The 45,547-nt window shown below is 57.3% G+C and carries 39 protein-coding genes and 1 riboswitch; of the genes, 13 read left to right on the forward strand and 26 right to left on the reverse strand.

All coding sequences use genetic code 11. The annotated features are described in order from the left end of the window. Nucleotides 1-9: 9 nt before the first annotated feature. Both metH and B9A24_RS03460 read right to left on the reverse strand, forming a co-directional pair. Nucleotides 10-3,723, reverse strand: a complete 3,714-nt coding sequence (gene metH / locus B9A24_RS03455) for a methionine synthase (protein ID WP_084443779.1) — start codon at nucleotides 3,721-3,723, stop codon at nucleotides 10-12. A 71-nt stretch (nucleotides 3,724-3,794) separates the two neighbouring features. After that, a riboswitch (SAM riboswitch) is annotated at nucleotides 3,795-3,902 on the reverse strand. Between the two features lie 135 nt (nucleotides 3,903-4,037). After that, entirely contained in the window at nucleotides 4,038-7,175 is a 3,138-nt protein-coding gene (locus B9A24_RS03460; protein ID WP_084443780.1) for a T9SS-dependent M36 family metallopeptidase, read from the reverse strand. A 498-nt stretch (nucleotides 7,176-7,673) separates the two neighbouring features. Here B9A24_RS03460 and B9A24_RS03465 point away from each other — a divergent pair, with 498 nt between their 5' ends. Beyond that, nucleotides 7,674-8,609, forward strand: a complete 936-nt coding sequence (locus B9A24_RS03465; RefSeq protein WP_084443781.1) for an isoaspartyl peptidase/L-asparaginase family protein — start codon at nucleotides 7,674-7,676, stop codon at nucleotides 8,607-8,609. 94 nt (nucleotides 8,610-8,703) lie between these two features. Here the strand turns inward: B9A24_RS03465 and B9A24_RS03470 are convergent, their stop codons facing one another. The 8 genes from B9A24_RS03470 to B9A24_RS03505 all read right to left on the reverse strand — a co-directional run bounded on the left by B9A24_RS03470 (nucleotide 8,704) and on the right by B9A24_RS03505 (nucleotide 19,137). Further along, complete coding sequence (locus tag B9A24_RS03470) at nucleotides 8,704-9,117, reverse strand: hypothetical protein (protein WP_084443782.1); 414 nt, start codon at nucleotides 9,115-9,117, stop codon at nucleotides 8,704-8,706. Between the two features lie 382 nt (nucleotides 9,118-9,499). After that, entirely contained in the window at nucleotides 9,500-10,891 is a 1,392-nt protein-coding gene (locus B9A24_RS03475) for a M16 family metallopeptidase (protein ID WP_084443783.1), read from the reverse strand. 126 nt (nucleotides 10,892-11,017) lie between these two features. Continuing rightward, the gene (locus B9A24_RS03480; protein WP_084443784.1) at nucleotides 11,018-12,451 is read right to left on the reverse strand and encodes a M16 family metallopeptidase; all 1,434 of its coding nucleotides are present in this window, start codon (nucleotides 12,449-12,451) and stop codon (nucleotides 11,018-11,020) included. Between the two features lie 119 nt (nucleotides 12,452-12,570). After that, complete coding sequence (locus B9A24_RS03485) at nucleotides 12,571-13,911, reverse strand: family 1 glycosylhydrolase (protein ID WP_200813858.1); 1,341 nt, start codon at nucleotides 13,909-13,911, stop codon at nucleotides 12,571-12,573. 311 nt (nucleotides 13,912-14,222) lie between these two features. Beyond that, nucleotides 14,223-15,896, reverse strand: a complete 1,674-nt coding sequence (locus tag B9A24_RS03490; protein ID WP_084443786.1) for a GMC family oxidoreductase — start codon at nucleotides 15,894-15,896, stop codon at nucleotides 14,223-14,225. Nucleotides 15,897-15,985: 89 nt separating this feature from the next. Beyond that, nucleotides 15,986-16,603 carry a gluconate 2-dehydrogenase subunit 3 family protein gene (locus B9A24_RS03495; protein WP_084443787.1) on the reverse strand — a complete coding sequence of 206 codons (618 nt, stop codon included), beginning with the start codon at nucleotides 16,601-16,603 and terminating at the stop codon, nucleotides 15,986-15,988. A gap of 231 nt (nucleotides 16,604-16,834) precedes the next feature. Further along, nucleotides 16,835-17,767 carry an SDR family oxidoreductase gene (locus B9A24_RS03500; protein ID WP_084443788.1) on the reverse strand — a complete coding sequence of 311 codons (933 nt, stop codon included), beginning with the start codon at nucleotides 17,765-17,767 and terminating at the stop codon, nucleotides 16,835-16,837. Nucleotides 17,768-17,991: 224 nt separating this feature from the next. Next, complete coding sequence (locus B9A24_RS03505; RefSeq protein ID WP_084443789.1) at nucleotides 17,992-19,137, reverse strand: alkene reductase; 1,146 nt, start codon at nucleotides 19,135-19,137, stop codon at nucleotides 17,992-17,994. Nucleotides 19,138-19,389: 252 nt separating this feature from the next. Between B9A24_RS03505 and B9A24_RS03510 the strand changes: the two genes are divergently transcribed. Both B9A24_RS03510 and B9A24_RS03515 read left to right on the forward strand, forming a co-directional pair. Next, nucleotides 19,390-19,776, forward strand: a complete 387-nt coding sequence (locus B9A24_RS03510; RefSeq protein WP_200813857.1) for a winged helix-turn-helix transcriptional regulator — start codon at nucleotides 19,390-19,392, stop codon at nucleotides 19,774-19,776. A gap of 193 nt (nucleotides 19,777-19,969) precedes the next feature. Further along, nucleotides 19,970-20,752 carry an alpha/beta fold hydrolase gene (locus B9A24_RS03515; protein ID WP_084443790.1) on the forward strand — a complete coding sequence of 261 codons (783 nt, stop codon included), beginning with the start codon at nucleotides 19,970-19,972 and terminating at the stop codon, nucleotides 20,750-20,752. 75 nt (nucleotides 20,753-20,827) lie between these two features. Here the strand turns inward: B9A24_RS03515 and B9A24_RS03520 are convergent, their stop codons facing one another. After that, on the reverse strand, nucleotides 20,828-23,263 hold the full coding sequence (locus B9A24_RS03520; RefSeq protein ID WP_084443791.1) for a penicillin acylase family protein: 2,436 nt from the start codon (nucleotides 23,261-23,263) through the stop codon (nucleotides 20,828-20,830). Between the two features lie 19 nt (nucleotides 23,264-23,282). Between B9A24_RS03520 and B9A24_RS21485 the strand changes: the two genes are divergently transcribed. Further along, a complete protein-coding gene (locus tag B9A24_RS21485) occupies nucleotides 23,283-23,462 on the forward strand; it encodes a hypothetical protein (RefSeq protein WP_143434739.1) in 180 nt (59 codons plus the stop codon). 18 nt (nucleotides 23,463-23,480) lie between these two features. Here B9A24_RS21485 and B9A24_RS03525 read toward each other — a convergent pair whose 3' ends face one another. After that, entirely contained in the window at nucleotides 23,481-24,323 is an 843-nt protein-coding gene (locus B9A24_RS03525; protein WP_143434740.1) for a septal ring lytic transglycosylase RlpA family protein, read from the reverse strand. A 348-nt stretch (nucleotides 24,324-24,671) separates the two neighbouring features. Here B9A24_RS03525 and B9A24_RS03530 point away from each other — a divergent pair, with 348 nt between their 5' ends. Then, on the forward strand, nucleotides 24,672-25,586 hold the full coding sequence (locus B9A24_RS03530) for a DUF72 domain-containing protein (protein WP_084443793.1): 915 nt from the start codon (nucleotides 24,672-24,674) through the stop codon (nucleotides 25,584-25,586). 258 nt (nucleotides 25,587-25,844) lie between these two features. Here B9A24_RS03530 and B9A24_RS03535 read toward each other — a convergent pair whose 3' ends face one another. Genes B9A24_RS03535 through B9A24_RS03550 form a run of 4 tightly spaced genes read right to left on the reverse strand, consistent with a single transcriptional unit; the run spans nucleotide 25,845 to nucleotide 28,594 of the window. Then, on the reverse strand, nucleotides 25,845-26,576 hold the full coding sequence (locus B9A24_RS03535) for a hypothetical protein (protein WP_084443794.1): 732 nt from the start codon (nucleotides 26,574-26,576) through the stop codon (nucleotides 25,845-25,847). Between the two features lie 3 nt (nucleotides 26,577-26,579). After that, nucleotides 26,580-26,963, reverse strand: coding sequence for a GntR family transcriptional regulator (locus tag B9A24_RS03540; RefSeq protein ID WP_084443795.1), 384 nt, complete (start codon nucleotides 26,961-26,963; stop codon nucleotides 26,580-26,582). Nucleotides 26,964-26,979: 16 nt separating this feature from the next. Continuing rightward, complete coding sequence (locus B9A24_RS03545; protein ID WP_143434741.1) at nucleotides 26,980-27,756, reverse strand: hypothetical protein; 777 nt, start codon at nucleotides 27,754-27,756, stop codon at nucleotides 26,980-26,982. After that, nucleotides 27,740-28,594 (reverse strand): ABC transporter ATP-binding protein, encoded by an 855-nt coding sequence (locus B9A24_RS03550; protein ID WP_084443797.1) that lies wholly within the window; start codon nucleotides 28,592-28,594, stop codon nucleotides 27,740-27,742. Before B9A24_RS03550 ends, B9A24_RS03545 begins: the two co-directional genes overlap by 17 nt. Before the next feature lie 326 nt (nucleotides 28,595-28,920). On the opposite strand from B9A24_RS03550, the gene B9A24_RS03555 reads away from it, so the two are divergent. Then, complete coding sequence (locus B9A24_RS03555; protein WP_084443798.1) at nucleotides 28,921-31,080, forward strand: matrixin family metalloprotease; 2,160 nt, start codon at nucleotides 28,921-28,923, stop codon at nucleotides 31,078-31,080. Nucleotides 31,081-31,115: 35 nt separating this feature from the next. On the opposite strand, the gene B9A24_RS03560 is transcribed toward B9A24_RS03555, so the two are convergent. Together B9A24_RS03560 and B9A24_RS03565 are read right to left on the reverse strand one after the other, a co-directional pair. Beyond that, entirely contained in the window at nucleotides 31,116-31,673 is a 558-nt protein-coding gene (locus tag B9A24_RS03560) for a DUF6992 family protein (RefSeq protein ID WP_084443799.1), read from the reverse strand. A 154-nt stretch (nucleotides 31,674-31,827) separates the two neighbouring features. Continuing rightward, nucleotides 31,828-32,775 (reverse strand): 3-oxoacyl-ACP synthase III family protein, encoded by a 948-nt coding sequence (locus B9A24_RS03565; protein WP_084443816.1) that lies wholly within the window; start codon nucleotides 32,773-32,775, stop codon nucleotides 31,828-31,830. Nucleotides 32,776-32,935: 160 nt separating this feature from the next. Between B9A24_RS03565 and B9A24_RS03570 the strand changes: the two genes are divergently transcribed. Beyond that, nucleotides 32,936-33,529: a hypothetical protein gene (locus B9A24_RS03570; RefSeq protein WP_143434742.1), complete on the forward strand. Its 594-nt coding sequence runs from the start codon at nucleotides 32,936-32,938 to the stop codon at nucleotides 33,527-33,529. A 16-nt stretch (nucleotides 33,530-33,545) separates the two neighbouring features. Here the strand turns inward: B9A24_RS03570 and B9A24_RS03575 are convergent, their stop codons facing one another. From B9A24_RS03575 to B9A24_RS03590, 4 genes are all read right to left on the reverse strand, one after another. After that, on the reverse strand, nucleotides 33,546-33,752 hold the full coding sequence (locus B9A24_RS03575) for a hypothetical protein (protein ID WP_084443801.1): 207 nt from the start codon (nucleotides 33,750-33,752) through the stop codon (nucleotides 33,546-33,548). Further along, nucleotides 33,730-34,005, reverse strand: coding sequence for a DUF3667 domain-containing protein (locus B9A24_RS03580; protein ID WP_084443802.1), 276 nt, complete (start codon nucleotides 34,003-34,005; stop codon nucleotides 33,730-33,732). Before B9A24_RS03580 ends, B9A24_RS03575 begins: the two co-directional genes overlap by 23 nt. Before the next feature lie 160 nt (nucleotides 34,006-34,165). After that, nucleotides 34,166-34,924, reverse strand: a complete 759-nt coding sequence (locus B9A24_RS03585; RefSeq protein WP_084443803.1) for a head GIN domain-containing protein — start codon at nucleotides 34,922-34,924, stop codon at nucleotides 34,166-34,168. A gap of 165 nt (nucleotides 34,925-35,089) precedes the next feature. After that, nucleotides 35,090-35,491 carry a winged helix-turn-helix transcriptional regulator gene (locus B9A24_RS03590; RefSeq protein ID WP_084443804.1) on the reverse strand — a complete coding sequence of 134 codons (402 nt, stop codon included), beginning with the start codon at nucleotides 35,489-35,491 and terminating at the stop codon, nucleotides 35,090-35,092. Between the two features lie 166 nt (nucleotides 35,492-35,657). Here B9A24_RS03590 and B9A24_RS03595 point away from each other — a divergent pair, with 166 nt between their 5' ends. Continuing rightward, nucleotides 35,658-36,584: an NmrA family NAD(P)-binding protein gene (locus B9A24_RS03595; RefSeq protein ID WP_084443805.1), complete on the forward strand. Its 927-nt coding sequence runs from the start codon at nucleotides 35,658-35,660 to the stop codon at nucleotides 36,582-36,584. Nucleotides 36,585-36,655: 71 nt separating this feature from the next. On the opposite strand, the gene B9A24_RS03600 is transcribed toward B9A24_RS03595, so the two are convergent. Further along, a complete protein-coding gene (locus B9A24_RS03600; RefSeq protein ID WP_084443806.1) occupies nucleotides 36,656-37,051 on the reverse strand; it encodes an ACT domain-containing protein in 396 nt (131 codons plus the stop codon). Between the two features lie 221 nt (nucleotides 37,052-37,272). On the opposite strand from B9A24_RS03600, the gene B9A24_RS03605 reads away from it, so the two are divergent. Both B9A24_RS03605 and arfB read left to right on the forward strand, forming a co-directional pair. Beyond that, nucleotides 37,273-37,704 (forward strand): hypothetical protein, encoded by a 432-nt coding sequence (locus B9A24_RS03605; protein WP_084443807.1) that lies wholly within the window; start codon nucleotides 37,273-37,275, stop codon nucleotides 37,702-37,704. Between the two features lie 46 nt (nucleotides 37,705-37,750). After that, on the forward strand, nucleotides 37,751-38,155 hold the full coding sequence (gene arfB / locus B9A24_RS03610; RefSeq protein ID WP_084443808.1) for an alternative ribosome rescue aminoacyl-tRNA hydrolase ArfB: 405 nt from the start codon (nucleotides 37,751-37,753) through the stop codon (nucleotides 38,153-38,155). A 68-nt stretch (nucleotides 38,156-38,223) separates the two neighbouring features. Here arfB and B9A24_RS03615 read toward each other — a convergent pair whose 3' ends face one another. The 3 genes from B9A24_RS03615 to B9A24_RS03625 form a co-directional block, all read right to left on the reverse strand. Then, the gene (locus tag B9A24_RS03615) at nucleotides 38,224-39,135 is read right to left on the reverse strand and encodes a magnesium transporter CorA family protein (RefSeq protein ID WP_084443809.1); all 912 of its coding nucleotides are present in this window, start codon (nucleotides 39,133-39,135) and stop codon (nucleotides 38,224-38,226) included. Nucleotides 39,136-39,200: 65 nt separating this feature from the next. Further along, nucleotides 39,201-40,583 carry a magnesium transporter gene (gene mgtE, locus B9A24_RS03620; RefSeq protein WP_084443810.1) on the reverse strand — a complete coding sequence of 461 codons (1,383 nt, stop codon included), beginning with the start codon at nucleotides 40,581-40,583 and terminating at the stop codon, nucleotides 39,201-39,203. A 100-nt stretch (nucleotides 40,584-40,683) separates the two neighbouring features. Next, on the reverse strand, nucleotides 40,684-41,511 hold the full coding sequence (locus tag B9A24_RS03625; protein WP_084443811.1) for an ion transporter: 828 nt from the start codon (nucleotides 41,509-41,511) through the stop codon (nucleotides 40,684-40,686). Nucleotides 41,512-41,743: 232 nt separating this feature from the next. On the opposite strand from B9A24_RS03625, the gene B9A24_RS03630 reads away from it, so the two are divergent. The 3 genes from B9A24_RS03630 (at nucleotide 41,744) to B9A24_RS03640 (ending at nucleotide 45,511) form a co-directional block, all read left to right on the forward strand. Then, nucleotides 41,744-42,550: a cyanophycinase gene (locus B9A24_RS03630; protein ID WP_084443812.1), complete on the forward strand. Its 807-nt coding sequence runs from the start codon at nucleotides 41,744-41,746 to the stop codon at nucleotides 42,548-42,550. A 157-nt stretch (nucleotides 42,551-42,707) separates the two neighbouring features. Then, entirely contained in the window at nucleotides 42,708-43,961 is a 1,254-nt protein-coding gene (locus tag B9A24_RS03635) for an OmpP1/FadL family transporter (RefSeq protein WP_084443813.1), read from the forward strand. A 23-nt stretch (nucleotides 43,962-43,984) separates the two neighbouring features. After that, a complete protein-coding gene (locus tag B9A24_RS03640) occupies nucleotides 43,985-45,511 on the forward strand; it encodes an SGNH/GDSL hydrolase family protein (protein ID WP_084443814.1) in 1,527 nt (508 codons plus the stop codon). Nucleotides 45,512-45,547: the final 36 nt, after the last annotated feature.

A 45,547-nucleotide genomic window follows, 5' to 3' on the forward strand; every position in this document is an offset into this window, starting at 1 on the left:
GCTTCGTGCTTACAGTGCCGTTACGGGTACGCTGGTGGGATTATAATTGAGGTTTGGGGAAAGCCAGCGTTCCAGCTCCGCAATAGGCATATTTTTGCGCTGCGCAATGTCCTCTACCTGGTCGCGGGCTATTTTGCCCAGGCCAAAGTAGCGCGAATCGGGATGCGCGTAATAGAGGCCGCTAACCGACGAGGCCGGATACATGGCCAGGTTTTCGGTGAGGATAATACCGGTTTGCTGGTCAGCGTCGAGCAGTTGAAACAACGTGACTTTCTCCGTGTGGTCGGGGCAGCCGGGGTAGCCGGGCGCGGGCCGCACGCCGCGGTATTTCTCCTGAATCAGCTCTTCCTTCGTCAACTTTTCATTGGCCGAATAACCCCAGAACTCCTCCCGCACGCGCTGGTGCAGGCGCTCGGCAAAGGCTTCGGCCAGGCGGTCGGCCAACGCCTTGATCATGATGCTGGAATAGTCGTCGTGGTCGGCCTCAAACTTTTCGATGAGCTTTTCAATGCCCAGGCCCGCCGTCACGGCAAAGCCGCCGATGTAATCCTGCCGGCCCGATTCCTTGGGGGCTACGAAGTCGGAGAATGCCAGATTGGGTACCTGAGGGGCTTTTTCGCTTTGCTGACGCAAGGTGAAAAACTCGGTTAGTAGCTGCTCGCGCTGGTCGTCGGCGTACACTTCGATGGTGTCGTAGCCGACCGTATTGGCCGGCCAGAAGCCCACCACGGCGCGGGCCGTGAGCAGGTTTTCGCTGATAACCTGCTGGAGCATGGCCTGGGCATCGGCAAACAGCTTGGTGGCTGCTTCACCAAGGTTTTCGTCTTCTAGAATGCGCGGATAACGCCCTTTCAGCTCCCAGGTGTGGAAAAACGGGGTCCAGTCGATGTACTCGGCCAGCTCGGCCAGCGGGTAATTGTCGAGCACTTTGGTGCCGAGGAAAGTTGGCTTGGTAATCGGGGTGGTTTCCCAATCAGCCTTCGCCTGATTTTCGCGGGCGGCCTCAATGGTCAGGTAGTTTTTCTCGCGCTGGCGGGCGGCATAGTCGGTGCGCAGGGTGGCGTACTCGTCGCGCACGGCCTGGGCGTAGGTTTCGTGGCTGGAGCCGAGCAGGCTGGCGGCCACGCCCACCGAGCGCGAGGCATCGTGGACGTGCACCATCGGGCCGGAGTAGTTGGGGGCCACTTTCACCGCCGCGTGCAGGCGAGAGGTGGTCGCGCCACCAATGAGCAGGGGCGTTTTGAGGCCGCGCTTTTCCATCTCCTGGGCCACATACACCATCTCGTCGAGGCTGGGCGTAATCAAGCCGCTCAGGCCAATAATATCCGCGTTCTGCTTCACGGCCTCGTCCAGAATGCGTTCCAAAGGCACCATCACGCCCAGGTCCACGATGTCGAAGTTGTTGCAGGCCAGCACCACCCCCACGATGTTTTTGCCGATGTCGTGCACGTCGCCCTTCACCGTGGCCAGCAGGATTTTACCGGCCGTCTGCCGCTCCGAGCCTTGCTTATCGGCCAGCAGGTAGGGCTCCAGGTAGGCCACCGCTTTCTTCATCACCCGCGCCGATTTCACCACCTGGGGCAGGAACATTTTGCCGGCCCCAAACAGGTCGCCTACTACGTTCATGCCGGCCATCAGCGGCCCTTCAATCACCTCCAGCGGCCGGCCTACCTGCTGGCGCACTTCCTCGGTGTCTTCGTCGATAAACTCGGTGATGCCGCGTACCAGCGCGTGTTGCAGGCGCTCAGCCACGGGCAGGCTGCGCCAGGCGTCGGCCACCACTTCCACCTTGTCCTTCTGCTTCACCGTTTCGGCAAAATCCACGAGGCGCTCGGTAGAATCGGGGCGACGGTTGAGCAGCACGTCTTCTACCAATTCCAGCAGGTCCTTCGGAATCTCATCGTACACGCCCAGCTGGCTGGGGTTCACGATACCCATATCCAGGCCCGCGCGGATGGCGTGGTAGAGGAAGGCCGTGTGCATGGCTTCGCGCACCACGTCGTTGCCGCGGTAAGAGAAGCTGATGTTGCTGACGCCGCCGCTGGTCAGCGCACCGGGCAGGTTGGCTTTAATCCAGCGGACGCCCTCGATAAAGTCCAGCGCATAGTTCCGGTGCTCCTCCATGCCCGTGCCCACGGTCAGGATGTTGGGGTCGAAGATGATGTCCTCGGCGGGGAAACCGACTTCGTTGACCAGAATATCGTAGCTGCGCCGACAGATCTCGATGCGCCGCTCCAGAGAGTCGGCCTGGCCATTCTCATCAAAGGCCATCACGACCATAGCTGCGCCATACTGGCGCACGGTGTGGGCGCGCTCCCTGAATACTTCTTCGCCTTCTTTCAGGGAAATAGAGTTGACGATGCTCTTGCCCTGTACGCACTTCAGACCGGCTTCCAGCACGCTCCATTTCGAGGAGTCGATCATGACCGGCACCCGCGAGATGTCGGGCTCAGAGGCAATCAGGTTGAGGAAGGTGGTCATGGCCTGCTCTGAGTCGAGCATGCCTTCGTCCATGTTCACGTCGATCACCTGAGCGCCGCCTTCCACCTGGTCGCGGGCTACTTGCAGGGCCTGCTCGTAAGCGCCGGTGCGGATGAGACGGGCGAAAGCGCGGGAGCCGGTTACGTTGCACCGCTCGCCCACGTTTACAAACAGGCTATCGGGGGTGATGCCAAACGGCTCCAAACCAGCTAAACGAGTAGCTTTGGGTACTTCCGGCAGCTGGCGCGGCTGGTATTTCTCGGCCAGCTTAGCCAGCTCGGCAATGTGCTGAGGCGTAGTGCCACAACAGCCGCCAGCCACGGTTACTATGCCTTCCTTGAGGTAGTTCTCGACTACCGACGCAAATTCCTGGGCCGACTCGTCGTAGCCGCCGAAGGCGTTGGGCAAACCGGCATTCGGGTAAGCCGAAACGTGCACGTCGGCAATGCGGCTCAACTCTTTTACATAGACGTGCAGCTGATCGGCCCCAAGGGCGCAGTTCAAGCCTACGCTCAGCAGCGGCAAGTGGCTAATGCTGTTCCAGAAGGCTTCCACAGTCTGCCCCGAAAGCGTACGGCCCGACGCATCGGTGATGGTGCCCGAAATCATAACCGGTACCACTTTGCCGCCTTCATCGAAGTACTTCTGCACGGCATACAGCGCCGCTTTGGCGTTCAGCGTGTCGAAGATGGTTTCAATCAGCAGCGTATCCGAGCCGCCTTCCACCAAGCCGCGCACCTGCTCCAGATAAGCAGTAGCCAACTCGTCGAAGGTCACGGCGCGGAAGCCGGGGCGGTTCACGTCGGGTGAGAGCGAAGCGGTACGGTTGGTGGGCCCCACGGCACCAGCTACGAAGCGCGGCTTGTGCGGCTCGCGGGCCGTAAACTCGTCGGCTACTTCGCGGGCCAGGCGGGCCGACTCGTAGTTCAGCTCGTACGCCAGGTGCTCTAGACCATAATCGGCCTGGGCGATGGTGGTGCCGCTGAAGGTGTTGGTTTCCACCATGTCGGCGCCGGCGGCGAAATACTCGGCGTGAATGCCGCTGATAATATCGGGGCGGGTCAGGCTGAGTAGGTCGTTGTTGCCGCGCAGAGGCTTAGGATGGTCGGCGAAGCGCGCACCCCGAAAATCCTCCTCCGTCAGCGGATGGCGCTGAATCATGGTGCCCATGGCGCCATCGAGCACCAGAATGCGCTGTTGGAGAATGTCGTAGAGGGGGGAGGCTGGTCGAGTCGTTTTCATAAGGTCTCCTTCAGATACAGGCGTTTTAAGCGCCGCCTATCCAGAAAGAGAACCTCGAAATGAGGGCTCCGCACTTATCTTCTTCTGCCCGTGGGGGGCAAAATGGGAGTTGGCACCTTGTTTTACTCAGGTTGCCAAGACGTCACAGGGCCCAGTCCCTCGGTCTTTCTGGATAAGTAGCTCGGCAAAGATACAGCAAGACGCGTAAAAAAGTTTGCGCTGGTTAGCAACAAAACGCTCAGCGCCTTAAAAACAAAAAAACCCGAGCCCATGCACTCGCACGGACCCGGGTTGAAAAGTCGCTAGAATCTAGTTTAATTCTTCATGATCAGACGCGTGAAGCGGTTACCCTGACCGGTAATCAGGTGGGCAATGAACAGATCGCCAGTCAGGCGGCCTTTGGCGAACTCGTAGGTGAAGCGCTGGCCAGCTTTGCCGGAGCCTTCGCCCAGCACCGCTACCACCGTGCCCTGCATGTTCAGCACTTCCAGCCGGAACGTCCCGCCCTCGCGCAAGGTGAACGAAACCGACGTTTTATCGTCAACGGCCGGGTTCGGGGCGCTGGTCAGCTCGCTATCCGTTTCCGACTCCTCGGCCGCAAAAGAAGAGCTGTTCGTGGTGGTGCCACAGTTGCCCAGCATGTCGCCGTGGTTGATGTGCACGGACACCTCGCTGGATTTGAGGCACCGGCTCGTCTTGCTGTGACAAACAAGCACCTGATCGTTGTTGGGACCGCAGCGTACGTCGATGACCGTGATAGTCACCGTGGCCGATGCCTGGCAGCCCGCGCTGTTCGTGGTCGTGACGGTCAGGGGGTAGGTGCCGGCCGCGGTGGGCGTGAAGACAGGATTGGCGACGGCTGCGTTGCTCAGACCCGCGGCGGGGCTCCAGGTGTAGCCGACAAGACCTGTATTGATGCTGTTGGCCTGCAGCTGCACATTCTGGGGACCGTAGCCCAAGTAAATAGTAGTCACTGGTCCATTAGTCTTCACGTTCGAGGTGGCCTGCACTGCGATAGTTGGGGCAGTGCACGAATACACGGGGGGCAAATCAAACGCCTCCACCTGGTCGCTGCGGCTGGTGCTTAGTCCCTGCTGGGCGCTGAACCCGAGTCCGCGTTTAGCGAAGGCAGTCCAGATCAATTTCTGGTTAGCGCCATTATTGTTGGCGCGGTCGGCAGCCAGAATCGCGTCGCGGGCGTCTACGAAGCCGGGGTTGCAGGCCTGAAGCTTCAGGCCGTCGATTACCAGCTGCATAGCCAGATTATTGCCGGCTTTGCCGGTGTACAGGTTCGGGTCGAAGCCATACTGGTCAATCAACGCCCAGGTCATGTCCCAGAGCATAGTGGCCCATACGAAGCCGACGCCGTGGGGCTGGGTGAGGACGGGGTTGTTGGTGGCCGCGTAAGTGTAGTTGTTCACCCCAAAATCGGTACTGTAAGGCGAGGGGCGAATGCCGCGCCCGGTAGTGGGCTGGTTCTGCACGTAGGTGCCTATGCCGCGGGGCTTGGGGCCAGTATCACCGGTTTTCATGGTCAGCATGAGCCCAAACCAGTCGCTCCATCCCTCGCCACCCTGTTCGGCGTTGCGCAGGCAGCTGGAGTTATTGGGGCCGCCCGTTAGGCGGGTCGAGATGCCGTGGCCGTACTCGTGGGCGATGATGCCGTTATCAAAATCGCCATCCAGCTCAGGCAGGCCGCCGCTGTTTTTGAGAGCTACTTCTACGGTAGCAGCCGCGTCGAGCTGCTGGCGAATAAGCTGGCCGTCCTCCATGCTGATCATCACCGCTGGGATAACGATGGCTGGCGTAGGGTTGGTCGGTGCGCCACCCATGACGGTAGGCCCGCCACTTACGTTGTTGATGACCACCACCGCGATGGCGCCGGCAATCTGGGCGTTCTGCACTTTGTCGGCAAACCCGCAGTTGCCCCGGTACACCACCGCGATGTTGCCGCTGATGGCAGCCCCGTTCGTAAAGGCCGCGCAGCCTTCTTCGCTCTTGCCTGCCGTTGTGGGGGGCGTACTTTGGGCTAATACCAGCTTGCCGGTGAGCGGCGTAGCCGTGAGGGGCTTGCTAAAAGACCCCTCACGGGCCGGATACGTCCCAGCTATACCAGCCGGCGCGCTTACTCTGAACATCTCCGGGTCGGGCGCGCCGCTCCACAGATACATCTGCATGCGCGGAGCCTGCCCGTCGATGGGGGTAGCGAAGTTGGCGTTGTTGCGCGTGGCAATGACGTTGCGGCTATCCTGCGACTCGGCCATTACCTGGTCGGCTCCCAGGCCTTCCAACGCATTCGGGTTCGTAGTTTGAAAGTTGCCGCTGACCTCGTCAAAGCCGTATTGGTACCAGATGTCGTGCATGATATTACTCATGTAAAACAAGTTGGTGGTGGCCGCGTCGCGGTAAGTAACCGGCTGTTTGGAAAAGTCTACCGGGTAGTCAAACAGCAGGGAAGGACCGGGATTAGGACTATAGTTGATTCCGGCGGCGTTGTTATTATTGTCCGGGTCTTCGTAGGCGTTTACATTGTTGCCGCGGGTAGTAGTAAACGAAACACCTGATGTTACTGTGTGCCAGCCCATGGGCGAAGCTGTTTTATCGGCCACATCGGTGCCAACGAAGACGCGCGGTCCGTGGCTGGGCGTTTCGGTAGGCACAGCGAATACATTGTAGGCGTTGGCCGTAGGCCCAGCCGCCACCGCTGAGAAAGAAAACGGAGCCGTCTCGGGCTGGCTAACTGAGAGACTTTTGCCCCCCGGACCATCATTCTCAAAAGTGCATTCCACGACGAGGTTATCCTTATCCAGAAACTCGCCGGTGGCCGCATCTACGCGGACGTTCCACCAGTTGCGGGCATCCAGCTCGTAGATGGATACCTCCCAGGCCAGCACGAGCCGGCCATCGGCCAGGGGCTGATACAGCAGTTTGGCGGGAATAGGGCGTAAGGAAATGCCGCCGGGGCTGAGCAGCGCGGCCCGGTTGGGCTCACGGCTTTGCTCCTGATAAGCCAGCGGCGCTTTGAGCGTCAGTCCAAGGTGCCGGGCAGCGGCGGCCACGGCGGCGGGCGCATCCAGCTTGGCCTGATTACTCTTTACCTTCTTGCCCAGATCCTTCTGGAAACGGTTGCCTACGTTAATTACCTGGTCGTCTTTGGTCAGGTTGACGGTGGTAAGAGCCCCGTAAATGTCGATGCCCTGGTAGCGCTGCTGGATATAGAGGTGCTTGAGGCCGTTGCGTTTGCTGGTGCTTTGGCTGCTCAACACGAGGTCGGCCAGGTCTTCGTCGGCCAGATCTAGGGCTTGACGATTCTTTTTTAGATGGTCCAGGGCCGCCTGCGGGATGGGTTTCTTCGCGGAGTTGCCACTGCTTTGGCCAAAGGAAGCTCCAGAGGCGGTCAGCATAGCCACCACCAGCGTTATCCGGGAGACGAGAAGTAAGAGTTTGTTCATGTACTTACAGTGTGATTAAAGAGTGAGCTACACGCGTACTAAAACCTTTTTGCTTAGAGGCGTACGGCTTTTATGGGCTGTATGGTTTTATCATTTCGCTGTTAGTCCACATATTCCCTGAATAGTTCAACAACTGGCCAGAGCATCCATAAACAGTAGGCTACCCTGGAACGGCGACATCTGGAGGAGGTGTGGTCCGGGTACGAAACACGTAATCGATCAGGCTAAGCCCCTGGCAGATAGCGCTGTCTTCCTGAATAACTGAGGTGAATAGCGCCTCCTCGTAGGAAGCAGATGACTACCCTCAATACTACTGCTGTCGGTTCTGCCCTGCCGGGCGCGAGTCAAAACCCTCTACTATATTGCCATCAGGTGGCGTTGGCCCGATAACAGCCATTTCAAGTCAAGTAAGCACAACGAGTAGCCCTGGTTTTAGCGCTGATCAGGGTGCCATAAAGCCTTTCTCCCACCTGATCATCATGCATTTCAGCCCTGCCTATGCCTTCCGCAGATTCCTTTCCTTGTACCATTCTTCTGCACGGCGGTTCGGGCCGCTTGCATCCGCCTGGCACCCCTTTTCCGCGGCAGGCTGCGTATGCCCGCACCCTGGACGAGGCCGCGCGGGCCGGATTTGACGTGCTCGCCGGCGGCGGCAGTAGCGTCGACGCCATTGAAACCAGCCTCAGGCAGCTGGAAGACTCGCCCTTATTCAACGCTGGCCGGGGCTCGGTGTTTTCCCACGCCGGCGTAAACGAAATGGACGCGGCCCTCATGGATGGGGCCACCCTGCTAGCCGGCGCGGTAGCGGGAGTACGCACGGTGAAAAATCCCATCTCCGCCGCTCGCGCGGTGCTGGAGCGCTCTGCTCATGTCCTGCTCACTGGGGCGGGCGCCGACGAGTTTGCCGCTACTGCTGGTCTGGAAATCGTGCCCCCCGCGTGGTTTCGGACTGAGGAGAGATGGCAGCAGTGGCAAGCCCTGCAACAGGCCGAAGCCAGCGTGCCGACTCCCAAATACGGCACCGTGGGAGCCGTCGCGCTGGATCGGGGCGGCCGCCTTGCGGCGGGTACTTCCACCGGCGGCATGTTAAACAAGAAATTCGGCCGGGTGGGCGATTCCCCGCTCATTGGGGCCGGCACGTATGCCAATCATCTCTGCGCCGTGTCGGGTACGGGGCACGGCGAGTTCTTTATCCGCCACGCCGTGGCCCACGACATCGCGGCCTTAATGGAATACAAGGGCCTGAGCGTACAGGAAGCAGCTCAGCTGGTCATTCATCATAAAGTAGCCCCCGCCGGTGGCCTGGGCGGCGTTATCGCTCTCGACCGGCAGGGCAACGTAGCGATGCCCTACAGCACCGGGGGGCTTTTTTGGGCTTTGATGAGTGCCGATGGCCGAGTCGAAACCAACGTCTGTAATATGGTAATTGAATAAAGCAGGACTACCATAGTTTCTTTTCCCAAACCGCTATTAGAGCACCTGGGGGGCTTTTTCGCAACTGTGCTCTACTTGCTAACGCCAACAGCTTCTAAAGGCGTTGGTGCAGCCAGTCGAGAGCAGCGGCTTCATTATCAAACAGGCGATAGGTCATTGCTCCGGCCTGAGCATCCTGCAGCCGATAGCTGTCGGGCAGCTGCGCCCAGGCATCGGTCGCCATCATTACGGCCCCGTAGATCTCTCTTGCCTGGTTTTCATACGAGAGCCAGTAATCGGTAATCCACTGGCTTTCTTCTTCTGTGTAGGGCGTCATCAGGCGCTGGTCGCCCAGAATCTTATACCACCCGCGCAGCTTCAGAAGTTGCCCGACATGCCGCAGGAAGGCCTGCAAATACGCTATTTCCCGTGTCCCTGCATGATATTGCACCACGGCATAGCCATCTGGGTGCTCCAAAATACGACCAACGGAATTCTCAAAATAAACACGCAGGGCAACAGGTAACATAGGCAGCAATAGAAAGAGGCAGGACTAAATGACGCTACTTCAGGAAGGGGGATAAAAGTACTATTATCTCCGGTTAGGACAATTTATTGCCGCGCCCGATTTTTTAGTAAGTAATAGTAGCCTCAGCGCCCTGGCATAATAGAGTGGTGATCTTATATATTGTTTCCTTGTGTTGTCATATGTCATAATCCAGGAAGCTGTCTGGAGATTCGTGAACTCGTCGTGCTGAGCTTGTCTATGCTTCGCGCACTACTCTTATCTTAACTAGACACGCGAGTGGCGCATGAGCGTCTGTTTACGGTGCGCTTAATTTTGCGCGAGCCGTACCTACAAAAAAAGGCTGACTCATGGGCCAGCCTTTTCTCAAAACGCGTAGCGTGCATTAGAGCGCCTTCTTCCGCTCAGCCTGAAACTTCTTCAGCTGCGGGTCAATGACCTTTTTATCACCGACCACTACAATCGTCATCTCGTCGGGGCGCACGTATTTCTTGGCCGCATCCTGCACTTCCTTGGGCGTGATGGCGTGAATATCCTTTACCTGGTTGGTCAGGTAGCTGTCGGGCAGGCCGTGCAGATCAAGAAAGTTGAGCTGGCCGATGATGCCGGCCGGGGTAGAGTTGCGCAGCACAAACAGGCCAGCCTCGTAATTCTTGATACCTTCCAGCTCAGCTTCCGTAGGTGCCTCTTTTTGCAAACGCTCAATCTCGTAGACAATTTCCTTGAGCGAGTTGCCCGTGTGCTCGGTGGTTACGTCGGCTACTTCCGACCACTCGCCGGCCCGGTAGCGGGCGTTTATGCCGCTGGAGGGGGAATAGGTGTAGCCTTTGTCCTCACGGATATTACGGGTAATGCGCGAGCCGAAAGAGCCCCCCAGCAGCGAGTTCATCACCCGCAGACGAGTATAATCGGGGTGGGTAGGATCGACGACGGGCAGGCCGATGACCAGCGTAGACTGCGGAGCGCCGGGCCGGTCCTGCACCATTAGGTCGGTTTTGGTGACGGGCTTGGCAATCTCGATACGCGGAGCCGGACCCTTAGTCCAGCTGCTTAGCGAAGACGTAACGGCTTCGCGCAGCGCCTTTTCATCGAATTTGCCGGCGGCGTATACCGCCGTGCGCTGGGCGCCGAACTGCTTAGTATAAAAGTCGCGTACCTGCTCCGGGCCGTAGGCGTTTATCTGGGCGTCGGTGGGCATGTCGCGGCCGTAGGGGTGACCTTGATAGAGGGCCATCGTGAACTTCATGCGCGCCTGAGTGCCGGGCCGGGAGCGAGCCAGGTTAGTCTCGCGCTTAAAGTCGTTCTTGATTCGCTCTATTTCCGTGGCTGGAAAAGCGGGGTTCTGTACTAAGTCAGCCATGAGCTTTACCAGCTCCGGAGCGTATTCCGACAGCACTGAACCCGAGATTATGGTTTGGTTTGGGCCTACCGACACATCGAGCGATCCACCCATACGAGCCGCTTTTTCCGAAATCTGCTTGGCGGAGAGAGTGGTGGTGCCTTCCCGCATCAGGCGACCCGTGATGTCGGCCAGGCCGGTTTCGTTGGCACCCTCGTGCACGTTGCCGGCCTGAACAATCATGCTTACCGTTACCTTAGGAATGTCGCCGTAAGGTACCAGCGTGGCTTGCAGGCCATTATCCAGCGTGAATTCTGTTTTGGCGGGCAACGTGAAGTCGCGGGGGACGCCGCCGGCGGGTGGGGTTTGTTTTTGGGCGCAGGCCGGAGCGCTGAGGGCGCAGGCGGCGCTTAGTAAGCCGATAACTATATTTTTCATGGGGTAAGTCTTTGGGAGTTGGAGCGAAGTGCTAACCTGAGCTTGGCAAGTATCGGAAAAAGCCCCCCTGCGTTCTGAGAGTGCGGACCACACAGCTCGCGCTGCCTGGGGTTAGTCGAAGCACAACTAGCTCTTAGCTAGTGGATTAATCGTGAGAATCGTCCGGTTGGTGGGCCGCAGATACTCCCGCAGCGTCTTCTGTATCAGCTCCGGCGTCACTTTCCGAAACTCGCTTTCCAGCTGGTTGATGCGCTTGGGGTCATTCTCAAACAAAGCGAAGCTGGCCAGCAGATCGGCCTTCCCGAAACCGTAGAGTTGGCTCACCTGATCATAAAGACGGGAGCGCATTTTCACGATGGCCAGATCAAGCAATTCCTGGCTGACGCCTTCTTTATCGAGCTTCTGAATTTCGCGGTCCAGTACGGCCACCACCGAGTCAGTCGAGACGTTTTTGTCATACACTAAGCTGCCATCCCAGAGCATGGGACCGTTGTAGTTGAACATATTGCCCAAACCCGAATTGATGCCGCCGCTTACTGAACCAGTGTAGCCGCGCTCCTGCACCAATGCCTGATACAGGCGGCTGTCTTTGCCTTGGATTAAGATTTGGTCGAGCAGGCCCATAGCGTAGTACTCCGGCGTGTTTTTGTCAGGCATATGGTAGGCGAAGGCGAGGGCGGGCTTGGTGGCCAGCTTGTCATCTTTGGTGAAGCGCTGCTCCTTCTCCTGACGGGGCTCGGTTAGGTCTACCTTGGCCGGTAAAGTGGCCTTGGGAATGCTATCGAAGTACTTCTTGATCCAGGTTTTGGCTTCCGCTGGGGTGAAGTCACCCACTACGACCAGGGCCGCGTTATTAGGCGCGTAAAAAGTCTTGAAAAAGGACTCTGCATCTTCGAGGGTCGCCGCGTCGAGGTCCTTCAGGTCGCCGTAGAAGTTGTGAGCGTTGTGCCAGTTTTTGTTGGCATACTGGGGCATGTCCAGCCACGGAAAGCCGCCGTAGGGCTGATTAAGCACGTTTACCTTTACCTCATTTTTTACCACTCCCTGCTGATTTTCCAGGCTGGCCGGCGTAAGGGCCACACTGCGCATCCGGTCACCTTCTACCCAAAGTAAGGTTTCGAGCTTGTGAGAGGGCACTATTTCGAAGTAGTTAGTAAAATCGAAGCGCGTGGAGCCGTTATTGATCCCGCCACTACTCTGCACAATCTTATCGAACTCCCCTTTGGGTAAGTTCTGAGAGCCCTGAAACATCAGGTGCTCAAACAGGTGTGCATAGCCAGTGCGGTTGCGCGGCTCGTTGCGGAAGCCTACTCCATAGTATACCGCCACTACAACCTTAGGCGCGGTTTTGTCGGGTGAGAGCACCACTTTCAGGCCGTTATCAAGAGTGAAATAATCCACCGGCACCTGATAAGTAGCCACCTTGGCTGCTTGCGCAGGCTGGGGGGCTTTTTGGTCGCTTGTCACGCCCGACGTAGTTTTCTGACTACAGGCATTCAGGGCCAAAATGCCCCCCAGACCCAATAGCAGACTGGGAATTAATCGTCTTGATGAGAGCATAAGGAGTGGGAGCTGGGAAATGAGAGGATTACGGTTCTGCGATATTAAGAAAAGCTAAGCATTTATATAATAGATGCTTAGCTTTCTCAGACCGTTGCTTTCCTCTTTTCCTTCTTCTGCTACACCTCTACCTTCAGCGTCGCGGGCTGTCTGGTTACCTCAAACAGCTCGCCGTGGGGCACGATGGTAATCTGGCCGTACTCCCGCAACAACTGTCGGTATGCTTCTTCCACCGGGCGCGGGTTGCGGTCAAGGTCGTAAAGGCCACAGGCGTTGACGGTGCCGACTTTGCGCGTCAGGCCGATATCCCAGTCTACCTGGTCGATGAGGGAATACCACGTAAAGCCCAGCACCGGCACGCCTTCCTGCCGCATTCGCAGGATGTTGACCCACTGTTTCCAGAGCCAGATAGGCGCTTCTTTAGCGTCGAATACGTTGGTTTCGGTGTGCATTACGGGCTTGCGGTAGCGCCGGTAGTACTCCAGGGTGATGTTGTACCAGCCGAGCACATCCACGCTGGTGCAGATTTCGCCGTTGGGCAGAATGATCTTCTCGTTGCGGCCGTAATAGTCGTTGCCCATGATCTGGTAGCCGGGCGGCTCGCCGGCCATAAACCAGTCGTACTCCTTGCGCGTCAGGCCGTTATCGAGCAGATATGTGAGCACGTCGGCGTCGGGGTGATGGGCGTAAAGTAAGTCTAGCGACAGAAAGCGCAGCTTGTTATCCAGCTTGATTTCGGCGCACGGACTGGCCCGCAGCTCATGGATATATTCCGCCGATTCGCTTTGCACGATGATGCAGTTGGGGCGCTGCTCGGCTATTTTTTGGTTGGCCATAATGCTGGCCGCCACCAGGTGCTTCATGGCCGTCACGAAGCCTTTATCGGTGCACAGCTGCTCGTTCCACGCCCCGTCTTTGGCACTCATGCGGGCCGTGACGAAGATTTCATTGATAGGCGTGTAGTAGCGCACCCAGGGGTAGCGCTTGGCCACGGCGCCGGCAAACGCGGCGAAATGCACCGGCAGCTCGGGGTTCTGGAAGTTGCCCAGCCAGTCGGGCACACCAAAGTGCAGCAGATCCAGGATGGGCGTGATTTCCAGGCGCTGCATCTCTGCCATCACCAGGTCGGCAAATCCCCAGTCGTAGCGGCCGGGACCCTTGTGCATGCTGTAATACGGCAGGCCGTAGCGCAACACTTTCAGACCCAGGTCCTTAACGAGCTGTAAGTCTTTCTGCCAATTGTCGTAGTGCCCGCACTCGGCCAGTAAGTCGCGGCGGGTGCGCCCGTTGTCGATGGTGGGGTAGGAGCACTCGATGCCGGTGGCAAACATGAAATTGCCGGGCGCGCCGGTAGGCAAGCCGCTGCCGTCGTTGCCGCCGGCTCCACCGTATTGGTCGCCCTCGTAGCCGCCGTCGCCGAACTTTTCGGTGATGTGGGTTAAAAATCCTTTAGCCATGATAGTGAGTGCGTTGGATGGTGCTAGGAGAACGTAACTCCCCTCCTCAGATGAGGAGGGGATGTTGAAGCGAAGCTGAGACGGGGGTGGTTGAGGACGTTGTTTGGTTGCTTAGCGTGAATAAACTCCAGGCGGTCATGCACAGCGAAACATCTCGCATATTTCCTTGAATACTAACCTAGTATCAGTATGCGAGATGCTTCGCTCTGCATGATGTTCGTTTAAATAACCAAATGTCTAAACAACGACCTCAACCACCCAGCCCCCGCTGCGCGGTGGCACCCCCTCCTTTAGTAAGGAGGGGAACTTGTTGTTCAGGTGTCTCTTCTTTGCTCACTTTCCAAAAATTTGTCGGCCGTGCGCAGGCTCAGGGCCATAATGGTGAGGGCCGGATTGACGCTTAAGGCGCTGGGAAACAAAGAGTTGTCGCAGATGTACAGGTTGGGAACGTCGAAGGCGCGGCCCTCGGCGTTTACCACGGCATCGTCGCCGGAGAGACCCATGCGGGCAGTACCTATTACGTGCGCCGAGCGCGGAAACACCCAGATATCGGTGGCGCCGGCCGTTTCCCAGATGCGGCGCATAAGCTGCTCGGCGTGGCGGTTCATGCGAATTTCGTTCTCGTGGTTGGTGAAGTGCAGGCGCGGCTTGGGCAGGCCGCGGGCGTCTTTTTCCTCGGCCAGCTCCAGGAAGTTGTCTTCGTGGGGCAGGCAGTCGCCCAGAATGTTGATGCCGGCAATGTGGTTGTAGTTGCGCATGTAGTCGCGCAGTTTTGCCCCCCAGAGCTTGCGCTCCCGCACTACCTGGCCGGCAAACGTAACGGGCATCACCCCAATGCTTTGCAACAGATAACCGCCCGCGAAGTCGGCATCCGGCGGTCGGTGGGTATCCTCGGAAATTAGCCCCCCAGGAATACCTTTGTAGGGTCGGATATCTTCCGGGAAGGTGCCCCACACCTGCACGCCAACGTGCGCCATAAAGTTGCGCCCTACGTGGCCGCTACTCAGGGCCAACTCATTGAGCAGTAGCAGACGCGGCGTCTCGACCGCCCCAGCGCAGATAAACAAATGACGACACCGCTGGCGCTGGGTAATGCCGTTGTGCTCGTATACCACGCCCGTTACGCGCCCCTGCTCGTCGCGTTCAATCTCAGTGACGAAGCAATTGGGGCGAATTTCGGCCCCGTGGGCCACGGCCAGGGGCAGAAACGTGACGTCCATGCTGGCCTTGGCCCCGGTGCTGCACCCGGCCTGGCAGAAGCCGCGGTTGGTACACGCCTCGCGCCAACCTACGCCCTCCTGGTAGTAGCGCGCCGACAAGGCCGCGTTGGCCGCCGGCGACGTCTGGATGCCAAGCTGCTGACACGCCCGTTCCATGAGCTGCGCCGCCCCATTGAGCGGCAGCGGAGCCAGCGGATAGCCACGGCGGCGCTTGGGTCCCCAGGGGTAGGGCGTTGGGCCCGAAATGCCCAGGAAATGCTCCAACTCCTCGTAATACGGCTCCAGCTCCTCGTAGCCAAACGGCCAATCGACGCCCAGGCCGAAGTCGCGGTGCAGGTGCAGGTCATCGGGCTGGGCGCGGGGAGTGTAGGCGGTGTAGTGCAGAGTGGAGCCGCCCACGCCGGTGCCGGAGTTGTTTTTGCCGAAAGCCATGGGGTCTTTGCCCGCGGAAAGGCGTTCGTCGTTCCAAAAGAGAAACTCCTGCGCTTTCTCGTCGGTGGCAAAATCGGTTTTGGGATCGTGCCAGGGGCCGGCTTCCAGCGCCACCACTTTCAGCCCAGCCATAGCCAGCCGCGCCAGAAGCGGCGCACCGCCAGCTCCGGTGCCGATAACAAGGCAGTCAACCTCATCGGTGGGCAGCGGAATTTCGGCGGGCTGGGGCTCGGGCTCAAGGGCCGACTCCTGCATAAGCTGCTTTAGCAAAGGATCCTGCACTTCCTGCTTCAGCGGGTTCAACACGCCTTCTTCTATTACTTCTTCGTCGGGCATAAGGGTCTTTGAGAAATACGCCGCAGCGTGTTCAATCGTAAGTTGAGAAGGAGCAAAGAGCCACGCTTCCGGGTTGAGTTAGCCCGTTTTTACAATACTGATTTGGGTGAAATAGCTTCCGGTTCGCGGGGCTCCAGCTCGTTTAAACCCAGTCGCGTCCAGCCGGGCGCGTCGGCCATGCCCACGTACCCAATTTCTTCCTGGGCCAATGGGTGAGCATAATACAGCTCCGTTAACTCGGCCAGTATTTCTTCAAAAAACCGATCTGCGGGTACCTTTTCCCACGCCTCGCCGGGCGCTTTGCCTTCCTGCACCAGCTGGAGCACGGTGGCTTGCTCAGCTAGAGAAAGCGCCCGGAACTCCTGCTGAAACAAGACTTGAGCACTTTGATTGATGCCCCCCAGGCCCAGCCGATACGCCTCGCGGTCGGGGGGCATACTATCATAGCGCCAGCCATCACTACGGCCAGCAGCCAGGCGCTGATCTACGCCGGGGGCTAGCTCGATAGGGGCCTCAGGGCGGTCGGGTTGGGGAAAGAGGCAGGCGGCCACGGCCCGCAGCAAATCGTAGGTAGCGGGTTCCAGAAACTGGGGCTCGTAGAGTGGCGCGTCGAGGCGGGCCTGGAGAGCCGTGCGGGTGGCTTCGCTGACGAGTTCGGTAGCGAGCAAGCCACGCACGGTACCATCAGGATAGTGAGGAGAAGTCATGGGCAAAAGCAACTGATAAAGGAAGCTACGGGTAGTAAACTGTTCGGAAGCCAAAACTTCCCACTGCGCTTATCACTTTGTGCCGCCTTCCTAGTGCTTAACTGTTGAGCTAGCTGTCTGGTTGCCGTAGGACGGAGTGGGTGTCGCGCGAACTTTCAGTTCGCGCGACAGGTAAGCGACTACCAACGACGCACCAAGCTGGAGCTTAGCTCCGCTGTCCTTCGGTTGGCGTTACTGGTCGCTGGATAATTTGCCCCCCGTGACGTGCATTAAGCTGCCGGTCATGAAAGAGCCGTCCTGAGAAGCCAGTAGCACATAGGCGGGCGCCAGCTCTTCGGGCTGGCCGGGGCGCTGAAGTGCTACCTCGTAGCCAAACTTCTCAATTTCCTCAATCGGCATGGTGGCCGGAATATTAGGCGTCCAGACGGGGCCGGGCACCACACAATTCACCCGAATATTCCGCTCGCCCAGGTGAGTAGCCAACGACTTGGTGAAAGCATGAATAGCCGACTTGGTAGCGGTATAATCGATGAGCAAAGGGTTGCCGGTAAGCCCCACGATGCTGCCGGTATTGATGATGCAGTCGCCACTTTCCATATGCGGCAGGGCAGCCTGGGCCATCCAGATATAGCCGAGAATGTTGGTGTCGAAGGTGCGGCGAATCTGCTCTTCACTTATATCCTCAAACTTTTCCTGGGCCATTTGGTACGCCGCGTTATTCACTAGAATATGCAGGCCGCCCAGCTCGGCGCGGGTGCGCCGCACGGCCTGGCGGCACTGCTCCGGGTCGCGCACGTCGAGGCGGAGCAGGAGGCAGCGGCGCTGCTGCGCTTCTACCAAGCGTTTAGTTTCGGCGGCGTCGGCGTCGTTTTCGTTGTAGAGTACGGCCACGTCGGCACCTTCCATCGCGAAAGCCACGGCCACCGCCCGCCCGATACCGGAGTCGGCACCGGTGATGAGGGCAATTTTGCCCCCCAGCTTGTTTGCAGCCCGATAAGTCGCGAAGCTCATGCCGGGCTGGAGCTTCATATCGGCTTGCTTGGCGGGGTAGGGCAGCTTCTGCGCGTGCTTTTTCATGTCCTTAGCCGTGGGATGATCAATCGGCGTAGGGGCAGCGTTGGTAGGGGATGTTTTGGCGGGGGCGGAAGCTTTCTTGGTAGCCATAGCAGGACGGAGTAGTGATGAGCTACTCCTTACGCAGAATTTGGGCTAGGGTAGCCACCAAGGAGTGTAGAAACGCGTATTCGCGTCTCCATCGTCGCGGTCATTGTTTGATAAGCGCGGTTCCGTTCGCTCAACGATGGAGACGCGAATACGCGTCTCTACACAAAACCCCGCTCTGGAGTGCTCCAAAGCGGGGTTTTTTAGAAAAATCAGCTGAGCCGCTACTAATAATTCACGATGTCCTGCTTGGGCGAGGCTTCCGTGGCTTCGGCTTCCTCCAACGATGGATAGTCAATGTAGCCTTTGTCGTCGCCGCTGTAGAAGGTGGCCTGGTCGGGCGTGTTGAGGGCGGCGCCTTGCTCGTAGCGCTCCACCAAGTCGGGGTTAGCAATGAACGGCACACCGAAGGCAATGAGGTCGGCTTCGTTGTTTTCCAGAGCAGCTTCGGCTGTTTCTTGGGTGTAGCCGCCATTCAGGATGAATGGACCATCGAATATCTCGCGCAGGTAGGGGCCTACCGGCTCCTGGCCTGGCTTGGCCGCCATGGAGTGGCCGGGCAGGGCCTCAATAACGTGCAGATAAGCCAGGCCCAGCTTATTCAGCTGCTCGGTTACGTAGCTGAACGTACCCAGACGGTCGACGTCAGAAATGCCCCCCACGTTGCCGGTCGGTGACAACCGAATGCCCACGCGGTCGGCCCCGAATACCTCGGCGGCGGCTTCTACTACTTCCAGCACGAAACGGGCGCGGTTTTCCGCGCTGCCCCCGTACTCATCGGTGCGCTGGTTGGTGCCGTCCTGGATAAACTGGTCGAGCAGGTAGCCGTTAGCCCCATGAATCTCCACGCCGTCGAAGCCAGCGTCTTTCGCGTTTTGCGCGGCTTGGCGGAAGTCATTGACTACGCCGGCAATCTCGCTCGACTCCAGGGCGCGCGGGGCTGGAATTTCTTCCATGCCATTGGCCGTGTAGGCCATTACGTCGGTGGGCTTCACTGCCGATGGAGCCACGGGCAGCTCGCCGTTGTGGAAGAAAGGGTGCGAAATGCGGCCTACGTGCCACAATTGAATAAAAATTCGCCCCCCGGCGGCGTGTACCGCGTCGGTTACTTTCTTCCAGCCGGCTACCTGCGCCGCAGAGTGAATGCCCGGTGTGAACACGTAGCCCACACCCTGGGGCGACACCTGGGAGCCTTCGGTAATAATAAGGCCCGCGGAGGCCCGCTGCCGGTAATATTCGGCCGTAGAGGCGGTGGGCACGTTGCCGTCGTTGTTGGCGCGGCTCCGCGTCATGGGGGCCATTATGAGGTGGTTGGGTAAGGACAGAGCGCCTAATTGGAAGGGCGTGAAAAGCTGTTTGGTTGAGGATGACATGAAAGTGGGTAATGATTGAGTAAAAAAAAAGAAAGCAAATGTGATGCTTAGCCACCAGGCGCGTCTTGCCAAACCACTTGGTAAGAGAGAATGTTAAGCCTGACTTCTCGGTTGCTGGGGCGCGTGCACCTCAGTTCCCGCATATCATTGGGGCTTGCAAAGGTCTCGTCAATAGGATACATTTGTCAAGTAGGTACCGTAAAGTAATGCAGGTACCTTTTTGAAACTATTGATGATAGTCAATAATTTAAAATGATGGTAAAGCCGAAGAATTCGCCGATATGTCCGATTACGGCCGCGCTCGACGTGCTGGGGGGCAAATGGAAAGTGTTTATTCTCTCGTACCTGGCTGAGCACGGCACTCTGCGCTTTGGCGAGCTGAAGCGGCTCATTCCGAAAGTGACGCAGAAAATGCTGGCCCAGCAGCTCAAGGAACTGGAAGAAGCCGGCCTCGTGAACCGGCGCGTGTATGCCCAGGTGCCGCCCAAAGTAGAATACCGCCTCACCGCCCACGGCCAGACGCTCTGCCCCGTGCTGCGTTCCTTGCGCGAGTGGGGCTACCTGCATCGCGAGAAGTTGGGCGCGGAAGAGGTTACTTGCCCGGAAGTATCCGCCGAAAAGTTGATTGCGGTTGAGTAAACTGCCTCAAGTTGCGGACTATGGAGCTAGAACTAGTTCCCCTCCTCATCTGAGGAGGGGAACTAGTTCTAGCTCCATAGTCCGCAACTTGAGGTAAAATACAAACCACGATGGAGCCGTAGGGCGCTGGGGGGCATTTTGGCCATTGCGGGGCAAAGTTGCGTAGGTAGGCTACACGTCTCAACGCCCGCCTATGCTCCTGCCACCCCCTTCCGTCGCTGCCGCGCCCACCTTCGTTTGTCTGCACTACTGGGCGGGCTCGGGGCGGGAGTGGGCCGCCGTAGCCGCCGAGCTAGCGCCCGAGTATACCTGCCTCACGCCTGACTTGGGCGGTTTTGGAGAAGCGCCCGCGCCGGCGAGCGGTTATTCCGTAGCCGCCTACGCTGAGTCTGTAGCCAACTACATTGCGGAGCAGAAGCTGAGTAACTATATACTGGTTGGGCATAGCATGGGAGGCAAAATTGCCCTGGCCCTGGCTGCTCGGCAGCCCGCCGGCCTGCTCGGCATCGTCCTGCTTTCGCCCTCACCGCCTTCCCCGGAGCCCATGACAGATGAGGAGCGCACCGCGTCCTTACACGCCTACGGCAACCCCGAGGCCGCCGCCCGCACGCTGGCCCGCATTACGGCTCGTCCGTTGTCAGAGACTATGCAGGCGCAGGTCATCGAGGATAATCTGCGGACGACTCGCGCGGCCTGGGAGGCGTGGCTGCTGCATGGCAGCCGCGAGAATATCCTGGCCCTGATGCCCCTGCTACACGTGCCGGCCGTGGTGCTCGCCGGCGACGCCGATGCCGTGATGTCGCCCTCCTTACATGGCCTGGAAACCCTACCCCATTTGCCCCCCGATACACCTCTGGAGATTATCGGTGGTGCCGGACACCTGCTGCCGCTGGAAGCACCGCGGGAAGTAGCCGCGCTGCTACGGGAGTTTGTAGCCATAGGGGCGCGTGGTACGCGCCCGTCGTTGTTTGATTGAACGACCGACGGGTGGTACTTGCGGATAAAGACCTTCTTAAGCACCTAAACAACGACGGGCGCGTACCACGCACCCCTACGGCCGCAGTGCCATCGCCGCTTTTACCCGTGGGTGCTGCTCATCGGGCTTGCGCAGGAAAATCAGCTCGTTCAGCTCACCCTTGCGCCAGGTTTCGATCATATCATCGTAGTGCGCCGAGCCGGGGTTGCCGCTCTGCCCACCCGGAAATACGCCGTAGGCCCGCACCTGCGGCCCCAGGGCCACCACCATGCGCCAGGAGGGTCCGTTGCGCTCCGAAATAGCGTTTACGATGGCCGCCCCGCCGCCCACATCTAGGTCCAGGCGGCCGAAGCCCTTGAGCTGGGCCAAGTGCAGAATGTCGGTGCTTTTCTGGTTGGCCCAGCGCCATTTCGGTCCCCGGGGGCCAAATTTGCGGGTCAGCGAATCGGTGGCAAACCGCAAGGAAGCCTGCACCAGCTCGGGCAGGGTTTCGCGCCGGGGCGTGCGCCGGTCGTCGATCCAGCGGCTGGTGTCTTGAGTTAATAGCAGGTTATTGGTCCGGTCGCGGGGCGGGTAGCGCATTTCCAGGCCGGTAGCGGCGGTGCCAAAATCATCATCCCAGAGACACTTTACCAAATTGCCGTACCAGAGCTCAAACACGCTGGGCGCGATGGCCCCGGCGTCGTAGAAATAATTCCAGCGCCGCATGGTGTCGTAGGTGCGGCGCTGGGCGGCCGATAGCTGCTGCGGCTGCACCAAAGCCAGCATTCGCGGCAGCATCAGCTGGGCATTCAGATTAAGATTGTCGAGCTGCAAGAGGCGCAAACTGTCGGCCGTGGCGCCCTGCATGACGGACAGGCGCTCGTTGATGCGGTGGCCACGCTCCCAGGTCGCAAACGACCAGCCCAGATAATACGGATAGTCCGGGCCGGCCGGAAACTGGTTGGCCGAGCTGACAAAGCCCCGCGCCGGGTTGCGGATGTGCGGATTGTGAGCGGCCGGAATCCAGCCCTGCCAGTCGTGGGCGGCATTGGTGCCATCCAAAATAAACTTGCCCTGATTGGCCCATTTCAGCGGAAACTTCCCGTTGGGCCAGATGGCTACCTCGTTTTGGGCGCTGGCGAAGATGAAGTTCTGGGCCGGGGAGGCGTAGTATTGGAGGGCGGCGGTATAGTCCGCGTAATTCTGGGCCCGGTTCAGGCCGTAAAAAGCCCGCACCTCGTTGCCGCCCTCGTGGGCCGTCCAGCGCAGGGCGTGGCGGATGGGCGTCTGCTTGTTGAAAACTTTCTCGTCGTGGTCGTACACCACGGGGCCGTGGTGAGTGTAGAGCACCGTATCGAGGCGGTCGGGGCGGCCGCGCACCCGGATGCGCTCTACCACCCGCCGTACCGGCTTCCAGCGGCCGTCGTGCCAGTACTCGCGCCGGGTGTTGTCCTTGAATTTGAGCTGATACCAGTCCAGTACGTCGGCCCCCACGTTGGTCACGCCCCAGGCCACCTGCCCATTAAAGCCAATAATAACCAGGGGCGAGCCCGGAATGGTAACCCCGTACACGTTCACGCCGGGGGCCATCAGCTGAATCTGATACCAGATGCTGGGCAGATTCAGCTGCAAATGCGGGTCATTGGCCAGCAGCGGAAAACCCGAGGCCGACTTAGCGCCGCTGACTGCGAAGTTATTGGAGCCCAGATCCGCGTCGGGCTCCCGCGCCGGCACTTTCTCCGACAACGCCGCCGCGAATGTAGGCGGCGTGGCCGGCACCGGCACAGGCTGGAAATCCTGGGGCGTACCGACGGGCACGATGGGGTCTTCGCGGGTCGGATAGTTGGGAAAAAGGTCGTTTACGATACCGGGGCCGTATTTATTCAAGGCGTTGGACAGGCGCAGATCATCGGAGCGGCCGCTCAGGTCCCAGGCCATGAGCTTGAGCAGTAAGGCGCATTTCAGCGGCTGCCAGGGTTCAGGTTTGTAATCCAGCAGCTTGTACTCGAAGGGAAGCGTCTTGTCCGACAAGCTGTTGATATAGGCATTTACGCCCGCCGAATAGGCCTCCAGCACCGTGCGCGTGGTGGCGTCGGTCATCATCACTTCCAACGACTTCCGGGCCCCAAATGGCAAGCCCATGCGCCGCTGAAACCGGTCGTATTCCAACGCTCTCTCGCCTACGATTTCCGAGATGCGGCCGGCCGCGACGTGGGTTTGAAACTCCATCTGCCAGAGCCGGTCGCGGGCCGTAAGGTAGCCTTGGGCGAAGTACAGGTCGTGGTCGTTTTGGGCAAAAACGTGGGGCACGCGCTTATCATCGAAGCGCACCTGTACGGGCGCCTGCAGGCCGGCTAAGGTCAGCTCCTGCTGAGCTGGTTTATCTGTCGCGGCCTCGGCATTTTGCCAAAAGCCCCTGAACGGGCTCAAAAACCTGCCGAAAGGGGGCGCGTCGCCCAGCTTGGTGTTCAGCACCCAGGTAAGCATGATACTGATTAGCAGAGTCAGCAGGGCTTTTATCCAGGCCATAAAGCAATAATAGAAGTTGGTGAAAAAAGCCCCCCGGCGGGTAGACGGCGGCCACCAAGGTAGGGCGGCGTGCCAAGATAACAACGTCGGCTGCGCGCCGGCCACGGTATGCGCCGAAGATTTGCCCCCCAGCCAACACCAGGAAGCCCGACCCAACCGCAAAAACGGTTGGGTCGGGCTTCCTGACTTCAATTCTTAAGAGTAGTTAAAATAAAGGTTAGTGGCCAGCGGCTAACAGGGGTGCGGTTGGTTTTACGGGCACCTGAATCTGACGAACCAGCCCCGCGATGCCGCGCTGCTGTAGCTGACGGCGTACGGTGTCGGCGGCTTTCCAACTCGCAAACTGCCCGACTACCACGCGGTTGAGTGGCTTGCCGTCAATACTTTCGGGCGTCATCGAGACGGGGAGCTGGCTGTTAATAGCCCGGATTTTGGTGAGCTGATTCTGAGCATTCAGGGCGCTGCTGAAGGTGCCGGTCTGGACCACGAAAGCAGGCGTGGAGGCGGGAAGCGTAGCTGGCACGGCCGTTTTGGTGGTAGCTACCTCAGACATCTCGGGGTCAATGGTGTCGTTGAGCATCTCCGCTAGGTCATCGGGAGCATCCGTGGGGCCCAGGGGCGTCGTTTCGGGCACTATCTCGGCAATAACCGAAACGGCTCCTTGCTGGACGATGCCCAGGGGCCGGGCCGCTATTTCGGCTAGGTCGAGAATGCGCTGGTGGCGGAACGGGCCGCGGTCGGTAACACGCACGACGACCGATTTACCATTTTGGGGGTTAGTTACGCGCAGGCGGGTGTTGAAGGGCAGCGTCTTGTGGGCGGCCGTGTATTTATTGCGGTCAAACCGCTCGCCGCTGCTGGTACGCAGGCCTTGGTGCTGAATGCCGTACCACGAGGCCCGGCCCCGCAGCACGACGGCTTTCTTGCGGGTGGCAGCTACGGGAGCCTTATCGTTGTCGCGGAGCCGGGTGGCAAACGCGGTTTGGGGGAAGGCGAATGGCAAGGTCAGGAGCAGAGCAAACAGCCAACCGGCAAGAGGTAATCGGGAGGATCGAATCACGCTTTTAGACAATTGGTAAACAGCCAAAACTAGAGCGTCACTTTTTAGAGGAGATCAAGCCTCACGGGTGCTAGCTGTTACCAAGTATAATAAATTATATTTTTTGAATAAAACTTGTACAAAAATAATTTGTACTTCCGCTAGTAAAATGGCCTTTTGTGTTTCAGAAAGATGCTCTTAGTATTATTAAAAGAAGGCTCGTAGGGGCCAAAAAGAATGATATTATTTGATTGGTACAAAATTTTGTCATTGCCCCAAGACCTTGGCCAAAGCGGGGTTGCAAAAGTCATTAAATTTTGTTATTGAGATAACCTGCCTCCTGCGGGGAGATTTGCCGTACTTTGCCCTATGGATTTTGGCCGCCTTTCCGACCTGCGCGGCGTGGATTTCACGCTTCCTCCCGACCACCCCGAAACGGCCAATCTGCTGGCTCGTGCCCAGGCTACCGGGCCGCCCCAGCCCGCCATCTATGTGGGCTGCCCCATCTGGACCAATAAGGCTTGGCTGGGCTCTTATTTTCCGGCTGGCATTAAGGACGCCGACTACCTGCACCACTACGCCCGGCAGTTCAACAGTATCGAGCTGAACACCACCCACTACCGCATTCCCGACGCGCCCACCGTGCGCAAGTGGCGCGAGGCCGTGCCGCCGGGCTTCAAGTTCTGCCCCAAAATGCCCCAGAGCATCACCCACGAGCGGGAGCTATACAACGCTGACGAACTGACAACCGCCTTTTGCCGGGCTATCAGCGGACTTGAAGAATATTTAGGGATGGCCTTTCTACAATTGCCCCCCACGTTTGGGCCGGAGCATTTGCGCCGCCTGGAGCGCTACCTGCTGGACTTTCCTGCTTACGTGCCGCTGGCGGTGGAGCTGCGCCATCCGCGGTGGTTTGCTGATACCGGTCTGCGCGACACCGTATTTGCCTTGCTGGAAGCGCTGAACAAGACGCTGGTAATAACCGACGTGGCCGGCCGCCGCGACGTGCTCCATCAGCGCCTGACGACGCCCGTGGCCTTCATTCGCTTCAACGGCCACTGTCTCGGTAACAGCGACTACCGTCGCGCCGATGCCTGGGCCGAGCGCCTGGCCAGCTGGCTGAGCGCTAGTTTGCACACGGCCTATGTCTTTATTCACCAGAAGGATATCATGCACTCGCCGCTCTGGACGCAGTATTTTCTGGAGAAGCTGCGCACCTTGACGGGGCTCGAAATTGCCCCCCCGAAGGTTATTGTGCAGCCCGTGCAAGGGAGCTTGTTTTAAGCGTGGTTCAACGAAAGCCTCACCCCCCAGCCCCCTCTCCAGGGGGGAGAGGGGGAGCCAGGCGCTCGGCCTGCGCCGCACCTTCGGCTCGCGCCTCAGACACGCTACCTATAGTCGTGGTTTTTTTGCTTTTAATGGCTTTAAAGGTAGCGGTTGCAGCGGCGGCAGCCGACGTGGCCGCGGATAACCAGTCGTCTGGCTCTCCCCTCCCCCTAGGCTCTGCGCCTGAAGCAGACTGGGGGGCGAGGGGGGAGGCCCCTACCGCGTGAACGCCCCCAGCGAAGCCCCCGAAATCGTGGCCTTGGCACTGTCGGCGAACTGATAGTGGAGCTGGGGAATAGCCACGTTTTCCAGAATCAGCTGACTTTTGTGCCGGATTCCCAGGTTGGCGGCTGTGATGTGGTTGGTGGCCAGCAGGTGGAGAGTGGAACTGCTGCCAGGGCTCAGGCCGGCCACCGCCCGCAGCCGCCCAAGCGTATTGTCGGTGAGCTTTAGCAGGCTGGCGTTGTCCTGGCGCACCCACAGACTGTCCTGCGTAAATCCCGAGACCGTCACGCCGAAATTTGGAAAAGAGCCTAGGTCTTTGTCGATAGTCTGCTTGCCCTTAACCGAGTACACGGCATTGGTTGTCAGGGACGTTAGCCGCGGGCAGCTGATCATGACAGCGTAGGAGTTACCCGTAAAATCCTTGTCCTCGGCGAAGGCTACGTCCAGGCGCAGGCGTTGGCCAGTTTGCTTCACCTGTACGTACTCAGCAGCTTTTTTGTGTACCCACACCGCGTACGGGCCCGCCATAACTTTCACGTTCAGAATACTAGCCGGATTTATTTCCAGCGCATTAAAATCTTTTAGGTTCAGGGCGGTAAAATTCTTGTATGGGTCTTTATAAGTGCCTTTGCGGTACTCTGTTTTCAAAGCCATATTATAAGCCGCGAGCGAGGTAAGCAGAAACAGCAGAGCTGTCAGGAGTAATTTATTGCTAGTTTTCATGACTTAGTTTTCGGTGGGTGCGTAATGCTCGCTTTTAAATTGTTCGTAGCGGCGTTGCAATTCATCCAGACTTATATCCAGCAGAAAAACGTTACGGAAAAAATCCGGTAAATCCTGCTGCAAAAACCGCTCTTTGCGGTGGTGCTTAACTTTATTAACGGCATCGGCTGTTACAAAAAAACCGATGCCACGCTTATTATAAACCACTTCCTGGTTTTGCAAAAATTCGTAGGTGCGCATAACCGTATTTGGATTTACCTGAAGCTCGCTGGCTAAGTCGCGCACCGAGGGGATTTTATGGTCGGTGGACCACTTGCCCAGCAGGATATTCTCGCTCACGTAGCTGGCAATTTGCAGGTAGATGGCTTCATTTTCTCTGAATTCCATAGTCAGTCCTCCCTGCTTAAAGTTGCTTTTCCCTGATCCGGGCGTAGGCTGTTGCCCAAAAAAGCAAGGCTAATACGATGGGTACCAAAACAATGAGTCGCTGCTGCTGCTCCGGCAATTCCAGTGAATAATATTCTTTATCAACCTGGAAGCCCACATTCGTGAAAGGCGTCGCCACATGTAAATCCTGCTGGAAAATGGCTTCCAGAACCTGAAAATTCAGCGTAGTAAGCAGTCCTGCGAGCACCAAAAACACGAAGGCCGTTTTAATGAATTGCGTTTTGGTGAAGAAAATTGCCCCCCAGATGGCTACTGCGTGCAAAAAAGCATAAATAATGTAAGCACCATATACTTCCTGCTCGGCTGAGAAAACATTGAGTATCTCCTTCTCCTGACTATGCCATTCGTCGAGGTTTACAATCAGGGTGATTACCACATAAAAGCTGGCCGTAAAAACCACCGAAAAGATTAAAAAAGAATACAGCCATCCCACCAAATATTTTTCAAAGTGAGACGCCGGCAAGCTAAGCGCTGCTACTGCCTGATTTTTATTGCCCAGATTAGAAAAAATAGAACTCGTGAAAATAAAGCCTGAGCCTAATAAAAATAGGATAAAGAATATAGCTTGTTGTTGCGATACGATGGGCGAGCCGGATAAATAAGCAATAAAGCCCATTACCAGCGTCATACTTCCAATTAATACTCCAGTTGATAACGCATACTGCTTGAAATTTTCGACCGAGTGTTTTTTAAATAGTTGGCCAAAGCGACGAAAATTAAAATGATTTTTCATATTCCGGCTGATTTAAATGCTGAAGAACACTTGACTTATTGCTAATGAGCGCATTGAACAGCAGCTCCAGATCGACCCGGCTATAGCGCCCATCAGTATTGGGCAGAATGACCTGTTGGCCGCGCACGGAGTTCTCGGCATACAGCACGTCGAGCCCGTCGGTGGTAGAATGAGTAGTGAAGGTGAGCCGTTCGGCCACCTGGTCCAGCCCCTGATTCAGCACGATTTTGCGGTCGTGGAGCACGACTACCGTATCGATGAGGCTATCGAGGTCGCGCACTTGGTGGGTGGAGATGATCATGCAGCGCTCCTCGGTGAGGGCGGAGGCCATAATCTTGCGGAACTGTACTTTGGAGGGGATGTCGAGGCCGTTGGTGGGCTCATCCATCACGAACAGGCCGGTGTTGGTGGCCAGGCCAAAGGCGATCATGAACTTCTTTTGCTGCCCGAAGGAAAGCCGGTCCAGAATTGCCCCCCAGGGTACCTCAAACTCCCGCAGATACCGGTGCAGCTCGGCCTGCTGAAACTGGGGATAAAAGCCGGCCGTGTGCTTCACGAACTGCTCGGCGGTAAGTGCCGGCACATATATTTCTTCGGGCAGGAAGTACAGGTCTTCAAGCACCGATGGGAGCCTTTTGGCCGCAGGCTGGCCGTTGATTTGGCAAGTGCCCGCTTGCGGGAAGGCCAGGCCAATCATGTTTTTGAGCAGGGTAGACTTGCCCGCGCCGTTCTTGCCCAGTAAGCCATAAATATGCCCCCTGGTTAAGGACAAGTTGAGGTTTTCAAAGAGCAGGTATTTTTTGGAGTACCCAAAACTCATGTTGTGTACGTGCACCATCGGTTAATTGTCTTAGTGTATTACTTAACTAGTACACTACAAATGTAAACAAGTATCTGTCCTTTCAAATACTTTCTCACTGTTTATTTTCAGGAGGTCTGGGGGGCAAATTTTGCCCCCCAGACCTCCGTTGTTGCTCCGAAAAGTGTCCGTGACTTCGGCCTACTTTGGCTTTGGAATAAACAGAAAGGGCGTTTAGTGGTAGAGGAAGGAGTTGTTCTGAAAATAAAGACCAGATACGGGCCGCGAGGAACCGACCGGTGCGCCCCGAAAGTCGTATCTTGGAACTCCCTATTGTCAGCGCTTTTCGTTCTCGTTGCTTCGGTATGAAAGTATTGTCCTCTCTTCAGCTGGCCTTAGGGCTGGTATTTTCTGTCGTTATTACTCCGGCCTTCGCTCAAACCGTGAGCGTGGAGCCCGAAAGCCATTGTCTGATGCTGCCCCTCGATCCAACCAGCCGGGCGCAGGCCTCGGCGCTGGTGGTGGAGGGTGAGGTATTGGATGCCCGTAGCTTCTGGGACACCAGTCATCGTCGCATCTACACCGCCCACCGGGTGCGCGTTTTCAAGGTGTTCAAGGGCGCTGCCGCCGCCGAGCTAACCGTTATTACGGAAGGCGGAACCGTAGAGCTGAAGCGGCAGGAGCTGACCAATACTCTGCGTTTGTTTCCGGGCGAGCAAGGCGTCTTGTTTCTGTATCCGGCCCCGTTTGCTGGTATTGAGGCGGCGGGTCAGGCCTGGACGGCGTATGGCAGTGAGCAAGGCTTTATTCGCTACGATCTGACGAAGGCTTCGGCCTCGGAGCCCTTTCGGCAGTACCCTTTGGTGGGCCAGAACTTCTATGCTGATCTGAAGCTGACCACGGGCCAGCCTACGCTGGAAGTAGCGGCCAATCCAGTACTTACTGCCGTTCAGGCCCAGCGGACCCGACCAGCTGTAGCCGCCAAAGGCACCGCGCCTATTGTAGCGGGGCTCTCACCGCTCACTATCGCGGCCGGCATCAACGCCGTGCTCACCATCACTGGCACGGGCTTCGGGGCTACGCGCGGCACTGGCTTTGTCTCTTTTCTGAATGCCGATGATGGGGGCGAAACCCAGACCCGCGCCCAGACCGCCGACTATATAAGCTGGACTGATACCCGTATTCAGGTGCGGGTGCCCTCCAATGGTAACGTACCGGGCCTGCCCGATGGGACCATTCCGGCCCGTACTGCTCCCGCCGGTACGGGCCCCGTGCGCGTTACGACAGCGGAGCAGCTAGAAGGCATTAGCGGCATTCCGCTGACGGTAATATATGCGGTGAGTAATGTGGAGACCCAGGGTACCAACGAAATCGTGCGGCCGGGTCACATCAACCAGAATAGCAAGGGCGGCTATACGCTCCGCTTTGATTCGAGTCTGGCCGGCAATGCCGCGGCGGTAGCTGCTTTCCGGCGGGCTCTGGCTACCTGGCGCTGCCAAACGGGTATGAACTGGGAAGTGGGTGCCAACAGCACGAAGCGCGGCGCGGAGGAGAACGATGAAAATGTCATCGGCTTCGACTTTGGCACCGGCGAAAGCCAGTTGCCCGCGCGCGTGCTGGGCCGTACTACCAGCTATTACGAAGGGTGCCGCATCAGTAGCGGCCCCGTTTATTTCTGGGTTTCGGAAATTGATATGCAGCTCGATACGGAAACCTCCTGGCAGTTTGGGCCGGGCAATCCCTCGGCCAGCCAGATTGACTTTGAGTCGGTAATCGTCCACGAGCTGGGGCACGCTCACCAGCTTTCCCACGTAATCGCGCCCGCCGCCGTGATGCACTACGCCGTAGCGCGGGGCCGGCAAAACCGCCAGATAAATCCGGCGAGCGATATAATTGGGGGGCGTTTATTATTGCGCACCCGTAGCTTCGTGCCGCCCGCGTGCGGCAGCGTATCACCTATGCTGCCCGCGCCGCTTATCAGCGTGGACGCCAATGCCTTGGCCGGTATCGGCAGTCAGGTAAACTGGACGACGCAGGATGAGTGCTTTTTGCGGGAGTTTGTCATTGAGCGCGCCGCTGATACTACGGCCTGGCAACCACTAGCTACCGTGCAGCCCGGCAGCGCTGGGGGACAATACACCTACGTCGACCCAACACCGCTGCCGGGGCGCTCCTTCTACCGCCTGCGCGTACGCCGTCCCGATAATAGTCTGGATAATACGCTGCCCCAAGCAGTTACGGCCCTTGCCGGTGGCCCCGTCAAGGAAGGATTACAGCTTTTCCCCAATCCACTGGATGAAGGGCCCGCCAGCCTGCTGTATATAGGGGCCGCTACCGGCCAGCTTACCCTCGATATATATGATGCCGTAGGGCGCCGCCGTCGAACGGAACAGGTCAACTATCAATCGGGTCGGCCTTTTTTCCTGAACCTCACCGATCTGCGGTCGGGCTGGTACATCGTGCGCTGGCGCGACCAAACGGGCAAAACGGGCTCCCTTAATTTTGTACGTTCCACGAACGAGTAGCTGAGCCGTATCAAAGGCCAGAGACGTGTAAGTCTCTAAAATACAAGAGCTACCGTGCCCGGCCCAAACCGCAGGTTGCTGAGCAGGGGATAAAGGCGTTGGGTTGCGTGGCTGTGATGAGCCGCGAACATGACACCATCAAAAGCCAACAAAAAGCCCCCCTGAAGCAACAACGACTGGCCATAGCCCTTCAGCTGGTCTTGTCGGCGCTGAGTAGGGCGGGTGCGGGCACGCTCTTTCAGGTAGAAGCCTCCCATGATGTAGGCAGCATCCAAACCGGTGTTCAGCAGGTAAATGTTTTCGGTGCGCAGCTGGGCTTTCGTGGTGGCGGCCCGGTCGGAGGAGGGAGCACGGGAGGAGCCCAAGAAGGAAACCCCGGCCAGGGCCAGATTGACAGCTCCCCAGCCCACATTCATCTGATGAAAGTATTTCTCCGAGCCAGTGGTCGCAAAGTACCGTGCTCCGCTGGCTCCTACGTTGCTTACCGCCCAAGCCCCCAATACATACATTCCGCGCCGATCTAGGGCTGCGCGCTCAGCATCGAAAATAGCCGTTGGTGCTTCCTGAGAGGTGTTCTGGGCTAGCAGCTTCAATGGTAAGCAAGCAAAAACAAGTAGCCAGGATCGGAAGTGCATAGGTAAGGGGCATCGTGAGCACTCATGGGAAGAAAGACAGGAAGTAGCGCCTTCTGCTACGGAAAGGCAGAAAAGTCACTCAAAAAAGCCCCCCAGAGGCTAACGCTGCCTTTTAGCGCTCCAGCAGCATGGCCCCGTATGAATAGCCACCACCAAAAACGGTGATGATAATTCGTTCGCCGGGCCGCAGACGGGAGTGATATTCGGCCAGCGCGATGGCGGCCCCCGCGCAGCCGGTATTGCCCAGGTCCTGAATGTTGGAAATGGCGCGCTCCGGCGGTAAACCCAGGGCCTGCACTACATTCCTGGTGATGCGCAGGTTGGCCTGGTGCGGAATCAGGTAAGTCACATCATTGACTTCCAGATTGTTGCGCTCCAATACCTCGCTGGTAACGCGGGCCATGTACTGGCAGGCGTGGGTGAACACGTCGCGGCCATGCGGCATCACGATACCCTTCTCTACGGGCTTGAGCGTGACGGCGGTATCGGCTTTGCCTACGTGGGCGGCGCCGCCGGTACGCAGGTCTACTATACGTAAGTCGCTGTCAGCCAGGCGTTCTTTGCTGATGAGCAAGGCCGCCGCGCCATCGCCCCAAAGGTGGCCGGCTATGGTATCTTCCTCGTTGTTGTACGCGGTATTATGCTCCGACACTACTACTAAAGCCCTGGTAGCCTTGTTCATAGCAAAGTAGCCCTCCACAATTTCCACGGCATTCAGCAACGACGAGCAGGCCGAGGAAATACTCACCACCGGAATATCCGCTACGCCCAGCTCGCGCTGCACGGCGTGCGCCAGGGTATAGATGGTATCGTGGGGGGTATAAGTGGCACCCACGATGAGGTCGATGCTATCGGCGGCAATGGCGGGCACGGCGGCCAGTACGCGGCGCGTGACCTCGGTGGCCATGGTATTGGTGTTTTCGCCAGGAGCAGCCTTGCGACGCTCCCGAATGCCGGTGCGCTCAATAATCCAGTCGTGGGAAAGCCCGTTTAAGCGGGTAAAATGCTCGTTGGTAATAACCTGGGTGGGCACATACGCCGCTACTTGATGAATGTACACGGGTGGAATGGGGCTGGATGAGGGCAGTAAATGAGGCTGCAAGTTACGGCGCTGCCAGAGAACGTACCATAAAATGGCATCATGGCCCGTACTTTGTGCGCCCATTTAACGTTCAAACAGCCTTCGCGGGTCGGAGTTCCGCCGCCACAGTAATAATAATATGATGTTTTTTCTTTACACACGCGTGGTTTTCACGGCCTTGCTGATGCTTATGACCCTGGCTGCCAGCGCCCAGAAATACCGGACAGCCGCTGGTCTGCGTGTTGGCAGAGACAACTTTGGCGTAACGGTCCAGCAGAAAATATTTGAAAGAACAACCCTGGAAGGCATTGGCCTGATCGGCACCCGCGAGGTAAGCGCCACACTGCTGGCTGAGCAGCATTTTGGTCTGTTGGGTAAAAGCCTGAATTATTACCTTGGTGCGGGTGCCCACATCGGTACCCAAAAAGACGATGGTGGCTTCGGCGGCTTCGACGGTATTGCGGGCGTGGAGTACAAAATCGCCTTTGTGCCCGTGGTGCTTTCCCTGGATATAAAGCCCAGCGTGGAAATCAGCAGCGACGACTGGTTCCGGTTTCCGGCGGCCTTATCGGTGCGCTATATTCTGATTAAAGACAAAAAGGAAGGTTTTCTGAACGGCGTCTTTGGCGATGGGGATGACCGGGATGATCGCCGCCGCCAGCGGGAGCGCGACCAGAAAAAGCGCGACCGGAATAAAGACGACTCTCCCCGCCGCGGTCTATTCGATTTTTAAGTAAAGCTGCGGCCCACTACAGCATGAACACGCTGACCAGCGCCGAGGCCACCATAGAAATGCCTAGTACCAAACCATAGGTAACGATCATCAGAAGCACTTTGGCAAGGGTTTTAGGCCACGGCTGCCCAAAATTGTTGCGGAGAGCCAGGTAAAAATATACGGCTGGCAGGAAGAAGAGTACCGGCTCAAACCAGTCATTAAGGTGCAGGTAGTGGCACATAGGGCATTCGTTTTCCCTCCAGAAAGCGCTTCGTAAGCTCGCCAGGCTTGAACAGCAGCAGCTTAGCCGTGCGAAATACTTTGCCGTCGAAGTGAAATAGCCCTTCCAGGGTTTCCTCCAGCACATGCCCCGCGGAGAGGCTGAGCTCATGATTCTGCTGGCCGCAGCGGGGGCAGAATTCGTTGGGACGATCGGGGGGAAAGGTGTAGTGGCAATTAGCGCAAGCCGGGAGTTTAGTAGCTGTATGAGCCATAAGCAGACAAATAAATGGTTAGGCCGCAAGCCACGGAAATTTTGGACACAAGCACGAGCTTTTAATGTAACTCACTGTATAGCTTCTTAGGATTTTTATGAATCAAAAAAGCCCCCCAGAAATCATCTGGGGGGCTTTTTTGGGCTTTGGCATAACAATCTTAGCTGCTGCGTACCCGGCCGCTGCCAGCCGTAGAAGCATTTATCTGGGGCTTGCCCGTTACGTACACATTGCCGGAGCCGGCCAGGCTGGCGTCCAGGGTTTTGGTGACTTCGATGCGGCAGTTGCCCGAGCCGCTGATGCTCACGCGGCTGGTTTCGCTACGCATGTTGGGCGCATCTACCTGGCCTGAGCCACTGATGCTTACTTCGTGACGCGGACTGGTGCCCGACATAGCTATCACACCTGAACCCGATACCGATGACTTCAAGCGGTTGGCCTGCACCCGGCTCAGCTTCATGCGGCCCGAGCCGCTCACCGAAAGCTGCAAATCGTCGCTCTTAATTGGGTCAGCGGCCGACAGGGAACCCGAGCCGCTTACGCCCAGGGCTTCAATGGTGGGCATCGTGACGTAGACCGTTACGGGCCCTTTGAAGTTGTATGACGACCAGCTGAGGCCCGCGCCTTTCTTTTCTTGTTTGGTGCCCACGCGCAGCTTGCCGTTGGTCACGATGGTTTCAATGTGCGATAAGTCTTCAGGCGCGGCGTCTACCTCTACTTTTTGGGCGCTGCCCTGGCGTAATACAATAGTAAGCGAGCCCGTCAGATTGAGTTGTGTGAAAGCCGGCACGTTGCGCACCTCACGCTCCGCGCTTGGCACCAGCCGAAAAGCCGACAGCACGAACAGGGCCGCCAGCAGGGGAAGAAAGAACAAGCGTAGGTTTTTCATGGCACTCAGGATGGGTGAAAGGTTGGACATCAGCCATAAGATGAATAAGGTACACGAACCGTTGCCTCCCGCTTAAAGTAAGCGGGGTGGTGTACCCAAAATCACGGAAATAATGTCGCTTTTGATGCCTTAGTTCCACACAAAAAGCTTCCCAGCTCAGTTAGAACAAGCTTTTATGGGAAAAATAAAAAATTGTTAAAGCGCTTTTTGTTCATGAATTACACTGGTGCTTCGCTGCAAATAACCTGAGCCCCACTGACGCAAGGCATCGAGCAGGGGCTGAATGAGCTGACCCTGCTGCGTGAGGTGATACTCCACTTTGGGGGGCACCTGCTGAAATACGGTGCGGGTCAGGATACCGTCCAGCTCCAGCTCGCGCAGCTCCTGAATCAGCATTTTCTCCGTGATTTCAGGGATGGCGCGGCGCAGCTCACCGTAGCGCCGCGGACCGTGCAGGAGATAGGAGAGAATCAGGAGCTTCCATTTGCCCCCCAGCACGTTCATGGTTGTGCGTACGGGGCACAGGTTCAGCGTGTTGGTTGGGGTGGTTCCTTGCCACTCAGCTTCCGCCTGTTGTTGTTTTGTTATTCTAGACATAAATTTTCGCGCTGATTATCAATGATTCTAACTAAATAGTAAGTGCCCTACTTTTTGGTAGGTACTTGCTAAAAGCGAAGTTAGGAGGTTGCTTTGAATAAAAGATGGTAACCGTCATTTACTCATCCTGAAAATTAACTGATCAACTCCCAAAACAATTACTCTTATGGCTACTTCCCAACACATTGTGGTGACCGGCGCGACCGGCAACATTGGCTCCCGTCTGGTGCATTACTTATTGGAGCGCGGCCACCGCGTCACGGCCGTGGCTCGCTCCCAGGAAAAGCTTCAGCCCCTGCAAGCGGCTGGCGCCGACATCCGGCCCGGCGACTTGGCCGATACCGCTTTTCTGACCGAAGTGCTGCGCCCCGCCGATGCCGCCTTTCTGATGATTCCGCCTAATTTGGCTGCGCCCGATAATCTGGCGTACCAGGCCGAAGTGGGCAAAAACATGGTGCAGGCTGTGCGCGCCGCGGGCCTGAAACGCGCCGTGCATTTGAGCAGCATTGGCGCCAATCTGCCGGCCGGCACCGGCCCCGTGGTAGGTCTGCATCACCAGGAAGCTCGCCTCAACGCCATTGAAGGCCTGCATGTGGTGCACCTGCGCCCGGCCTACTTCATGGAAAACCTGCTGGCCAACCTGCCCCTGATTCAGCACATGAACATCGCGGGCTCGGCCCTGCGCCCCGACTTAGCGTTCCCCATGATTGCTACCCAGGACATTGCCGCCCGCGCTGCCGCCGCCTTCGCCGCTGACTTGCCCAACCATTCCGCACATCTGCTGCTCGGCCCCCGCGACTACACGATGGCCGAGGCCACCCACGCCATCGGCCAGGCCATTGAAAAGCCGCAGCTGCCCTACGTGCCCTTCTCCTATGACGATGCCAAAAAAGGGATGCTTCAAGGTGGACTATCAGAGAGCATGGCTACGCTCTACGATGAGATGACGCGCAACATGAACGAGGAAAAAATAATGGTGCATGAGCAGCGCACTCCCGAAAATACCACGCCCACTACCATAGAGACCTTTGCGCAACAGGTGTTTGCACCCAGCTACCAGCACGTAAGCAGTAGCGCTCAGCCAGCGGCTTAAGCTGTTGCGTTACGAACAGCGCTATTGCTTTAAGTTAAAAAAGCCCCCAGATTTGTTTTGGGGGGCTTTTTTTAACTGGACAGCTCGTGTAGCACCCGCATTGCCTCCTCGGCGCGGTCGGTGGGCACGAAAAGGTGGTCATGGTAAAAGGCCGACACGGCATTGACGCTGATGCCGTGAGCGGCAAGCGCACCCGTGATGCGCGCCAGAAACCCCACTGCCTCCAGGCTGGAATGCACGTTTAGCGTAATCATACAGCACGGATAGCTGTACGGCAGCCCCGTCTGCTCAGCTGTCGCCTTTGGCACAATGGCGGTCAGCCCTTCCGCCTCCCGAAACGTGCCCACCGGCGTCAGCTCCGCTGGTAGCGGCTCACCCGGCGGCAGCGTGCAAAACACGTACTCGTCCGGCAGCAGCACGGGCTGCATGCCGCGTAGCAGCTGATCCAGATTCTGTTCGCCGGTCATTTGTAGCAGTTCAATAGTATAAACGCGGCCCTACTGAGCAAAGCCAAGCATCTGGCTCGCCGCGGTAGGGAAGTTAGTACTTCCGCCTCAACACGCGGGATGCTTCCTGGCGGGACGCTAGATAAGCATGGCCGTCTAAAAAGGCTCCCACGGGCATCCCGACCTACATTAGACTCATACTGCTGTCACGTTTATCGTTTCGGCGCGTACCTTGGGCTGCTATGCCACTCAAGATGCTTGTTCTGCTCAACTTTGCCCTGGCGGCGTACCTCACGGGTCTTATCTGGACAGTGCAGCTCGTGCACTATCCCAGCTTCGCCTTCGTCGGGGCCGATAAGTTTGTGGCTTTTCATCGGGCGCACTCCACACGCATGGGCTGGGTGGTCATGGCCCCGATGGTGGCGGAACTGGGGCTAGCGGTGTGGCTGGCCTGGCAAGGACGGGCGCTGGGGGGCATTGTGTGGTGGAGCCTGGCGCTGACGCTCCTTATCTGGGCGGTTACGTTTTTTGTCTCCGTGCCCTTTCACAACCGCCTCGCCCAAGGCTTCGATTATATTGCCATCGATGGGCTGGTGCGTACCAACTGGCTGCGTACCCTGGCCTGGACGGCGCGCTGCCTGCTGCTTGGTTATTTGCTTTGGCGGCTATTGTAGCTGCAAGCTAAGTTTCATTTCACCTACTGACATCTACCAGAATCAAATGCTTCCGCCCGCCGAACACTTCTGGCCCGAGCTTCAAGTCCAAACCAGCCGCAGTAGTGGTCCTGGGGGGCAAAATGTAAACAAAGTTGAGTCTAGGGTAGAGCTGCGGTGGCATGTAGCAACCTCACTGTTACTCACCGACGAGCAGAAGGAAACGCTGCTTCAGAAGCTGGAAAGGCAGCTTACGGCCGAGGGATATTTATTAATAACTGCCCAGGAAGAGCGCAGCCAGCTGCGCAACAAGGAAATCGCTCTCCAGAAATTTCACGATCTGCTCAAGCGCACTTTGCACAAGCCTAAAGCCCGCAAAGCTACCAAGCCCAGCAAAGGCGCCGTGCGCAAGCGACTGGAAACCAAGAAGAAGCACAGCGAGAAAAAGGCGAACCGCCGACTGGATATGTAAGGCAATGAGCCCCTGCTTCTATTGTTTAGCCAGCTAAAAAAGCCCCCCAGACCCACGAAATCACCTTGCTAAATCCAGCCTTTGCGTTTAAACCAGGAATAGATGCCGATGGAAATGAGCACCATGGCCGCCATGGCACCCGGATAGCCCAGTTTCCAGGTCAGCTCGGGCATGTATTCGAAGTTCATCCCGTAGATGCCCGCGATAAAAGTCAGGGGCAGAAAAAAGGCTGAAAACACCGTCAGTACACGCATTGCCTCGTTCGTGCGCTGCGACGACAATGACAGATACAGGTTCATGAGGTTGGTGGCCGCGCCGTCGAGCTGCTGATAAAGAGTTTCCACTTTCACCTGCAAATCCTGCGTGTCCTGCATCAGGGTGGTATCGTCGGTGGCCGACTGACGGCGGAGCATGGTCAGGATGTCGCGGGTAAGCAGCAGAAGCTGTTTGGCGGCCGAGGCTTTGCGTTTCAGAAAGTACAGGCCCTGTAGGGTATTCGGCACCTCACGCTTCAGAAATATATCCGCTTCGTAGTTGTCCAGCTCCCTGGTCAGGGTGAGGGCCGGCTGTACGTAGCTATTAAGGGCATAGCGCACAATATGAATAGCTATTTCGGCCGGCGAATTACACTCGCGGCCGGGAGCGCAGGCTACGTTTTTCAACTGGCTTAGTACCGGGTGAGAGCGCCGATGTACGGTAATTAAGTAGTCGGTGGCGTAGAAAATGGCAATCTTGGTACTCAGCTCCTGAATGGTGTCGGCCTCGTTGTTTTTGGGCGTGACAAATACCCGTAACATGATGAAATTCAGGCCGTCATTGGCCTCAAACTTAGGCAAATGGGTAGACTCCAGACAGTCGCGCACTAAAGCATCGGGCAGTTCGTACTGCTCAGCCACGGCATGCAGTTCAGCCACGGCCGGATTTGTAATGTCGAGCCAGTCAAATTGACTGCTTTTCTGGGTAAGAAGCTGTTCAGTCATAGTCACTAGAAAGGAAGCGTAGCCAGCGTCCGGTACTGTAGTGGCTGTGAATGACTACATACGGCTTAGAGCAGCGTTCCGCTCAAAAACAGCAAGGCAAACGAGAAGTAAATCACGAGCCCCGTCACATCCACCAGCGTAGCCACGAAAGGTGCCGATGAAGTAGCCGGATCGGCGCCAAGGCGCTTGAGCAGCAGAGGCAGCATAGAGCCGCACAACGAACCCCACAGCACGATGCCGACCAGCGAAAAGCCGACGGTGAACCCAATTTGCCAGTAGTATTCGCCGTATTCATTGGGGTAGAGGCGCGACCACAACAGAATACGCAGCAGGCCAACCACCCCCAAAATGCCCCCCAGCATCAGCCCCGTAGCCAATTCGCGGCGCATGACGCGCCACCATTCGCTTAGATTCAGCTCGCCCAGCGACATGGCCCGGATAATAAGCGAAGTAGCCTGAGAGCCCGCGTTGCCGCCCGCGCTGATGATGAGCGGAATAAAAAGCGCCAGCACCACGGCTTTGGCTATTTCCTCCTCAAAATAGCCCATGGCCGTAGCCGTAAACATCTCCCCGATAAGCAGAATGACCAGCCAGCCGGCCCGCTTGCGCACCATGCCCATCAGCGGAATGCTGAGGTAAGGCTCGTCGAGGGCCTGGGAGCCGCCAAGCTTCTGGATGTCTTCGGTGTCTTCTTCCTCCCGAATGTCGAGAATATCGTCGATGGTTACGATGCCGAAGAGCACGCCCTCATCATTGGTGACGGGCAGCGCCACCCGGTCGTTTTTGCGGAACACTTCAATGGCTTCCTCCTGGTCCTGCATGATTTGGAGGTGCACGAAGCGGCGGTCCATCAGTTCGCTTACCTGCTTGCTGGGGTCGGCCAGCAAAACTTCCCGAATACTGATGTCATCGATGAGCACGCCGCGTCCGTCGGTGACGTACAGCACACTTATCGTTTCCGATTGCCCCCCGTGCCGCCGAATATAGTCGAGCACCTGCTGCACCGTCCAGCTCTCGCGAATGGCGATGTAGTCGGGTGTCATCAGGCGGCCCACGCTATACTCGGGGTAGCCCAGCAGCTCCAGCGTCACCTTGCGCTCGGGCTCCGAGAGGGTCTGAATCAGCTCCTTTACAAAGTCGTCGGGCAGAAACTCCAGCAGGGCCGTCCGGTCATCCGGCGACATCTCGTTCAGGATATCCGAGATTTTATCTTGACTTAGATTGGCCAGAAAGTGCCGCTGCACGTCTATTTCCAGGTATTCAAATACCTGGGTGGCCAGCTGCAAGGGCAGCAGCCGGAAAATAATCAGCTGTTCGCGTTCCTCTTCCTCTTCAATCAGCTCCACCACTTCGGCGGGCTCAAACTTCTTGAGCAGTTCCTTTAGTTTAAAAAATTCGCCCTCCTGAATCAGGGACGTAATCTGGTCGGTGGTCGGGTGCTGATTCATGAACAACTAAGAGGAGTGCTGCTTCGCTAGGCAAGGATGAGTTAGTGAGAATTGGCCCCCAAAATTAGCCTAAAAAAACGGCCCCATAGCTAGCGCTACGCTAATTCTGAGTGGGGTTGGGTGGAGCAGAAAACTGAGCGGCGCGCAACTCCTGTCGAAGCAGGTGCAGCTCGGCGTGCAGAGCTGCTACCTGAGCTGCTCCGGCCAGCTCGGCTTCGGGGCTTTCGGCGTCGCGGCCCATAAAAAAAGAAGCCAGCGTGGCCGTGAAGTAGCCAAACACCGCGAAGCCATAGAGGGCCAGCAGAAAGCATAATGTTCGGCCTTCCAGGGTTTGGGGCCAATATTCGCTGCCCAGGCTGGTAAGCAGCATGGCTGTCCACCACAGCGCGTCGGCGTAAGTGCGCAGGCCGCCCTCTACCTTGTTTTCGAAGGCATACATGCCAGCTGCTCCCAGAAACAAGACTACGCCCGTAAGCGCCGCCACGTAACCCGCGCCGCGGCGGCCGAAGCTGCTCGATAAGGCCCGCATTCCCCGGTTCAGGGAGCCGACTACTTTTACCAGTCGGAGCCCGCGCACGGCCCGCGTCGCCCGAAACACGCGCACCACCCGCGCCAGTCGAAACAGCCGTAAGGCCGGCACCAGCAAGGAGATAATGGTAATGACATTGCTTTTCAGAAAAGGCCATTTCCGGGGTGCCAAGATGAATTTGAGGAGAAAATCGAGAATGAAGATTACCCAGATTGTCGTGCCCAATAGCTCCAGTGCCGGCGAAAGGCCCCAGATCAGCTCAACGCCTAGCAGAGCTAACCACGCAAAGCCCAGCACCAGCATAGGCGTTTCGAGCCAGTCGGTGAATTGTTGCAAAAGTTCAAGGCGCTCCCGTTGGAGCTGCTTCTTTTCGGACGCGGGAGTAGGAGCGGAGGACATAGGCGGGGCAGAAACGTAGGAAACTGTTCCTCCATACGCCCTCATCTTAGCCAAGTTGACGTATGCGTGAGGGCGAAAAAAAGCTTTTGCCAATATTCCGGCTGATTATGGAAACCCACAGCCCTTGAACGTCAAAAAAGCCCCCCAGCTTTGTAGGGGATAAAAAAGAATGAAATCCGTCGGTGCCCGTCCCATATTTATTGAGTAACTACTCCTTAATTATTGCTTCATCATGCCCAGAAAATCACCTCTCGGAACGCTTGTGGCCTTGGGCGGCGGCGACGACGACGCCATGCTGGCCATGCTCACCGATATGCTGCCCGCGCCTACCGCCCCGGTCGAGATTGTGACTACCGCCTCCAGCAACCCCGGCCGTAGCAGCCGAGGCTATCAGGATAGCCTCCACGACCTGGGCTGCCGCTCGGTGCACCATCTGCGGGCAGATGAGCGCCATCCCGCCGATACCGAGGAAAACCTGAAACGCCTGGAGCGGGCCGCTATGGTGTTTTTTACCGGCGGCGACCAGGAGCGCATCACGGAGTTCTGGCAACAAACCCGCGCTCTGGCCGTGCTGGCCGACCGCTACCGCCACGACGCGGCCTTCATTGTGGCTGGTACCAGCGCCGGCGCGGCCGTGCTGCCCGATTGTATGATTGTGGAAGGCCATGGCGCCCGCTCCCTCACCAAAGGCGGGCTACGCACGGCCACCGGTCTGGGTTTGTTAGGCGAAGTATATCTGGATCAGCACTTTGCTGAAAGGGGCCGTTTCAGCCGCCTAGCTCACGCCGTGGTGCAGCATCCTATGCGTCTTGGTTTGGGTCTGGGCCAGGAAACGGGCATTATCGTGCGGGGCGGCCAGGAGGCTGAAGTGTTTGGCGATGGGGTGGTAATGGTCGTGGATGGGCAGCACCTGCACGGCAGCAATCTGGGCCGCATTGGGCGGGGCGAGCCGATAGCCGGTCAGGATTTGCGCGTGCATGTGCTGGTAAGCGGCCAGCGCCTGAATTTGCACAGCCGGCAAGTAGTAGGCAATCAGTAGCGGTTATTGCTGATTTGCCCCCAGTGAATGGTTAGTAGCAAATTGTTAAAAGTTTATAGCGTCCTGTAAACTACTCGGCACGCCTACTAATTTGATTAATTTTTCTACTTACATTTAGTCCCATAAACCGCAAATTCTCACTCATTCCTCTTTTTTTATGAAGTTAAAATCTCTACTCCTAGTGAGTGGTGCGCTACTTACGGGTACTGCGGCCTCGGCGGGTGGCTATCAGGTAACGCTGGCCGGGCAGAAAAACAACGGCATGGGCGGCGTTGGCGTCGGCTTATCACTCGACCAGGCTGCTATGTTCTACAATCCGGGTGCGCTGGCAATGGTGCGCGAGCGGGGCGTACAGGTGGGAGTCAATGCTACGTTTGCCCGCTCAGCTTTCGTGGCCGAAGGAGGAAATACCCAGCGTGAGCTACGCAATTCGGTGGTGACGCCTTTCAACCTGTACGCGAGCTTTGGCCCGGCGGAAGGCAAGTTTCGGGCGGGCATCGCGGTGTACACGCCATTTGGCAGCACCCTGAAGTATGCCGATGGCTGGGAGGGCCGCACGGCCCTGACCGAGATTGAGCTACAATCTATTTATGTGCAGCCAACTATTAGCTACGCCATCACGGACAAAATCAGTGTGGGCGCGGGCCTGACCGTATTGGCCTACGGTGCCGTAAACCTGCAGCGCGATGTGCCTTTGCCGGATTCCTTTGGTCATATTGAGCTGGATGGCGAGGCGGAGCGCAAAGTCGGTTTTAACGCGGGTATCTTCTTCAAGCCATCCGAGAAGTTTAGCTTAGGCCTGAACTATCGCTCAAAGATTGATGCCGAGGTAAAAGACGGCGACGTTACGTTTACCGGCATCGATCCTAACTCGGCATTTGCTGCCCGTTTCCCCAACACCAAATTCAGCGCCACCCTACCCTTGATTGCTACCACCAGCCTGGGTATCGGCATCATGCCCACTGAAAAACTGACTATTGGGTTGGATGTCAACTATGCTGAGTGGAGCGAGTACAAAACCCTTGAGTTCACGTTTGCTGACCCTATCAACGGCTCTAATACCAGCGTGTCGAAGCGTAACTACGAAGATGCTCTCACTTTTCGCCTTGGGGGGCAATATAAGATAACGGAAGGCCTGACCGTCCGCGCTGGTGGTGCTTATGATGAGTCGCCGGTGCGCAATGGCTACGTAACGCCCGAAACGCCTGACGCCAACCGCGTCAGCGGTACTATTGGTGCTTCCTACGCCTTCGGCAAACTAGGCGTAGATTTCTCCACCCAGTTTGTAAGTATTTCCAAGCGCAGCCAGACGCAAAGCCAACTGATTGCCAATGGCACCCAAGACCGCGTAGCGGGCACCTACAAAACCACCATCGTCATTCCAGGTATTGGCCTGAACTACTCCTTCTAACTCTTTGCCTTGCTTGTTTCTATATGAATACTTTTCTGTTTCGCAAGTTTGCGCCCTTTGTGGCGCTGCTGGGGTTAACGCTCACTAGCTGTCAGCCAGACCTCGAGAATGATATTAAGCCGAGCAAAGGGACGGCTGATTTTACTACATATATAGCCGTTGGTAATTCGCTAACAGCTGGTGTCTCAAACAGTGGCTTAACCTTAGAAGGCCAACAAAACTCTTTCCCGGCCCTGCTAGCTCAACAGTTCCGTGCTGTAGGTGGAGGAGAATTTGCTCAACCTCTTTTTAGTCAAAATGCTGCAAATGGTAGTGGTGAATTAGTTATCACTGGCTTTAGCTCAAGCGGTTCCCCATCGATAAATCCAGAAGTAAGGGTAAATAATCAATTCGTTCCTGTTGAGCAATTTGCACCCGGCCGGGCTTTCGTAGCTGCTGGTTCACCACTGTTGGAGCGGTATACGGGTACTGGTAATCAAAATTTGGGTGTGCCGTATTTGCGCGTGGCTGAAATCACGACGGCAAACTACGGTCGGTATACACCACCAACTCCGCCGTCGACTACTACTCCGTCAGTCATCACGCCTAATGCCACGCCTACTTTTAATTCGTATTTTGAGCGCTTGCTATCAGGCACCGACTCTAAGACCTATCTGCAATACGTTGAGGAAAGAGTAGCAACACTAAAGCCTACCTTTTTCACGAACGCGCTTGGCAACAATGATGTGTTACGCTATGCCACTTCGGGTGGAGCTGGTACTCCGCTTACCACAGTCGCTGATTTCACTACTAAATACAATCAGCTGATAGACGCTTTGACGGCAACCGGCGCAAAGGGAGTAGTGACTACTATTCCTAACGTAGTGAGCCTTCCCTACTTCACAACCGTCCCAACGGCTGGTGTTATTGCGCAGATAAATGCTACGCCTATTCCGGCCACTCTGGTGCCTCTGATTGCGGCTCAGCTAGGGTTGCCTGCTGGGTCGCCGCTACCCACGGGTACTCGCTTTGCCTTGTATGTGCGCACCGGAGCAGCGGCCACCGATGTGCGGCTAGCGACGCCTACCGACTTACTGCTTTTGACGGCGAGTGGTTTTATTAATTCTGCTCCAGTAGCTCCTGGCGTATTTCCCGGCGGCATCGGCCTAGAAATTCCTGGCGCACCAGCCGCCACGGCGAGGGCGCTTGCCGTTAGTTCCAATGCAGTGCCCAATAGCCTGGTGCTTGACGCTACGGAAGCTGCTTCGGTCGCCACTCGTACAGGACAACTGAACGCTGTTATAGTTGCTAGCGCACAACGCAAAGGATTAGCTGTATTTGATGGGAATAACTACTTCGATAGAGTCGCGCGTAACGGCGTTTTCAGTAACGGGGTGAATAATAGTGCAAGCTTTGTTACGGGTAATTTCAATTCCTTAGATGGTGTTCATCCAACCCCACGAGGTTATGCATTGATCGCAAACGAGTTGATCCGGGTTATCAACCAGCAGTATGGCGCCTCTGTACCGACATTGAATCCCAATGATTACCGGGGCGTTAAATTCCCATAGTTCCTCTTCATTACCATTAAAAAAGCTCTCTCTCGT

Source organism: Hymenobacter roseosalivarius DSM 11622 (genome assembly GCF_900176135.1).
Lineage (GTDB): Bacteria > Bacteroidota > Bacteroidia > Cytophagales > Hymenobacteraceae > Hymenobacter > Hymenobacter roseosalivarius.

What these genes read in the sequence shown, in the direction of transcription:
- metH (WP_084443779.1), bottom strand. Translation starts at nt 3,723, where the DNA reads ATGAAAACGACTCGACCAGCCTCCCCCCTCTACGACATTCTCCAACAG.
- B9A24_RS03460 (WP_084443780.1), bottom strand. Translation starts at nt 7,175, where the DNA reads ATGAACAAACTCTTACTTCTCGTCTCCCGGATAACGCTGGTGGTGGCT.
- B9A24_RS03465 (WP_084443781.1), top strand. Translation starts at nt 7,674, where the DNA reads ATGCCTTCCGCAGATTCCTTTCCTTGTACCATTCTTCTGCACGGCGGT.
- B9A24_RS03470 (WP_084443782.1), bottom strand. Translation starts at nt 9,117, where the DNA reads ATGTTACCTGTTGCCCTGCGTGTTTATTTTGAGAATTCCGTTGGTCGT.
- B9A24_RS03475 (WP_084443783.1), bottom strand. Translation starts at nt 10,891, where the DNA reads ATGAAAAATATAGTTATCGGCTTACTAAGCGCCGCCTGCGCCCTCAGC.
- B9A24_RS03480 (WP_084443784.1), bottom strand. Translation starts at nt 12,451, where the DNA reads ATGCTCTCATCAAGACGATTAATTCCCAGTCTGCTATTGGGTCTGGGG.
- B9A24_RS03490 (WP_084443786.1), bottom strand. Translation starts at nt 15,896, where the DNA reads ATGCCCGACGAAGAAGTAATAGAAGAAGGCGTGTTGAACCCGCTGAAG.
- B9A24_RS03495 (WP_084443787.1), bottom strand. Translation starts at nt 16,603, where the DNA reads ATGACTTCTCCTCACTATCCTGATGGTACCGTGCGTGGCTTGCTCGCT.
- B9A24_RS03500 (WP_084443788.1), bottom strand. Translation starts at nt 17,767, where the DNA reads ATGGCTACCAAGAAAGCTTCCGCCCCCGCCAAAACATCCCCTACCAAC.
- B9A24_RS03505 (WP_084443789.1), bottom strand. Translation starts at nt 19,137, where the DNA reads ATGTCATCCTCAACCAAACAGCTTTTCACGCCCTTCCAATTAGGCGCT.
- B9A24_RS03510 (WP_200813857.1), top strand. Translation starts at nt 19,390, where the DNA reads ATGATGGTAAAGCCGAAGAATTCGCCGATATGTCCGATTACGGCCGCG.
- B9A24_RS03515 (WP_084443790.1), top strand. Translation starts at nt 19,970, where the DNA reads ATGCTCCTGCCACCCCCTTCCGTCGCTGCCGCGCCCACCTTCGTTTGT.
- B9A24_RS03520 (WP_084443791.1), bottom strand. Translation starts at nt 23,263, where the DNA reads ATGGCCTGGATAAAAGCCCTGCTGACTCTGCTAATCAGTATCATGCTT.
- B9A24_RS03530 (WP_084443793.1), top strand. Translation starts at nt 24,672, where the DNA reads ATGGATTTTGGCCGCCTTTCCGACCTGCGCGGCGTGGATTTCACGCTT.
- B9A24_RS03535 (WP_084443794.1), bottom strand. Translation starts at nt 26,576, where the DNA reads ATGAAAACTAGCAATAAATTACTCCTGACAGCTCTGCTGTTTCTGCTT.
- B9A24_RS03540 (WP_084443795.1), bottom strand. Translation starts at nt 26,963, where the DNA reads ATGGAATTCAGAGAAAATGAAGCCATCTACCTGCAAATTGCCAGCTAC.
- B9A24_RS03545 (WP_143434741.1), bottom strand. Translation starts at nt 27,756, where the DNA reads ATGAAAAATCATTTTAATTTTCGTCGCTTTGGCCAACTATTTAAAAAA.
- B9A24_RS03550 (WP_084443797.1), bottom strand. Translation starts at nt 28,594, where the DNA reads ATGGTGCACGTACACAACATGAGTTTTGGGTACTCCAAAAAATACCTG.
- B9A24_RS03555 (WP_084443798.1), top strand. Translation starts at nt 28,921, where the DNA reads ATGAAAGTATTGTCCTCTCTTCAGCTGGCCTTAGGGCTGGTATTTTCT.
- B9A24_RS03570 (WP_143434742.1), top strand. Translation starts at nt 32,936, where the DNA reads ATGATGTTTTTTCTTTACACACGCGTGGTTTTCACGGCCTTGCTGATG.
- B9A24_RS03575 (WP_084443801.1), bottom strand. Translation starts at nt 33,752, where the DNA reads ATGTGCCACTACCTGCACCTTAATGACTGGTTTGAGCCGGTACTCTTC.
- B9A24_RS03580 (WP_084443802.1), bottom strand. Translation starts at nt 34,005, where the DNA reads ATGGCTCATACAGCTACTAAACTCCCGGCTTGCGCTAATTGCCACTAC.
- B9A24_RS03585 (WP_084443803.1), bottom strand. Translation starts at nt 34,924, where the DNA reads ATGTCCAACCTTTCACCCATCCTGAGTGCCATGAAAAACCTACGCTTG.
- B9A24_RS03590 (WP_084443804.1), bottom strand. Translation starts at nt 35,491, where the DNA reads ATGTCTAGAATAACAAAACAACAACAGGCGGAAGCTGAGTGGCAAGGA.
- B9A24_RS03595 (WP_084443805.1), top strand. Translation starts at nt 35,658, where the DNA reads ATGGCTACTTCCCAACACATTGTGGTGACCGGCGCGACCGGCAACATT.
- B9A24_RS03600 (WP_084443806.1), bottom strand. Translation starts at nt 37,051, where the DNA reads ATGACCGGCGAACAGAATCTGGATCAGCTGCTACGCGGCATGCAGCCC.
- B9A24_RS03605 (WP_084443807.1), top strand. Translation starts at nt 37,273, where the DNA reads ATGCCACTCAAGATGCTTGTTCTGCTCAACTTTGCCCTGGCGGCGTAC.
- arfB (WP_084443808.1), top strand. Translation starts at nt 37,751, where the DNA reads ATGCTTCCGCCCGCCGAACACTTCTGGCCCGAGCTTCAAGTCCAAACC.
- B9A24_RS03615 (WP_084443809.1), bottom strand. Translation starts at nt 39,135, where the DNA reads ATGACTGAACAGCTTCTTACCCAGAAAAGCAGTCAATTTGACTGGCTC.
- mgtE (WP_084443810.1), bottom strand. Translation starts at nt 40,583, where the DNA reads ATGAATCAGCACCCGACCACCGACCAGATTACGTCCCTGATTCAGGAG.
- B9A24_RS03625 (WP_084443811.1), bottom strand. Translation starts at nt 41,511, where the DNA reads ATGTCCTCCGCTCCTACTCCCGCGTCCGAAAAGAAGCAGCTCCAACGG.
- B9A24_RS03630 (WP_084443812.1), top strand. Translation starts at nt 41,744, where the DNA reads ATGCCCAGAAAATCACCTCTCGGAACGCTTGTGGCCTTGGGCGGCGGC.
- B9A24_RS03635 (WP_084443813.1), top strand. Translation starts at nt 42,708, where the DNA reads ATGAAGTTAAAATCTCTACTCCTAGTGAGTGGTGCGCTACTTACGGGT.
- B9A24_RS03640 (WP_084443814.1), top strand. Translation starts at nt 43,985, where the DNA reads ATGAATACTTTTCTGTTTCGCAAGTTTGCGCCCTTTGTGGCGCTGCTG.